The sequence below is a fragment of the Pseudomonas sp. S31 genome (genome assembly GCF_016648105.1).
Taxonomy (GTDB): domain Bacteria; phylum Pseudomonadota; class Gammaproteobacteria; order Pseudomonadales; family Pseudomonadaceae; genus Aquipseudomonas.
In genome coordinates this window covers 115,344-159,833 of sequence record NZ_JACVVE010000009.1, presented here as the reverse complement: position 1 = coordinate 159,833, position 44,490 = coordinate 115,344, and the positions used below count along the sequence as shown (strand labels likewise).

The window sequence follows — 44,490 nt, the reverse complement described above, 5'->3', positions numbered from 1 at the left end:
CCAGGCGGCGGGCCTACCCCCCCCCCCCCCCGCCGCGCCCGCCCGCGCCCCCCCACGACCCAGTCGACTCAGGACATGGCGGTATCCATCGCCATCATCAGGCAGAAACCGATGCACAACCCGAGACTCGCCAGGCGGTGATTGCCGTTACTGCGCGACTCGGGAATGATCTCCTGGGTCACCACCAGCAACATGGCCCCCGCCGCGCAGGCCAGGCCAAGCGGCAACAGCAGTTCGGCGACGTTCACCAGCCACGCGCAGATCACCGCTGCCAGCGGCTCCACCAGGCCAGAGGCTGCGCCGATCAGGAATGCCTTGAACCGGGGCATACCTGCCCCAGCCAGGACCAGCGCAATCACCAACCCCTCAGGTACGTCCTGCAAGGCGATTCCCATGGCCAGGCTGTCGGCATCGGCCATGCCGCCGCCTGCCGATACACCGATGGCCATGCCCTCGGGGATGTTGTGGGCGATGATGGCGATCACGAACAGCCAGATGCGCGCCGCGATGACCGGCTGGTTTTCGCTGCCGACCAGGGCCTCAGGCGAGGCGCCGGACACCTTCAGGTCGACCAGGAACAGGCAAAGCGCTCCCAACATCAGCCCTGCGCTGATCAGGCCAGCGGCGCCCCAGGAGCTGAAGCCGATGGCCTGCGCCGCGCTCAACCCCGGGATAACCAGCGAAAACGCCGTTGCCGCCAGCATCACACCGGCACCAAAGCCCAGCAGAGTGTCGGCAAGCGCCACAGGCATGTTGCGAATCACCAGCACCGGCACCGCGCCAAGCGCCGTGCCCAGCGCGCATAGCGCACCGCCTTCCAGGGCCCGCAGCATCCGTGGTTCCAGGCCCAGCCAGTCGATGCCACGGGCAATCAACAACGCGGTGCCCACCAGCAACAGCAGCGTACCCACCGCCAGGCGAAACAGGCGCACACTGCTGACAGACATCACATCGGAGCGCATACCGGTCGACTCACTTCAGGGCTTCGAGGTAACGACGCTCCACCTCGGACCAGTCGATGACGTTGTAGAACGCACCGATGTACTCCGGACGACGGTTCTGATACTTCAGGTAGTAGGCGTGCTCCCACACGTCCAGGCCCAGCACCGGCGTGTTGCCATGCATCAGTGGGCTGTCCTGGTTGCCGCTGCTTTCGACGACCAGTCGCTTCTGCGGGGTGACGCTCAGCCATGCCCAGCCACTGCCGAAGCGCGAAAGCGCGGCCTTGGTGAACGCATCCTTGAAGGCATCGAAGCCGCCAAGTTCGGCCTCGATGGCCTTGGCCACCTGACCTTGCGGCTGGCCGCCACCCTGGGGCGACATGACCGTCCAGAACAGGGTGTGGTTGGCGTGGCCCCCACCTTGGTTGACCACGGCAGGCTGGAGCTTCTCAGGCAGTTGCTTGACCGCACCGACCAGCTTCTCGACCGGCCATTCGGCCCACTCGGTACCCTCGATGGCGGCATTGAGGTTGTTGATATAGGTCTGGTGGTGCTTGGTGTGGTGGATTTCCATGGTCTGCGCATCGATGTGCGGTTCCAGGGCATCGTAGGCGTAGGGCAGTGCAGGCAAGGTATGAGGCATGTCAGTGCATTCCATAGGCAGGTTGGATGGCATCGGGCTGGACAGCCAGCTCGGCGGGCTCGGGCGAATGACGACCGAGCAGCCGCTCGGTACGCGGGTACTGGCCATATTCGCCAATGAAGCCCAGTAGCTCGGTGTAGGTGCGGCTGCTGTGCCGCAGCGCTGCATCCCTCAGCGCCTGGGGCAGGCGTGCGTCGCCGCTGGCCTGGAGCAGGCGCTGGTGGGCGGCGCAGAGGTAATCGGCGCTCTCGTGCGGCTGGTTGAGCCGCAGGTGCAGGTCCGCCAGGTTGTGATGGGCGATGACGAATGCCGCCACCGCCTCATCGACGTCATGCCAGCGCTCGAACAGCACCTGGGCCAGGGCCAGGGCTTGCAGGTAGTGCTCGCGGGCGTCCACCCACTCCCCCTGTTCGAACAGGCGATTGGCGGTTTCGGTGGTGCGTTTCCAATGCTGCATGACGTTTTCTCCTCGACGCGGACAGCGCGTCAGATACCGCCGGCGGTGAGTTTTTCCGGATCCAGCAGCGCTTCGAGCTGGTCACGCGACAGGTCGGTGTGCTCCAGTGCCACGTCGATGATCGGACGACCTTGCTTGTAGGCGGTCTTGGCAATTTCCGCCGCCTTGAGGTAGCCGATGATCGGGTTCAGCGCGGTGACCAGGATCGGGTTGCGCGCCAAGGCCTCCTTGAGCTTGCCTTCGTTGACCTTGAAGCTGGCGATGGCCTTGTCGGCCAGCAGGCGGCTGGCATTGGCCATCAGTTCGATGCTTTCGAGCAGGTTGCGCGCGATCACTGGCAACATCACGTTCAGCTCGAAGTTGCCCGACTGGCCGGCGACGGCGATGGTGGCGTCGTTGCCGATCACCTGGGCTGCGACCATGGCGGTGGCTTCGGGAATGACCGGGTTGACCTTGCCCGGCATGATCGACGAACCGGGCTGCAGGCCTTGCAGCTCGATCTCGCCGAGCCCGGCCAGCGGGCCGGAGTTCATCCAGCGCAGGTCGTTGGCGATCTTCATCAGTGCCACGGCAGTGGTCTTGAGCTGGCCCGACAGCGCCACGGCGGTGTCCTGGGAGCCGATCAGGGCGAACAGGTTCTGCCCCGGGGTGAACTCGATTTTAGTCAGGGCGCTGAGCTGGCGGGCGAAGCCGGCGGCGAACTGCGGGTGGGCATTGATCCCGGTGCCCACTGCGGTGCCACCCTGGGCCAGGGCCTGCACGCTGGGCAAGGTCGCCTCGATGTGCGCCTTGGCGGCGTTGACCTGCGCGGCCCAGCCGTCGAGAACCTGGCTCATGCGCACGGGCATGGCGTCCATCAGGTGGGTGCGACCGGTCTTCACGTACTGATGCACCTGCGCGGACTTCGCCTCGATCACCTGCACCAGGTGGCCGAGGGCCGGCAGCAGTTGCTCGTGCAGCGCCAGCGCGGCGCTGGTGTGGATGGTGGTGGGAATGATGTCGTTGCTGCTCTGGCCGCAGTTGACGTGGTCGTTGGCGTTGACCGGTTCACCCAGCACGCGCGTGGCCAGGGTGGCGATCACCTCGTTGGCATTCATGTTCGAGCTGGTGCCGGACCCGGTCTGGAACACATCCACCGGGAAATGCTGAATGAAGTCGCTTGCCAGCAACTGCTCCACGGCGCTGACGATGGCCTGGCCCTGGGCGGCGGACAGCTGCTCCAGCTCGATGTTGGCCTTGGCCGCTGCTGCCTTGGCCAGCAGCAGGGCACGGATGAACTGGGCCGGCATGCGCTGGCCGCTGATCGGGAAGTTGTCGACCGCGCGCTGGGTCTGGGCACCGTACAGGGCCTGGGCTGGCACCTGCAGCTCGCCCATGCTGTCACGCTCGATTCGGGTATCACTCATCTTCAAATCCTTGCATCAGGTCATCGGGGGAAATCGAAGGCAGCAGCACACAGTTCGCCAGTTGCAAGGCGTAGGGCTGCCAGCGCTGGTTCTGCTCCTGGCGGTCGAGGTTGCGCAGTTGCAGCAGCGGGCGCCAGGCCTGGTCAAGACACAGGCAGCGCCAATGCCAGGGCAGCATGCGGTCGCAGGCGGTATCCAGCAGCAGGCGGAAGGAGGTCAGCGCCACCGTCCATGGCGACGTTTCGGTGCAGCACACCAGATAGCGGCCTTCGGCCAGGTAGTGCTCGATCAGGCGCGGCTCGTCGGGCTCGAGGGCGCAACGGATGCGCCGGCTGAGCCAGCGCCAGTTTTCCAGGTAGGGCAGCTCGTGGAGGACGGTTTTCATGAACATCATCGCCGGGTGACTGGATAATGATATTCATTATTAATTGATAACTAGAATCACTTCAAGAGGTGGGCGACTAAAGTAAAAAACCCGGCGCGAGGGCCGGGTTTTTCTGGGTATCGATTTTTCCTGTGCCGGCCTCTTCGCGGGTAAACCCGCTCCTACAGGGCATCTTCGTCCCGTGTAGGAGCGGGTTTACCCGCGAAGAGGCCGGCACAGGCGCTGCATCAGCTCCCCGCGACAGTCATCCGCTCGATCAACACCGACCCCGTATGGATATTGCTGCGCGTCTCAAGATCGCTGCCAATCGCCACGATCTGCTGGAACATGTCCTTCATGTTGCCGGCGATAGTCACTTCCTGCACCGCATGCTGGATCTCGCCGTTCTCGACCCAGAAGCCCGCCGCGCCGCGGGAGTAATCACCGGTAACCATGTTCAGGCCGTGCCCCATCAACTCGGTCACCAGCAAACCACGGCCCATGCGGCGGATCAGCGCGGCCTGGTCCTCGACCCCATGGCTGACATACAGGTTGTGCACCCCACCGGAGTTGGCCGTGCTGGGCAGGCCCAGCTTGCGCCCGGAATAAGTGCCAAGCAGGTACGACACCAGCTCGCCCTTGTCGACGAACGGTTTGGCATAGGTGGCCAGGCCGTCGCCGTCGAATGCGGCGCTGCCCAGGGCCTGCGGGATATGCGGACGCTCGTCGAGCGACAACCAGGACGGGAACAGGCGTTGGCCGATCGCCCCCTCGAGGAAGGACGACTTGCGATACAGGTTGCCCCCCGAAATCGCCGACAGGAAACTGCCGAACAACCCACCGGCCAGCTCAGCAGAGAACAGCACCGGCACCTCGCAGGTCGGCACCGGACGTGCGCCCAGACGGCTAGCGGCACGCTGGGCAGCGCGCTGGCCAATGCTGCGCGGGTCGGCCAACAGGTTGCCCTGGCGGTTGACGTCATACCAGTAGTCACGCTGCATCTGCCCCTCGCCTTCGGCGATCATCACGCAGCTCAGGCTGTGCCGGGTCGAGGCATAACCGCCGATGAAGCCATGGCTGTTGCCATACACCCGACAGCCCTGGTGCGTGTTGAGCGTGGTGCCATCGGCGTTTAGGATGCGTGGATCGGCATCGAACGCGGCCGCTTCGCAGGTCAGGGCCATCTCGATGGCCTTCTCCGGCTCCAGGGCCCAGTCATGGTAAAGATCGAGATCGGGAATCTCGCGGGCCATCAGCGCCGCATCGGCCAGGCCCGCACATTCATCCTCGGAGGTGTGCTTGGCGATGGCCAGGGCCGCCGCGACGGTTTCGCGGATCGCCTCCGCGCCACTGGCCGAGGTGCTGGCCGACCCTTTACGCTGGCCGATGTACAAGGTGATGCCAAAGCCCTGGTCGCGATTGAACTCGACCGTCTCGACCTCACGCTGGCGCACGCTGGTGGACAGGCCCTGCTCCAGCGACACCGCCACTTCACAGGCGCTGGCGCCCTGGCGACGAGCCTCGGCGACGATCGCCTCGACCTGTTCCTGCAACGCTGGCAGGTCCTTCGGGCCTACGCTCTGGACTGCACTCATGGTTTTCTCCACTCAAATTCTGCGTTCGGATACGGTCATTCTACGACCGGGCCGGACAAGCGGCCCCCGACTGGTTATCATGGCGCCGATCTTTAGCGGACTGCCACCATGGTTGATTCATACGACGACGCCTTCGACGGCGAAAAAAGCAAAACCCAGATCAAGCGCGAGCTGCATGCGCTGGTCGAACTCGGCGAGCGCCTCACCACGCTCAAGGCCGACACCCTGGCGCGCCTGCCGCTGACCGACGAGCTGCGCAAGGCCTTGGACGAGGCCGCCAAGCACACGGCCCACGGCGCACGCAAACGCCACATGTCGTTCGTCGGCAAGCTGATGCGTGTCCAGGACCTGGATGCCATCCACGCCGTACTGGAACAGATCGACAGCTCCACCCGCCAGTACAACGAGCGCTTCCACGGCCTCGAGCGTTGGCGCGACCGGCTGATCGACGGCAATGACGAAGACCTCGAGCGCTTCGTCAACGAGTTCCCCGACACCGACCGCCAGCAGTTGCGCTCGCTGATTCGCCATGCCCAGCACGAAAAGGCGCGGAACAAGCCGCCTGCCGCCGCGCGCAAGGTGTTCAAGTACATCCGCGAACTCGACGAAATGCAGCGCGGCCTGCGCTGAAACCGTGGGCATCGACGCATGGCCCGCTCCCTGTAGGAGCGGCCTTGCGCCGCGAATGGACCGCATAGCGGTCCCCACGGCAATCAGGCACCCGTGCCGCCCACGGTAATCGCATCCAGCTTCAGCGTCGGCTGCCCGACCCCCACCGGCACCGACTGCCCATCCTTGCCACAGGTCCCCACGCCGCTGTCCAGGGCCAAATCGTTGCCGACCATCGATACCCGGCTCATGGCCTCAGGGCCGTTGCCGATCAGGGTCGCACCCTTGACCGGCGCGGTGATCTTGCCATCCTCGATCAGGTACGCCTCGCTGGTGGAGAACACGAACTTGCCGCTGGTGATGTCCACCTGGCCGCCGCCGAGGTTGGCGCAGTAGATACCCTTCTTCACCGAGGCGATGATTTCCTGCGGATCGCTTTCGCCGGCACGCATATAGGTATTGGTCATGCGCGGCATCGGCAGGTGCGCATAGGATTCGCGGCGACCGTTGCCGGTTACGGCCATGCCCATCAGCCGGGCATTGAGCTTGTCCTGCATATAGCCCTTGAGGATGCCGTTCTCGATCAGTGTGGTGCACTCGGTCGGGGTACCTTCATCATCGACACTGAGCGAGCCGCGGCGACCTTCGAGCGTACCGTCGTCGACGATGGTGCAGAGGCTCGAGGCGACTTTCTCGCCGATCCGGCCACTGAACGCCGAGCTGCCCTTGCGGTTGAAGTCACCCTCCAGGCCATGCCCGACCGCTTCGTGCAACAGCACGCCGGACCAACCGGAGCCCAGCACTACTGGCAACGTACCCGCCGGCGCAGGAATCGCCTCGAGGTTCACCAGCGCCTGGCGCAGGGCCTCGCGGGCATAGCCCATGACCCGCTCCTCGGTGAAGAAGCGGTAGTCGGTGCGCCCGCCACCGCCCTGCCCGCCACGCTCGCGCCGACCATTCTGCTCGACGATGACGCTGACGTTGAAACGCACCAGTGGTCGCACGTCGGCGGCCAGGCTGCCATCGGCGGCGGCGATGAGAATCCGCTCCCAGACCCCGGCCATGCTCACGCTGACCTGCTGGATACGTGGGTCCAGGGCCCGGGTGGCGGCATCGACCCGCTTGAGCAGCTCGACCTTTTCGGCACGGCTGAGCACATCCAGCGGGTTGTCCGCTGCGTACAGCGCCGGCACGTCCTGGCTACGGAACGCCTGGACCTGCCCATTCTGCCCAGCGCGGGAAATCGACCGGGCGGCACGGGCAGCGGACGTCAGTGCTTCCAGGTTGATGGCATTGCTGTAGGCGAAGCCGGTCTTCTCACCGGACTGGGCGCGAACGCCCACGCCCTGGTCGAGGTTGAAACTGCCTTCCTTGACGATGCCGTCCTCCAGCGCCCAGGTCTCGGATATCTGGCCCTGGAAATACAGGTCGGCAGCATCGATACCCGGCCCGGCCAGCTCGCCCAGCACTGCCTGCAGGCTGTCCAGGGTCAGCCCGCCGGGGGCCAGGAGCTGCTCGCTGACGGTGGATAACATCTGGCTCATAATCACTCCACGGTGTGCGCAGGCCGCAAAGCGTCCTGCGAGAAAAAGCGCCGGTGCGAAACCACCGGCATGCGCGCCCTTATGGACGCCTGTTCGTCTTTATCGCGCTCGACGAGCAATACCGCTTCGCCTTGCGCTTGTTCGGCGACGATCCGCCCCCAGGGGTCGACGATCGCTGCATGGCCGTGGGTCTCCCGCGGCCCTGGATGAGTGCCGCCCTGGGCCGCAGCCAACAGGTAGCACTGGGTCTCGATGGCCCGTGCGCGGATCAGCACTTCCCAATGCGCTGCCCCCGTGACGGCGGTGAACGCCGCAGGCGCGGTGATCAGCTCGGCGCCGGCAGCGCGAAGGGCGCTGTACAGCTCCGGGAAGCGCAGGTCGTAACAGACGCTCAAGCCCACCCGCCCCACCGGCGTGTCGGCGACCACCACCTCGGCACCATGGGCGTAGTCATCGGACTCGCGATAGCGACCCCGCTGGTCGGCCACGTCCACGTCGAACAGGTGCAGCTTGTCGTAGCGCGCGGCAATCTCGCCGTGCTCGTCGATCAGCAGCGAGCAGGCATGTGCCTTGGCGTCTGGCTGGCCTTGCGGTGGCAACGGCACGGTACCGCCGACAATCCATAACCTGAGGTCGCGGGCGGTGCGTTTCAACCAGGGCAGGATCGGCCCATCGCCCAGTGCTTCGGCACGGCCCAGCGCGGCGGCGTCGCGCCGGCCCATGGCGGCGAAGTTTTCCGGCAGCACGGCCAGTCGCGCGCCACCCTGCGCAGCCTGCTCCAGCAGGGCGCCGGCCCGCTGCAGGTTGGCCAGCACATCGTCCTGACTGACCATCTGGATCACCGCTGCCTTCATCCGCACCTCTATTTATCGAAAGGTTTCACAAATGTGATTCTAGGCTCTTTCACCGGCCCCTCGACCCGATAGTGCACGCTGGCGAAGCGCGACACTCGGTCGCCGATCAGCCGATCGACCAGGAACAACGCCCCACCGACAGCCGGGGCACCGACGATCAGCGCTGCCAGCGGCAGGTTGTTGGTCACCGGCAGCGATACCTGCAAATTGGCGTTGATTTGGTCGCGGACCATGTCCAGCGTACCTTCGAGCTCGAAATTACTCGATGGCCCGGTGACCGTGATCGGTTCGCGGGTGACATAGACCCCATTGCTGGCCACCAGCAGGCCCTTGACCCGATCGTAGGCCAAGCCCTTGGAGAACAGGTCGGAGAAGTCCAGGCGCAGGCGGCGACCGATGGCGTTGAAGTTGAGCAGGCCGAATATGCGCAGTGCCTGGGCGCTGCCTTCGACCTCGACGAACTGGCCGCTGCGCAGCGCCGCGTCCATGCTGCCGGAGAAACGATCGAGGCCGACCCAGGCTGGCGAGCCCGGCCAGCGGCCATCGACGTCCAGGCGGAAGTCGCGGCTGGTCACGGTCGGAGCAAAGCCCCAGGCCTTGAGCACGTCACCCAGGTTCTTGCCATCCAGCCGGCCCTTGTACCAGCTGCTGGTGGTGCCAGGAGTGCCCTCCCAGCCACCACTGCCGTCGATGCGCAGCCCCTTGAATGACAGGTCGATATCGTCCGCCGAGACGCCACGCACGGTGGGGCGCAGCTTGATCGCCGCACTGCCGTAGAAGTCGTCGCCCCGGTAGAGCTTGTCGATGGTCAGGTCCAGAGCCGGAACCTTGCGCGGATCGAAGTCGGCCAGCGGATCCGGGCCCTCCTCGCTCTGTGCCTGGGCCGGGTCAGCGGCGGGCAGGCGCAAGGTCTGCAGGCGCACCGACATGGCCGCACCCTTGGCATCCGGCAGCCGCGCATTGCCGATCACCTCCCGGCTGTCCAGGCGCAGGTCCCACGCCGGGCCGCCTCGGGCCAGGCGCACCACGGCCTGGTTCAGGTCCATGCCGAAGGCCTTGAGCTGGCCGATGCTCAGGTCGACGCTCTGCAAGCTCTGCCGGGCATTGCCTCCCGGGTCGCTGCCGCCGAGGCGCTCGGCCTGGGCTTGCCAGGGAGCGAGATCGAGGGTTTCCAGCCGCCCACGCACGCGCAAACCCTGGCCAGCCGGTACCTGGGCCGTACCGGTGCCCAGCAGTAACTCCCCGCGCCCCTGGACAAGCTTGTCTGCCGGCGCTGCGTAGGCGAACCGTGCAAGATCGGCGTAGGCCGCGTCGAAGCGGCGTTCGGCCCCCTGCAGGGTCATGCTGAAGCGGCTGTCGCGCGTCTCGGCAGCCGCCTTGCCGAACGGTGCCGGCAGGTCGATGGCCAAGCCTTTGAGCGACGAACCGACATTCAGGCTGTTGTCCCGCTTACCCAGGTTGAGCTGCAACTGGTAAGGCAGTTCGCCCGAAGCCGGCAGGGCCTGGTTGAACTGCAACCAGTCGGTCAGGGCCTTGAGCCCAACCTGGCCATTGGCATCGATGCGGGTCTGCATCTGCCCAGGCTCGCCCTGGGCGACGATCTGCGCGGTCACCGGCTTGCCGAATGCCTGCAGGCTGATGCCCTTGCCGCTCAGGCCCTTGTCCAGGTCGAAGCTAAAATCGCCTTTCAAGCGGCTGAGTTCCAGGGCTGGCGGCGCCACCTTGAGACGCGCGTCATGAGTGGCAAAATCGACCAGCACTTTCGGGTGTTCGCCATGGGCCAGCGGAATGTCCAGTTTCACCTTGCCATTCAACGGGCCCTCGCCCTCCCAGCCAGCGAAGATCTCGCCAGTGCCGATTGGTGCTTCCTTGAGGATCTTCAGCCCATCGCCCAAGGTCCCGGCGAAGTCGCCGTCCAGGTACAGGTGGCTATGCTGGCCCTCCTGCACATGTGGGATATCGACACTGACATCGCTGACCTGGGTATCGAGCAACAAGCCCTTGCGCGCCTTGATGCGCACACCGCTGTCCTCGATCAGCACATCGCCATCGACATGCTGCACCTGGGGCCAGCCAGGCTGGAAGTCGAGCGCGGCATCATTGACCTTGAAGAACAGGCTGATGCTGCGCGCCTCTGGCGTGGCGCCGTGGTTGAGCGAGCCCTGGTACTGGAAGTAGCCCTGTTCGACGTTGCCCTTGACGATGGCGCTGCGCAGCCACTCGTCCAGCGCCGGGCTGAGCACTTCGGGCAGGTACTTGGCGGTGTAGCGGCCATCACCTTCGGTCAGGCCGACCCGCAGGTCCATGTAGCTCTCATGATCCGGCTCCAGGAACAGGCGGATAAGGAAGTCAGCGGCGATCTTGCCTTCCTCGCCCAGCACCTTGATGTAGGGGGCGACCAGCGTGAAGCTGTCCTTGTCCAGGGTCCAGGTCAGGCGTGCGTTGGCCTTCTGGTACTGCCAGGGTTTGCCGAAGATCGGGTATAGATGCAGCATGAATGCGTCGGTATCCAGGCGCAGTTCGCCGTGCCCGAGGTCGCCGCTGATGCTGCCGCTGACATTGCCGGCCGCCGGCGCGCCGTGGTAGGCGTCGAAGCCGATCTTGTCCAGGTTGGCGGCAAACTGCAGGCGTTGGTCGCCCTCGGCCTTTGGCCGGATGTCCAGGCGCACGTTACGCAACGCCCCGGTCACCTTGAGCCCATCGACCACCGCCATGAGCTTGTCCGGCAGCGGCGCCAGGGCATCGATCAGCGGCGTCAGCGGCGTCAGGTCGAGGCGGTCGGCCTGTACCTGCCAGGTTGGGCCGTCCCCCTCCTGGCCGTCACGCTGGCGCAGTTGCAGATGGGACTCCCAGCGCGTCTTGCCGATACTCGCGGCCAGCGAGTCGATCGCCACCTCGAAACCTTGGTCGCGACGCTGGAACCAGGCCCCCAGGGCCAGGTTGTCCAGTTGGGCCGCCTGGCGCCCGGTGTAGGCACCGCGCAACTCGGGGGCATTGAGGCGCACCACCGCCCGCTCCAGCGCGCCCTTGCGCCAATCGACCCAGACCTCGCCACCCGCGCGCAGCACGTCGGCCTGCCACTGGCCCAGCAGGCGCGGCGGCAGCCAGCGTGACCAGTCGCTTTGCGGCAGGCTCAGGTAGGCTTCGGCGCTGCCGTCACGCCAGGCATCGGCCGTGGCGCGGCTGCGCAGGGTCAACGCCAGGGGCTGGCCGTCGGGCAAGGTGGCGCGCAGGTCGAGGGCCTGGCGCGAAGGGCCGGCCTGCAAACCGACACTGACGTAGGTGAGGGTCAGCGGATCACGCTGCCAGGAATGCAAGGTGACCTGGCTGTCGAACACATCGACACGCCCCAGTTGGCGTAGGCGCTCCAACGCAGTGGCCGGATCCAGCGGGGCGTCGTCTTTCTTCGGCAGGCCTTCGAGGGCCCAACCGCCCTGTTCGTCTTCACGGGCGATCAGCTGCAGGCCGCTGAGCTGGATGTGGGCCAGGCGTATCTGGCGAGCCATGAGACTGGCCCACAGATCGGGTACCACGCGCACATCGTCCAGGCGCAACGCCGAGGCCCCTTCGCCAAGCTGCAGATCGCGCAGTCGCAGCACCGGCACCAGGCCGCTCCAGCGCCCTTCGAGCGCGCCGATATGCACCGGCAGGCCCAGGGCCTGCTCGGCCTTGGCTTCCACGTCGGCGCGGTACTCGGCCACCAGCGGCACCAGTTGCCGACCGAGGCTGACGTACAACGCGACGAGTACTGCCAGCAGCGCGCAGATGCCAAGGCCCCAGCGGGTCATGGCAACCGGAACGCGGGTCAGACGCCCCATTGCCGTGGCCCTCCAAGTCGTCTATCCATCATGGCTCGAAGTACCGGTTTTGCCAGCCCGACCCCTTTCTACAAAGAGTCAGAGCAGCACCACATCGTATTGTTCCTGTGAATACATCGACTCGACCTGGAAGCGGATGGTTCGGCCGATGAATGCCTCCAGCTCGGCCACGTTGCCCGACTCCTCGTCGAGCAGGCGATCGACCACCTTCTGGTTGGCCAGCACGCGATAGCCTTCGGCCTGGTAGGCGCGGGCCTCGCGAAGAATCTCGCGGAAGATCTCGTAGCAAATGGTTTCAGGGGTTTTCAGCTTGCCGCGCCCCTGGCAGGCCAGGCAGGGTTCGCACAGCACCTGCTCCAGGCTCTCGCGGGTGCGCTTGCGGGTCATCTGCACCAGGCCGAGCTCGGTGATACCGATGATGTTGGTCTTGGCATGGTCGCGTTCTAGCTGTTTTTCCAGGGTCCGCAGCACTTGCCGCTGGTGCTCCTCGTCTTCCATGTCGATGAAGTCGATGATGATGATGCCGCCGATGTTGCGCAGGCGCAGTTGCCGGGCAATGGCCGTGGCCGCCTCGAGGTTGGTCTTGAAGATGGTTTCCTCGAGATTGCGGTGGCCGACGAACGCCCCGGTGTTGACGTCGATGGTGGTCATCGCCTCGGCAGGATCGACCACCAGGTAGCCACCGGACTTGAGCGGCACCTTGCGCTCAAGGGCGCGCTGAATCTCGTCCTCGACGCCGTACAGGTCGAAGATGGGCCGTTCGCCGGGGTAGTGCTCCAGGCGGTCGGCGACTTCCGGCATCAGTTCGACGACGAACTGCGTGGTCTTCTGGAAGGTTTCCCGCGAATCGATGCGAATCTTCTCGATCTTCGGGTTGACCAGGTCGCGCAGGGTACGCAGCGCCAGGCCGAGGTCTTCGTAGATCACCGTGGGTGCGCCGCAGGTCTTGATCTGGCTGCCGATCTGCTCCCAGAGCCTGCGCAGGTAGCGGATATCCTGGAGGATCTCTTCGCTGCGCGCGCCCTCGGCGGCGGTACGCAGGATGAAACCACCGGCATCCTTGATGTTCTCGCTGTCCATGCAATCGCTGACCACCTGCTTGAGGCGCTCGCGCTCGGCTTCGTCCTCGATCTTCAGCGAAATGCCGACATGGCTGCTGCGGGGCATGTACACCAGGTAGCGCGAGGGAATGGACAGCTGGGTGGTCAGGCGGGCGCCCTTGGTGCCGATCGGGTCCTTGGTCACCTGCACCACCAATGCCTGGCCTTCATGCACGAGGGCGGTAATGTTCTCGACCGCAGAGCCCTCGCGCTGGGAAATTTCCGAGGCGTGGATGAACGCGGCACGCTCCAGGCCGATGTCGACGAAGGCCGCCTGCATCCCCGGCAGCACGCGCACCACCTTGCCCTTGTAGATATTGCCGACGATGCCCCGGCGCTGCGTACGCTCGACATGCACCTCTTGCAGCACACCGTTTTCCACCACTGCCACGCGCGATTCCATCGGGGTGATGTTGATCAGGATCTCTTCACTCATGGCAGGCTCTCGTCCAAAGTCTTCGGTAATGATGGATCGCTGTCGGATTGCTGGCTAGCGCGGCGCTGAAACCTCGTGCTGCTGCCAGCAGGCGATGGAGAACTGCTCGAGCAGCTGGGCGGTCTCGAACAGTGGCAGGCCGACCACCGTGGAATAACTGCCCACCAGCTCGCGGACGAACACTGCGCCCAAGCCCTGGATGGCATAGCCTCCGGCCTTGTCCAGCGGCTCGCCGGTCTCCCAGTAGCGCAGCGCCTCCGCTTGGCTGATGGCGCGAAAATACACGTCGGTGCTCACGCAGACGTCCAAGCAACGCTGGCCATCGGTAATCGCGACGGCGGTGATCACCTGGTGATGGTCATCGGAAAGCTCGCCGAGCATTTCCAGTGCGTGGGCGCGATCACGCGGTTTGCCGAGGATTCTGGCCTGGCTCGACACCACGGTATCGGCACCCAGCACCACGCCGGGGCCGCTCAACTGGGCAAGACCCGCCTCGGCCTTGGCGCGCGCCAAGCGTACGGCGTAGGCCGAAACACCTTCACCGGGCAAGGGGGTTTCATCGACAGGGGCACTGACAACGCTGAACGGCACGCCGATCTGAGTCAGCAGTTCACGCCGCCGTGGTGAGCCGGAAGCCAGGTAAAGCGGGGTCATGTGGACATCTCCCTGTCAGTGGTGGCGGCGCCGTCAGTTGATGTGCAAGCGCCGGCGCAGGTCGCGCAGGGCGAAGCTGATCCAAGGCCAGAGCAAGGCACTGATGACCGCCGACCAGACCAGCGCCAGGGTCGGCAGGCGGTTGCCGGTGAGCGCGCTGAGCCACAGCTGGATCAGCTGGGCGATGCCGAACACCACCAGAATCACCAGGCTCTGCTGCCACATGGGAAACATGCGCAGGCGCTGCTGCAGAGACAGCACCAGGAAGGTGATCAGGGTGAGGATCAGGGCGTTCTGCCCCAGCAGCGTGCCATACAGCACGTCCTCGGCGAGGCCCAGGACGAAGGCCGTGGTCATGCCGACCTTGTTCGGTACCGCCAGGGTCCAGAACGACACCAGCAGGGCCAGCCACATGGGCCGGAACACTTCCATGAACTGCGGCATGGGCGAGACGCTGAGCAGCAGGCCGATGGCGAAGGTCAGCCAGATCACCCAGCCGTGATTGCGGCGCGAAGCAGGCATCATTGTCTCCGGGGTTGGGCCGGCGCCGCCGGGGCGGCAGGAGCCGCTGGCGCAACGGTGGGAACGGCCGGGGCCGGGGCTGGCGTTGCCGGCGCGGCGGGCACGGCCGCGCCTGGGGCTGCAGCCTCGGTGGCCGGCTGGGCCGGGGTCGCCGCGCCCTTGCGGTCGGCTTCTTCCTGGGCGATGGCCGCCTCCGTGGCGCGCTGTTCCGGGGTTCGCCGGTCGCTGAATACCAGCAGCATGTAACGGCTGCGGTTGAGCGCGGCAGTGGGAATGGCGCGGACGATGGCGAACGGCTGGCCAGAATCGTGGATGACCTCGTTGACCGTGGCCACCGGGTAGCCGGCCGGGAAGCGCTGCCCCATGCCAGAACTGACCAGCAGGTCGCCTTCCTTGATGTCGGCGGTATCGGCCACGTGACGCAGTTCGAGGCGCTCCGGGTTGCCGGTACCACTGGCGATGGCCCGCAGGCCATTGCGGTTGACCTGCACGGGAATGCTGTGGGTGGTATCGGTGAGCAGCAGCACGCGCGAAGTGTAGGGCATGAGCTCGACCACCTGGCCCATCAGGCCGCGCGCGTCGAGCACCGGCTGGCCGAGGAACACCCCGTCACGCTCGCCCTTGTTGATCAGGATGCGATGGGTGAACGGGTTGGGGTCGACGCCGATCAGCTCGGCCACTTCGACCTTCTCGTTGACCAGGGCCGAAGAGTTGAGCAACTCGCGCAGGCGCACGTTCTGTTCGGTCAGGGCCGCCAGCTTCTGCAGGCGCCCCTGCAGGAGCAGGGCTTCGGTCTTGAGTTTCTCGTTTTCGGCGATCAGCTCGGTGCGGCTGCCGAACTGGCCTGCCACGCCTTGCCACAAACGCTGCGGCAGGTCGGTGATCCAGTACGACTCCATCAACACCAGGCCCATCTGGCTGCGCACCGGCTTGAGCACGGCGAAGCGCGCGTCGACCACCATCAGCGCGACGGACAGCACCACCAGCACGAGCAGGCGCACGCCCAGCGAGGGGCCCTTGGAGAAAAGCGGTTTAATGGGCCGTTCCTCGCGGACGACTCAGGAAGTCATGGGACATGGGACAACGCACCAGCCTGGTTGCGGGTTGACGGAAACGGCGCACGACAGGCGCCTGCCCAACGCATACAGGTAGCACTGCGCGTGCTACCTGTAAACCGGGCGCTCGGGCACAGCGAGCGGAATCACTCGCTGGAGAGCAGGTCCATCGCGTGCTTGTCCATCATTTCCAGGGCACGACCGCCGCCACGGGCGACGCAGGTCAGCGGGTCTTCGGCGACGATCACCGGCAGGCCGGTTTCCTGGGCCAGCAGCTTGTCCAGGTCGCGCAGCAGGGCACCACCACCGGTCAGCACCAGGCCACGCTCGGCGATGTCGGAGGCCAGCTCCGGCGGCGACTGCTCCAGGGCGCTCTTGACCGCCTGGACGATGGTCGCCAGCGACTCCTGCAGTGCCTCGAGCACCTCGTTGGAGTTCAGGGTGAAGGCGCGCGGCACGCCTTCGGCCAGGTTACGGCCACGCACGTCGACTTCACGCACTTCGCCGCCCGGATAGGCAGTGCCGATTTCCTGCTTGATACGTTCGGCGGTGGATTCGCCGATCAGGCTGCCGTAGTTACGGCGCACGTAGGTGACGATGGCTTCGTCGAAGCGGTCGCCGCCGACGCGAACGGATTCGGCATAGACCACGCCGTTCAGCGAGATGAGGGCGATTTCGGTGGTACCGCCACCGATATCGACGACCATCGAGCCACGGGCTTCCTCGACCGGCAGCCCGGCGCCGATCGCGGCGGCCATCGGCTCTTCGATCAGGAATACCTCACGGGCACCGGCACCCAGTGCCGATTCACGAATGGCGCGGCGCTCGACCTGGGTCGACTTGCACGGCACGCAGATCAGCACGCGCGGGCTCGGCTGCAGGAAGCTGTTCTCGTGAACCTTGTTGATGAAGTACTGCAACATTTTTTCACAAACGCTGAAGTCGGCGATCACGCCGTCCTTCATCGGACGAATGGCAGCAATGTTGCCAGGCGTACGGCCCAGCATGCGCTTGGCTTCGGTACCGACGGCGACGACGCTTTTCTGGTTGCCGTGGGTACGGATGGCAACAACCGAGGGCTCATTCAGGACGATACCGCGCTCACGCACGTAAATAAGGGTGTTGGCAGTACCCAGGTCGATGGAGAGATCGCTGGAAAACATGCCACGCAGTTTCTTGAACATGGGAAAGTGACCCTGGGGAAAGCGTGGGTAAAAAAGTGCGGCAAACTCTAACAATGGCAGGGATTTTGGGCAAGGAGCCAATATGTTAAATTGGCTGTTTTTCCGAGCACGCCAGCAGATGATCGCGGCCGTTAGACCGCCAAAATGCTGACATGTTCCTCACTGCGGACCCGATTCCGTTCTTTGTTTCCCCTGGAGATCCCCATGGCGCTTGAACGCTGCGACGTGGAAAAGATCGCCCATCTGGCCCGCCTGGGCCTGAATGAAGGCGAACTGCCACGCATTACCGATGCCCTGAACAGCATTCTCGGCCTGGTCGACCAGATGCAAGCGGTCGACACCAATGGCATCGAGCCCCTGGCCCACCCCCTGGAGGCCAGCCAGCGCCTGCGCCCCGACCAGGTCACCGAAAGCAACCAGCGCGACGCCTACCAGGCCATCGCACCCTCGACCGAAAGCGGTCTGTACCTGGTTCCCAAAGTCATCGAGTAAGGGATAGAGCCTGCCATGCATGAATTGACCCTGGCCGAGATCGCCCGCGGACTCGCCGACAAGTCGTTTTCCTCCGAAGAGCTGACCGGCGCCCTGCTGGCGCGCGTCAAGCAACTCGACCCGCAGATCAACAGCTTCATCAGCGTCACCGAAGAGCTGGCCCTGGGCCAGGCCCGTGCCGCCGACGCCCGTCGCGCCGCTGGCGAAAACGGCGCGCTGCTGGGCGCCCCCATCGCCCACAAGGACCTGTTCTGCACCTTGGGCGTGCGCACCAGCTGCGGCTCGAAGATGCTCGACAACTTCAAGGCGCCGTATGACGCCACCGTGGTCGCCAAGCTGGCCGAAGCCGGCATGGTCACCCTGGGCAAGACCAACATGGACGAGTTCGCCATGGGTTCGGCCAACGAGTCCAGCCACTACGGCGCGGTGAAGAACCCCTGGAACCTCGAGCACGTGCCAGGTGGCTCGTCCGGTGGCTCGGCCGCCGCCGTCGCCGCGCGCCTGCTGCCGGCCACCACCGGCACCGACACCGGTGGCTCGATCCGCCAGCCGGCGGCCCTGACCAACCTTACCGGCCTCAAGCCGACGTACGGTCGCGTGTCGCGCTGGGGCATGATCGCCTATGCCTCAAGCCTCGACCAGGGTGGCCCGCTGGCGCGTACCGCCGAAGACTGCGCCCTGCTGCTGCAAGGCATGGCCGGCTTCGACGCCAAGGACTCCACCAGCATCGACGAGCCGGTGCCGGACTACAGCGCCAGCCTGGGCGGCTCGCTGCAAGGCCTGCGCATCGGCCTGCCGAAGGAGTATTTCGGTGCCGGCCTCGACCCGCGCATCGCCGAATTGGTCCAGGCCAGCGTCAAGGAGCTGGAAAAACTCGGCGCGGTGGTCAAGGAAATCAGCCTGCCGAACATGCAGCACGCCATTCCCGCGTACTACGTGATCGCGCCCGCCGAAGCTTCCTCCAACCTGTCGCGCTTCGACGGCGTGCGCTTCGGCTACCGCTGCGAAGAGCCCAAAGACCTCACCGACCTGTACAAGCGTTCGCGTGGCGAAGGCTTCGGCACCGAGGTGCAGCGGCGCATCATGGTCGGCACCTATGCCCTGTCGGCCGGCTACTACGATGCCTACTACGTCAAGGCCCAGCAGATCCGCCGGCTGATCAAGAACGACTTCATGAGCGCCTTCGAAGACGTCGACCTGATCCTCGGCCCGACCACGCCGAACCCGGCCTGGAAGCTCGGCGCCAAGAGCAGCGACCCGGTCGCTGCCTACCTTGAAGACGTCTACACCATCACCGCCAACCTGGCGGGCCTGCCGGGCCTGTCGATGCCAGCCGGCTTCGTCGATGGCCTGCCGGTCGGCGTGCAACTGCTGGCCCCGTACTTCCAGGAAGGCCGCCTGCTCAACGTCGCGCACCGCTACCAGCAAGTCACCGACTGGCACACCCGCGCCCCCAACGGCTTCTGAGGAATTCACACATGCAATGGGAAGTTGTGATCGGGCTGGAGATTCATACCCAGCTGGCCACCCAGTCGAAGATCTTCTCCGGCAGCGCCACCACCTTCGGCTCCGAGCCGAACACCCAGGCCAGCCTGGTCGACCTCGGCATGCCTGGCGTATTGCCGGTGCTTAACCAGGAAGCCGTGCGCATGGCCTGCATGTTCGGCCTGGCGATCGACGCCGAGATCGGCAAGCGCAACGTGTTCGCACGCAAGAACTACTTCTACCCCGACCTGCCCAAGGGCTACCAGATCAGCCAGATGGACCTGCCGATCGTCGGCAAGGGCCACCTGGACATCGCCCTGGAAGACGGCACCATCAAACGCATCGGCGTCACCCGTGCGCACCTGGAAGAAGACGCCGGCAAGAGCCTGCACGAAGACTTCAGCGGCTCCACCGGCATCGACCTGAACCGCGCCGGCACCCCGCTGCTGGAGATCGTCTCCGAGCCGGACATGCGCAGCGCCAAGGAAGCCGTGGCCTACGTCAAGGCCATTCACGCCCTGGTGCGTTACCTGGGCATCTGCGACGGCAACATGGCCGAAGGCTCGCTGCGTTGCGACTGCAACGTGTCGATCCGCCCGAAAGGCCAGACCGAGTTCGGCACCCGCTGCGAAATCAAGAACGTCAACTCGTTCCGCTTCATCGAGCGCGCCATCAACAGCGAGATCCAGCGCCAGATCGACCTGATCGAGGACGGCGGCAAGGTAGTGCAGGAAACCCGCCTGTACGACCCGAACAAGGACGAGACTCGCTCCATGCGCAGCAAGGAAGAAGCCAACGACTACCGTTACTTCCCCGACCCGGACCTGCTGCCGGTGGTCATCGAGGACAGCTTCCTCGAAACCGTCCGCGCCGGCCTGCCGGAGCTGCCGCCGCAGAAGGTCGAGCGCTTCCAGAGCCAGTACGGCCTGTCGGCCTACGACGCCAACGTGCTGGCTTCCAGCCGCGAGCAGGCGGACTACTTCGAGGAAGTGGTGAAGATCGGTGGCGACGCCAAGCTGGCCGCCAACTGGGTCATGGTCGAACTGGGCAGCCTGCTGAACAAGCTGGGCGTCGAGATCGACCAGGCGCCGGTCAGCGCCGCGCACCTGGGTGGCATGCTGCTGCGCATCCGCGACAACACCATCAGCGGCAAGATCGCCAAGACCGTGTTCGAGGCCATGGCCGCCGGTGAAGGCGATGCCGACAGCATCATCGAAAGCAAAGGCCTCAAGCAGGTCACCGACACCGGTGCGATCGACAAGATGCTCGACGAAGTGCTGGCGGCCAACGCCGAGCAGGTCGAACAGTACCGCGCCGCCGACGAGGCCAAGCGCGGCAAGATGTTCGGCTTCTTCGTAGGCCAGGCGATGAAGGCGTCGAAAGGCAAGGCCAACCCGGGGCAGGTGAACCAATTGCTCAAGGCCAAGCTCGAAGGGTGATTGTTTTACCCCCGTAATGCTGCGAGGGCTTCGCCCTCGTTCGCGGCTAAAGCCGCTCCTACAGGTACAGCGCTGTACCTGTAGGAGCGGCTTTAGCCGCGAATGGCCGCACCAGGAGAGCACCTGACTTGCTAAAACGATCCCTCGGCACCCTGGCCCTTTTCTCATTGCTGGCCGGCTGCGCCAGCCACGACATCGACCCCCGCGGCTACGACCAGACCGGCACCGCGTCCTATTACGGCTCCCGCCACCACGGCAAACGCACCGCCAGCGGCGAAGCCTTCAACCAGCATGGCCTTACCGCCGCCCACCGTAGCCTGGCCTTCGGCAGCCGGGTGCTGGTCACCAACCTGGCCAATGACCGTAGCGTGGTGGTCCGCATCAACGATCGCGGCCCGCACACCCGCGGCCGGCTGATCGACCTGTCACGTGCCGCAGCAGAAAAAATCGGCATGCTCCGTAGCGGAACGGCGCGCGTCCGGGTACAAGGTCTGAGCGACTGAGCCGAACCCGACCTGACTGGAGCCACACCATTTTCGACCTGGCCACCCTTCCCACCTTCAGCCTGCTGCAACTGGGCGTGGCGCTGCTGTTGTTGATCGGCGGCGCCGAACTGCTGGTGCGGGTTGCCCTGCGCCTGGCCCAGCGCCTGCACGTGCGCCCACTGATCATCGGCCTGAGCCTCGTCGCATTCGGCAGCACTGCGCCGCAATTGACCGTCAGCCTGCAGGCAGCCTACCAGGGCGCGCCAGACGTCGCCGTGGGCAGCGTGATTGGCAGCAATATCTTCAATGTCCTGGTGATTCTCGGCCTGGCCGCGCTGATCATTCCGCTGCGGGTGTCACGCCAGTTGGTGCGCCTGGACATCCCCCTGATGATCGCGGCCAGCGGGTTGGTCTACGCCCTGTGCGCCAATGGCCACCTGGGCAGGGTCGAAGGGCTGTTGCTGCTGCTCGGCCTGGTCGGCTACCTGGTCATGCTCTGGCACCAGTCGCGCCACTACGCACGCACCTACCCGGCAGCGGATCCGGGCGCCATCCGCCCCGCGCGCTTCTGGTCGGTCACGTTGCTGCAGGTCGCTACTGGCTTGCTGATGCTGAGCCTGGCCGGCCACTTGTTGCTGGAGGCAGCCGTGGAGGTGGCCACCGACCTGGGGCTTTCAGAACGGGTCATCGGCCTGACCGTGGTCGCGGTGTGCACCTCCTTGCCGGAGCTGGCCGCCGCGCTGGTCGCCGCGTTGCGCGGTGAGCGGGAAATCGCCGTGGGCACGGTGATCGGCAGCAACCTGTTCAACCTGCTGGGGGTATTGGGCCTGACCGCGCTGATCACCCCCGAGCCGCTGAGCATTTCGCCCAATGCCTTGGGCTTCGACCTGCCAGTGATGCTCGGCGTCGCCGCCTTGAGCCTGCCGGTGTTCTACTCCGGTTACCGAGTCACCCGCGCCGAGGGCCTGGTGTTTCTCTGCCTTTACCTGGCCTACGGCCTGCATGTGGCAGCCTTCACCATGGGCATGCCGCTGGCCGGGCGCCTGGAGCGGCTGATGCTGTTCTATGTGCTGCCGGTACTTGGGGCGGTGTTGTTGTTCACCACCGTGCGGGCGTGGCGGCGGCAGCACTGAGACCTGTAAAAGCAGGCCCGGCCTCTTCGCGGGTAAACCCGCTCCTACAGGGATTGCACTGCGCCCCGGATGTTGGACAACAAATCCAACACCGGGGATTGCACTGCGCCCCCCTGTAGGAGCGGGTTTACCCGCGAAGAGGCCAGGCCTGCTTTACCTATCTGCCCTGCCCAGCTTTTTTCAGTTTGAAGGCAAACCACAAGACGGCAATCCACGCCGGGATCAGCATCACCGAGATGCGGATCCCCGGGGTGAGGAGCATCACCACCAGGATCAACACGATGAACGCCAGGCACAGGTAGTTGGTCAGCGGGTGCCCCAGGCTCTTGTAGAACGGCGTGATACCCGCCGCCAGCTTGGCCTTGCGGAACTTCAGGTGGGTAATGCTGATGCTCGCCCAGTTGATCACCAACGCCGACACCGCCAGCGCCATCAGCAGGCCGAACGCCTCACCCGGCATCAGGTAGTTGATCAGCACGCACAGGCCGGTGGCGAACGCCGACACACCCAGCGCAGTCAACGGCACGCCACGGCGGCTTACCTTCAGCAACTGGCGCGGCGCGTCACCTTGGCTGGCCAGGCCGAACAGCATGCGGCTGTTGGCGTACACGCAGCTGTTGTACACCGACAGCGCCGCCGTGAGCACCACCACGTTGAGGATGGTCGCCACCAGGTCGCTGTCCAGCTCATGGAAGATCATCACGAACGGGCTGCCGCCCTCCACCACCTTCTGCCACGGGTACAGCGACAGCAGCACGGCCAGGGCGCCGATGTAGAAGATCAGGATGCGGTACACCACCTGGTTGGTCGCCTTGGGAATGCTCACCCGCGGGTTGGCCGCCTCGGCAGCGGTAATGCCGACCAGCTCCAGGCCACCGAACGAGAACATGATCACCGCCAGGGCCATGACCAAGCCACCGACGCCGTTGGGGAAGAAGCCCCCGTACTGCCACAGGTTGGCCACGCTGGCATCCGGCCCACCGTGCCCACTGCCCAGCAGCCAGGCGCCGAAGCCGATCATGCTGACGATCGCCACCACCTTGATCAGGGCGAACCAGAATTCCATTTCGCCATAGACCTTCACCTGGGTCAGGTTGATCAGGTTGATGACCACGAAGAAGATCGCCGCCGTGGCCCAGGTCGGGAACCCAGGCCACCAGTACTGCACGTAGATACCGACGGCGGTGAGCTCGGCCATGCCCACGAGCACGTACACCACCCAGTAGTTCCAGCCCGAGACGAACCCCGCGAACTCGCTCCAGTACTGGTGGGCGAAGTGGCTGAAGCTGCCGGCGACCGGCTCCTCGACCACCATCTCGCCGAGCTGGCGCATGATCAGGAACGCCATGAGGCCAGCGATGGCATAGCCCAGCAATACCGAAGGGCCGGCCAGCTGGATGGTCTTGGCGATGCCCAGGAACAACCCGGTACCGATGGCACCGCCCAGCGCGATCAGCTGGATATGACGATTCTTCAGCCCGCGCTGTAGCTGCTCGGGCGTGCTCTGGTCTTGCATGAAGTGTCCTTTGCTGAGTGAGGCAGTGTTGTTCTGTTCTAGGCCGTCAAGGATCTAGATCCATCCGCCCCACTGCAAGATGAAAATGCCAATGTTGGTGGTGATCGCCGCCATCAGGGTGGTAATCACGATGATCGACGCCGCCAGCTCGTGGTTGCCGTTGGCCGCGCGGGCCATGACGTAGCTCGCCGCTGCAGTGGGGCTGCCGATGTACAGGAACAGGATGCCCAGTTCGGCGCCACGAAAGCCACAGAGCCAGGCGCCGAGCGTGCCGATCAGCGGCAGCCAGACCATCTTCACCAGGCTGGCATCGATGGCCAGCTTGCCGCTGTCGCGCAGCGCAGTCAGCGACAGGGTGCCGCCGATGCAGATCAGCGCCAGTGGCAAGGTCATCTGCGCCAGGTAGTCGCCCGAGGTCAGCAGCCAGTTGGGAAGTGGCACCTGGCCGTAAGCCATCGGCGTCGCCACCAGCACGCTGATGATCAGCGGGTTGCTGAAGATGCTCTTGCAGATGCTCCAGGGGTCGGACTTTAGGTCCGGGCTGTACACCGCCAGCACCACCGCCGACAGCGAGTTGTACATGAGGATCACCAGGCCGGCGAGCACTGCCCCCAGGGAAATACCGTAGTCGCCATAGAGGCTGGCGGCCAGGGCCAGGCCGATCACGCCGTTGTTGCCGCGGAACGCGCCCTGGGTATAGATGCCGCGGTCGGCCAGTGGGCTGCGCCAGATCGCCAGGCCCCAGGCCACGGCGAAACCGACCAGGGTGGCGGCGACGAAGTAGAGGATCACCCCCGGCTTGACCGCAGAGGCCAGGTCGGCGTGATAGATGCCGAGGAACAGCAATGCCGGCATGCAGACGTTGAACACCAACTGCGAGGCGACACGGTTGAAGTTGTCGTCGATGAGGTGGATACGTTTGAGCAATATGCCCATGAACAGCATGGCGAAGACGGGCGCCGTGATATTCAGCGTCTGGATGAGAAGGGCGAGCATGCGCAAGCGGTCCTGAGGAAGGGTTGCCGTTAGGCGGCTAATGATACGCCAACGCGTCAGGAAATGCGGGGATCGTGGAGGAAATTCTGTTTTTCTATTGACTGTACCGGCCTCTTCGCGGGTGAACCCGCTCCTACAGGTATCCCACAAATTTCAGGAATTGTGGAATACCTGTAGGAGCGGGTTCACCCGCGAAGAGGCCGGTACAGGCAGCAGAGAATCAACGCCGAACCGGCCGCTTCTGCAACTTGCGCTGCAAGGTCCGGCGGTGCATGCCCAGCGCCCGGGCGGTGGCCGAGATGTTGCCTTCGTGCTCATTGAGCACACGCTGGATGTGCTCCCACTGCAAGCGGTCCACCGACATCGGGTTTTCCGGCACCAGGGTGTCCAGGTCGGCATGCTCGGACAACAACGCCGCCAGCACATCGTCGGCGTCGGCCGGTTTGCACAGGTAGTTGCAGGCGCCGCGCTTCACCGCCTCGACAGCGGTGGCGATGCTCGAGTAACCAGTCAGGATCACCACCCGCATCTCCGGGTCCAGCTCGAGCAGCTTGGGCAGCAGGACCAGGCCCGAGTCGCCCTCCATCTTCAGGTCCAGCGTCGCGTAGTCCGGCAGGTCCTGCTGGGCCAGGATCAGGCCCTCCTCGGCAGAGCCCGCAGTACTCACGCGGAAACCGCGGCGGCCCATGGCACGGGCCATGACTCGGGTGAAGGTGGCATCGTCGTCCACCAGCAGCAGGTGCGGCAGTTCTTCGCCTTCGACCTGGATTTCTTCGCTCATCGTTCATCTCCTCGCTTGCCATGGGGCAGGCGCAATTCGGTCAGGGTGCCACCCTGTTCATGACTATAGAGTTTCACCGAACCGCCCGCACGGGTCACGCTGGCCTTGCTCAAGAACAGGCCCAGGCCGAAGCCTTTGCCCTTGGTGGTAATGAAGGGTTTGCCGATAGCTTCGGCGATGGCCGGCGGCACGCCAGGGCCATGGTCGCGGATGCCGATCAGGATGTCCTCGGCGTCCCAGTCGAGGGTCACCTGCAGGTCGTCGGGGCAGGCATCGGCGGCATTGTTCAGCAGGTTCAGCAGGGCCTGGGTCAGGTCTGGCGGTGGCGTCAGGCGCGGCACCTGGCCGTCGCGCAGGCGCTGGAAGCGGTAGCTGGCCTCGGGGCGCATCAGGTGCCAGCGGTTCAGCGCCTCGTCCAGCCAGGCGGTGACGTCCTGCTCGCCCACATCCAGGCGACGGTTGGCCTCGGCGGCGCGTACCAGTTGCTGCAGGGTTTCCTTGCACAGCTTGACCTGGTCCTGGAGGATCTGCAGGTCCTCCTGCAACAGCGGGTCGGTGTGGTCCTGGCGCATCTCGTTGAGCAGCACGCTCATGGTCGCCAGGGGCGTACCCAACTCATGGGCGGCGCCGGCGGCCTGGGTGGCCACGGCCAGCAACTGCTCGTCGCGCAGGCTTTCTTCCCGGCGCTCGGCACGCAGTTGCTCCTGGCGGCGCAACTCCTCGGCCATGCGCGCGGCAAAGAAGGTGATCACCGCAGCGGCCAGGGCGATGCTCAGCCACATGCCGTAGACCTGCATCTTGTCTCGCGCCATCGGCAACCCTTCGAGCGGGTAGAACTGCACCAGCAGCAGGCTGTAGGCGGTCAGCGCGATGCCCGACAGAATCAGCGAATACAGCCAGGGCAAGGTCACCGCGGCAATCGCCAAGGGCACCAGGTAGTAGGACACGAACGGGTTGGTCGAACCGCCGGAGTAGTACAGCAAGGCGCTGTGGATCAGCAGGTCGCAGGCCAGTTGCAGGGCATATTCGAGCTCGGTGACCGGCAACGACAGGCGCAGGCGCAAGGCGGTGAAGGCACACAGGATCGACGACAGGGCCAGGGTGGCGGCCAGCGACAACCAGGGCAGCGGCAACAGGTCGGTCCAGTAGGCGACGCCCACGGAGCCAGCCTGGGCGGCCAGTACCAGCACACGGATGACGGTCAGGCGCCAGAGGTTCTGGCGGGTGGCGGACAGCGGTTGTACGGCGGCGAGCATGAGCTCTCCTGATGAGTGCTCCAGGAAAATCGGCTGGAGTATACCGAAGCCGGGCGCCTCGCTGCAGCGATGCGGCAAAGCGCCACACTTTGTCACAGGTTCATGATGGCACTTTTGAACCCACTACACTGATGCCGGTCTCATGGGCCATGCGTGGAAGGGAAGACCTCGATCCACGCCCAATATTGCCAAGGAGTAACACATGCCAATCCCCCGTCGCGGCGCCGCCCTGATCCTGTCCTGCGGCCTGCTGGCCAGCCTGCCGGCCCTGGCGGCCGATGAACCGCGCTTCAACCAGGTCTCGCTGCGTGCAGAAGTGAGCAAGGAAGTGGCCCGCGACCTGATGGTCGTGACCCTCTACAGCGAAGCGCAGAACACCGACCCAGGCAAGCTCGCCAAGCAAATCACCGAAACCATGAACAAGGCCGTGCAGCAGGCGCGCCAGGTCAAGGACGTGAAGCTCAGCCAGGGTAGCCGCAACAGCTACCCGGTGTATGACAGCAAGGGCCAGAAGATCACCGGCTGGCGCGAACGTGCCGAACTGCGCCTGGAAAGCGCCGATTTCCCGGCCCTTTCGCAGCTCACCGCTGATCTGCTGCAGGAGCTGAAAATGGGCGGCATGGACTTTTCCATCGCCCCGGCCACGCGCAAGTCCAGCGAAGACGACCTGCTCAAGGATGCCGTCAATGCCTTCAAGGCCCGCGCCCAACTGGCCACAGAGGCCTTGGGCGGCAAGGGCTACAAGATCGTCAGCCTCAACCTCAACAGCAGCGGCTACCCACGTCCCTACCTGCGCAGCGCACCGATGGCGATGAAGGCCATGTCCGCCGATGAAGCTGCCCCCGCGCCAGACATCGAGGCCGGCACCAGCGAAGTGAGCATGAATGCCGACGGTCTGATCGAAGTGCAGATGCCGTGACTCTGCAGCCGCCCCTCCACTGGAGGGGCGGCTTGTTTCAGCCCCTTCCTACGCACCATTCGGATGCGTCCTACACAGCACCCCCTCTGGAAACACCCTGAAAAGTCTATAATTTTTGCCACGCAAACGATCAACTTCGGCAAAAATTACACATATGCGACATCCATGTACGACCGTCCTACTTTTTGCCCGCCTACTATCCTTTTGAGGATTGCATTGGGGTCCCCCCTGCATAAGGATCCGCAGGTCGGCTCACGAGGCCACCTCGCACTCAACAATGACAACAATGAGGCCACCATGCTCAAACACGCAGTCATTCCGTTCCTGCTCGGCGCAGGCTTGCTCGCCCACACCCCGGGTGCCCTTGCCGCGTCCAACCTGGTGTTCTGCTCCGAAGGCAGCCCGGCTGGCTTCGACCCAGGCCAGTACACCACCGGAACCGACTTCGACGCCTCGGCCGAAACCGTGTTCAACCGCCTGACCCAGTTCGAGCGCGGCGGCACCAGCGTCATTCCAGGCCTGGCCACGAAATGGGAAGTGTCCGACGATGGCAAGGTCTACACCTTCCATCTGCGCGAGGGGGTCAAGTTCCACACCACCGACTACTTCAAGCCCAGCCGCGAATTCAACGCCGACGACGTGCTGTTCACCTTCGACCGCATGCGCGACAAGAACCACCCGTTCCGCAAGGCCTACCCCACCGAGTTCCCCTACTTCACCGACATGGGCATGGACCAGAACATCGCCCAGCTGGAAAAACTCGACGAGCATACCGTGCGCTTCACCCTCAACCAGGTGGACGCCGCGTTCATCCAGAACCTGGCGATGAGCTTCGCCTCGATCCAGTCCGCCGAGTACGCCGACCAGTTGCTCAAGCAGGGCAAGGCTGCCGATATCAACCAGAAGCCGATCGGCACCGGCCCATTCGTGTTCAGCAAGTACCAGAAGGACGCGCAGATCCGCTTCAAGGGCAACAAGGACTACTGGCAACCCGACGACGTGAAGATCGACAACCTGATCTTCGCCATCACCACCGATGCCTCGGTGCGCATGCAGAAACTGAAGAAAAACGAGTGCCAGGTCACCCTGTTCCCGCGCCCCGCCGATATCGAGCCGCTGAAGAAAGACCCGAAACTGCAGATGCCCAGCCAACCGGGCTATAACCTGGGTTACATCGCCTACAACGTGATGGACCAGATCAAGGGCAGCAACGTGCCCAACCCGCTGGCCGAGCTCAAGGTGCGCCAGGCTCTGGACATGGCGGTGAACAAGCCGCAGATCATCACCTCGGTGTACCAGGGCGCCGGGCAGCTGGCGGTCAACGCCATGCCGCCGACCCAGTGGTCCTATGACACCAGCGTCAAGGATGCGCCCTACGACCCGGAGAAGGCCAAGCAACTGCTCAAGGAAGCCGGCATCAAGGAAGGCACCGAGATCACCCTGTGGGCCATGCCAGTGCAGCGCCCCTACAACCCCAACGCCAAGCTGATGGCCGAGATGCTGCAGGCCGACTGGGCCAAGGTCGGTATCAAGGCCAAGATCGTCAGCTACGAATGGGGCGAGTACATCAAGCGCGCCAAAGCCGGTGAGGTCGGCGCCATGCTGATCGGCTGGAGCGGCGACAACGGTGACCCGGACAACTGGCTGGGCACCCTGTTCAGCTGCGATGCCTTGAACGGCAACAACTTCTCCAAGTGGTGCTACAAGCCGTACGACGACCTGATCAAGCAAGCCAAGGCCACCACCGACCAGGCCAAGCGCACCGAGCTGTATGAAAAAGCCCAGCACATCATCAAGGAGCAGGTGCCGATGACGCCCATCGCCCACTCCACGGTCTATCAGCCGATGAGCAAGCAGGTGCAGGGCTTCAAGATCAGCCCCTTCGCCCTGAACTCCTTCTACGGCGTCAGCGTGACGAAGTAACCCGTCTCACTCCTACGACCTGAACCCTTGCTGCCTCCGGTGCCCTGTGCACCGGGGTCGGCGAGCCGTTGCCGGCGACCCGGCTCCCTACGGCCCGCACGGAGGCGATGGCTGCGGGAGCCGGCTGGCCGGCGAGAAGCCCGACTGGCGATCCCAGTGGCTTCTGCAGCACCCAGCAGCCGGCCACCAAGCCCGGCGATAACTAGAAAAAGCACGAAAGGGAGCTTCCACTTGAAACCATTCACCCTCACCGCACTGGCCCTCGGCACACTTTCGGCATTCGCCCAGGCCGAGCCGCAAAGCCAGGCCTATCTACCGCTCAGCCTCAAGGCCAGCAGCGAGCAGGACCAGGCCAAGGGCTTCATCGAAGGCCAAAGTCTGTCGGGCAGCACACGCAACTGGTACGCCCGCGAACGCGCCACCCGCGCGCCATTGTTCAGGTACTACAAGAGCGACGGCAGCCAGCACGACAGCCACAGCCGCGACAACTGGCTGCAAGGCACCATCCTCAACTACCGCTCAGGCTTCACCCAGGGCACCGTCGGTTTCGCCATCGAGGCTGCGGGCTACAACGCCATCGCCCTGGAGCGAGGCCGCGCCGCCGTGGCCGGGCCGAACAACCGCACCCTCACCCACAGCGATGGCGAGCCCCTCGACCAGTGGAGCAAGATGGGCCTGGCCAACGTCAAGGCGCGCGTCGGCAACACCACCCTGACCCTCGGCCGGCAATCGATCAACACGCCGATGATCGCCGAGATCGGCAACCGCGCCCTGCCGTCGAGCTTCCAAGGTGCCTTCCTGCACAGCGCCGAGTTCGACAACCTGTCGTTCGACCTGGGCACCTTCGACCGCGTCTCGCCGCGTACCGAACAGAGCCTGAGCAAGTTCCGCAGCGAATACGGCGCCACCGGCGTGGAGACCGACCGCGCCAGCACCGTCGGCTTCAGCTACCAGCCACTGCGCAGCCTCACCACCAGCGTCTATGCCACCCGCGCCGAGGACTTCTGGAACCAGTACTACTTCGGCGCCAGCCACGTGCTGGGCGACAACGCCGTGCTGGGCCTGACCACCGACCTGAACTACTACAAGACCGTGGACCAGGGCAGCCGCAAGCTCGGCCAGATCGACAACGACACCTACAGCCTGTCGTTCGGCCTGACCCACCAGGCGCACACCGTCACTGCCGCCTGGCAGCAGGTCAATGGCAACGAGTACTTCGACTACCTGCACGAAACCAACGGCATCTTCCTGGCCAACTCTCTGCTCTCGGATTTCAACGGCCCGAACGAGAAATCCGTGCAGCTTTCCTACGTGCTGAACATGGCGCCCTACGGCATACCGGGGCTGAAATTCAACCTGTACAACGCCCGTGGCTGGGGCATCGACGGCACCCATTACCGTGGTAGCGCCTACGACGTGCGCGGCCTGGACGGCGAGACCCACTACGAGTGGGGTATCGGCACCAGCTATGTGGTACAGAGCGGGCCGCTGCGCGACACCAGCATCCGCGCCACCTACACCGCACACCGGGCAAGCAAGGCCCAGGCCGACGGCAGCCTGGACGAGTTGCGCGTCGTCACCACCATTCCATTCGACATTCTCTGACCGATAGCTGCCAGGGCCCCTCCAAGCCTGGGCCCTGGCAGCTACGCTGGAAACAACGCCCACTGGGAGGTTTCATGAATTCAGCCGCATTGCGCAGCATCCTCGCGGTGCTCGTCCTCGGCGCCGCCGGGCAGGCCACCGCCAAGCCTCTGGTGGTGTGCACCGAGGCCAGCCCGGAAGGCTTCGACATCGTCCAGTACACCACCGCCGTCACCGCCGATGCCTCGGCCGAGACGGTCTTCAACCGCCTGGTCGACTTCAGACCAGGCACCACCGAGATCGAGCCGGCCCTGGCTGAGCGCTGGGAAATCTCGCCCGATGGCCTGACCTACACCTTCCACCTGCGCCAAGGGGTCAAGTTCCACACCACCGACTACTTCAAGCCGACCCGCGAACTCAACGCCGACGACGTGCTATGGAGCCTGAACCGCCAGCTGGACCCGAACCACCCATGGCACGACAAGACCAGCGTCGGCTACCCGTACTTCGAAAGCATGGCCTTCAAGGAGCTGCTCAAGTCGGTGACCAAGACCGACGAGCATACCGTGGTGATCACCCTGACCCGCCCCGAAGCGCCCTTCCTGCGCGACATGGCCATGGCCTTCACCTCGATCTACTCGGCCGAATACGGTGACCAGCTGCTCGAGGCCAGCAAGACCGGCGACCTCAACAGCAAGCCGATCGGCACCGGCCCGTTCATCTTCCAGCGCTACAACAAGGACGCCCAGGTTCGCTACAAGCCCAATCCGGACTACTTCCGCGGCAAGCCACCGGCCGATGCGCTGATCTTCGCCATCGCCACCGACAGCAACGTGCGCCTGCAGAAGCTGCGCGCCAACGAATGCCAGGTGGCGCTGTACCCCAAGCCCGATGATGTACCGTCGATCAAGCAAGACCCGACCCTCAAGGTCGACGAAATCGAAGCCCTGGTCACCGGCTACATCTCGATGAACACCGAGCACAAGTACCTGAGCGATGTGCGCGTGCGCAAAGCCATCAACATGGCCTTCGACCGCCAGACCCACGTCGACCAGCTGTTCGGCAAGGGCAACGCACTGGTCGCCGTGAATCCCTATCCGCCGACCATGATCGGCTACAACACCGAGAACAAGAACCCGCCCCGCGACCTGGCCAAGGCCCGTGAACTGCTCGAGCAGGCCGGGATGCCGGAAGGCACGGTGATCACACTGTTCACCCGCAACGGCGGTGGCCCGACCAACCCCAATCCGCGTCTTTCGGCCGAAATGCTCCAGGCCGACCTCAAGCAGATCGGCCTGAAGCTGGATATCCGCGTGATGGAATGGGCCGAGATGCTGCGCCGCGCCAAGAACGGCGAGGCCGACCTGGTATCCACCGGATGGGCCGGCGACAACGGTGACCCGGACAATTTCCTCAGCCCCCTGCTCAGTTGCGATGCCGCCAAAAGCGGCGAGAACTATGCGCGCTGGTGCAACCCTAAGTTCCAGGAACTGATCACCCAAGCCCGCGAAGTGATCGACAACGACCAACGCGCAAGGCTCTATACCGAGGCATTGAAGGTGTACGATGACGACCAACCCTGGATCAACATGGCCCACCCAAAGATGTTCACGGCCATGCGTGACACCGTGGAGGGCTATGTGATCAGCCCTCTGACCAACAACAACTTCGCCACCACGCGGGTGAAGTAGAACAACAACGACCGCCGGCAGCCCACACGGGGACCGGCGGCACTGCCCTGACCGGCTGATTGAGGTAACCCCGACAATGTTGAGTTTTATTGCCCGGCGCCTGGGCCTGCTGATACCGACCTTCTTCGGTATCACCTTGCTGACCTTCGCGCTCATACGCCTGATCCCCGGCGACCCGGTGGAAGTGATGATGGGCGAGCGCAGGGTGGACCCCGAAATGCACGCCCAGGCCATGGAGCGCCTGGGCCTGAACAAGCCGCTGCCGGTCCAGTACCTGGACTACGTCGGCAAGCTCGCCCAGGGCGACCTGGGCGAATCGCTGCGGACCCGCGAAAGCGTGTGGCGCGAGTTCCTCACCCTGTTCCCGGCGACCCTCGAACTGTCCCTCGCCGCCCTGCTGTTCGCCGGCACGTTCGGCGTGCTGGCCGGGGTGATCGCCGCGCTCAAGCGCGGGTCGCTGTTCGACCACGGGGTGATGGGCATCTCGTTGGCCGGCTATTCCATGCCGATCTTCTGGTGGGGCCTGATCCTGATCATGTTCTTCTCGGTGAGCCTGGGCTGGACCCCGGTTTCCGGGCGCATCGACCTGCTCTACGACGTCGAGCCGAAGACCGGCTTCATGCTCATCGACACGTTGCTCAGTGACGAGGAAGGCGCGTTCAAGGACGCGGTCATGCACCTGATCCTGCCGGCCATCGTGCTGGGCACCATCCCCCTCGCGGTGATCGCCCGCATGACCCGCTCGTCGATGCTCGAGGTGCTGCGCGAGGACTACATCCGCACTGCCCGGGCCAAAGGCCTGTCACCGGCCCGTGTGGTGTTCGTGCATGGCCTGCGCAATGCGCTGATCCCGGTGCTGACGGTGTTCGGCCTGCAGGTCGGCACGCTGCTGGCCGGTGCGGTGCTGACCGAAACCATCTTCTCCTGGCCGGGCGTCGGCAAATGGCTGATCGAAGCCATCGGCGCCCGTGACTACCCCGTGGTCCAGAACGGCATCCTGCTGATCGCCTGCCTGGTCATCCTGGTCAACTTCGTCGTGGACATCCTCTACGGCCTGGCCAACCCACGCATCCGTCATCAGCGCTGAGGCCTCCCATGACCAGTCCGACCGTAAAAACCGTCGCGCCGGCCCAGCCGGTGGATACCAGTCTGCTCTACCCCTCCCCGTTCAAGGAATTCTGGCACGCCTTCGCCCGCAACAAGGGCGCGGTGCTGGGCCTGGCCTTCATGTGCCTGGTGGTGTTCTGCGCGTTGTTCGCGCCGTGGGTGGCGCCGCACGACCCGAGCGAACAATACCGCGACTTCCTGCTGACCCCGCCGGTGTGGCTCGAAGGAGGCACCTGGCAGTTCGTGCTGGGTACCGACGAACTGGGCCGCGACCTGCTCTCGCGCTTGATCACCGGCGCACGCCTGTCGCTGCTGATCGGCCTGTCGTCGGTGGTGATGTCGCTGATCCCCGGCATTCTCCTGGGCCTGCTGGCAGGCTTCTTCCCGCGTCTGCTCGGCCCCTCGATCATGCGCCTGATGGACGTGATGCTGGCCCTGCCGTCGCTGCTGCTGGCCGTGGCCATCGTCGCGATCCTCGGCCCTGGCCTGATCAACACGGTCATCGCCATCGCCATCGTGTCGCTGCCGTCCTACGTGCGCCTGACCCGCGCCGCGGTGATGGGCGAGCTCAACCGCGACTACGTCACCGCCGCACGCCTGGCCGGTGCCGGGCTGCCCCGGCTGATGTTCGTGACCGTGCTGCCCAACTGCATGGCGCCGCTGATCGTGCAGGCCACCCTGAGCTTCTCCTCGGCGATTCTCGATGCCGCCGCGCTGGGCTTCCTCGGCCTCGGTGTGCAGCCGCCGACCCCGGAATGGGGCACCATGCTGGCCTCGGCGCGTGACTACATCGAGCGCGCCTGGTGGGTGGTGAGCCTCCCTGGCCTGACCATCCTGCTCAGCGTGCTGGCAATCAACCTGATGGGCGACGGCCTGCGCGACGCGCTGGACCCGAAACTCAAGAACGCCGCCTGAGGAGCACGCCATGTCACTGTTGCAAATCAACAACCTCAACGTGCGCTTCGGCGACGCCGATGCCGTGCCGGTGGTCGATGGACTCGACCTGGCAGTGGATGCCGGCGAGATCCTGGCCATCGTCGGCGAGTCCGGTTCGGGCAAGTCGGTGACCATGATGGCGCTGATGGGGCTGATCGATGCCCCGGGGCGCATCACCGCCGACACCCTGCGCTTCGACGGCACCGACATGCTCAAGCTCAGCGCCCGCCAGCGCCGCAAGATCGTCGGCAAGGACATCGCCATGGTCTTCCAGGACCCGATGACCGCGCTCAATCCCAGCTATACCGTGGGCTTCCAGATCGAGGAGGTGCTGCGCCAGCACCTGGGCCTCAAGGGCAAGGCGGCGCGCCAGCGGGCCCTGGAGCTGCTGAAGAAGGTCGAGATCCCGGCCCCCGAAAGCCGTCTGGAGGCCTACCCGCATCAATTGTCCGGCGGCATGAGCCAGCGCGTGGCGATCGCCATGGCGATCGCCGGCGAACCCAGGCTGCTGATTGCCGACGAACCGACCACCGCCCTGGACGTGACCATCCAGGCACAGATCATGGAGCTGCTGGTGAACCTCCAGCAGGAGCGCAACATGGCGCTGATCCTGATCACCCACGACCTGGCCGTGGTCGCCGAGACCGCCCGGCGCGTCTGCGTGATGTACGCAGGCCAGGCCGTGGAGGTAGGCCAGGTACCCGAGCTGTTCGACATACCCGCCCACCCCTACAGCGAAGCGTTGCTGGCGGCGATCCCCGAGCACAGCATCGGCGCCGAGCGCCTCGCTACCCTGCCGGGCATCGTTCCCGGCCGCTACGACCGGCCCCAGGGCTGCCTGCTGTCGCCGCGCTGCCCCTACGTGCAGGACAACTGCCGGCAGCAGCGCCCGGCACTCGAACCCCAGGCTCACAGCCTGGCGCGCTGCTTCTACCCGCTGAACCAGGAGGTGGCCTGATGGCTGTGGTACTCACCGCGCGGGAGCTGACCCGCCATTACGAGGTGTCCCGTGGGTTGTTCAAGGGCCATGCCCTGGTGCGTGCGCTCAACGGGGTGTCGTTCGAGCTGGAAGCCGGCAAGACTCTCGCCGTGGTCGGCGAGTCCGGCTGTGGCAAGTCGACCCTGGCTCGCGCCCTGACGCTGATCGAAGAGCCCTCTTCCGGCTCGCTGCAAATCGCTGGCACCGAGGTGAAGGGCGCCAGCAAGTCCGAGCGCAAGCAACTGCGCCGCGACGTGCAGATGGTGTTCCAGAGCCCCTATGCCTCGCTCAACCCGCGGCAGAAGATCGGTGATCAACTCGCCGAACCGCTGCTGATCAACACCTCGCTGAGCAAGGCCGAACGGCGCGACAAGGTGCAGAAGATGATGGAACAGGTCGGCCTGCGCCCCGAGCACTACCAGCGCTATCCGCACATGTTCTCCGGTGGCCAGCGCCAGCGCATCGCCCTGGCCCGGGCGATGATGCTGCAGCCCAAGGTGCTGGTGGCGGATGAGCCGACCTCGGCGCTGGACGTGTCGATCCAGGCCCAGGTGCTGAACCTGTTCATGGATTTACAGAAGGAGTTCAACACCGCCTACGTGTTCATCTCGCACAACCTGGCAGTGGTGCGGCATGTGGCCGATCAGGTGCTGGTGATGTACCTGGGGCGACCCGCGGAAATGGGGCCGAAGGAGGACATCTACGAGAAGCCGCTGCATCCCTACACCCAGGCCTTGCTGTCTGCGACACCGGCGATTCATCCGGACCCGCTGAAGCCGAAGATCCGCATTGCCGGTGAGCTGCCCAACCCACTGAACCCGCCGGATGGCTGTGCGTTTCACAAACGTTGCCCGTATGCCACCGAGCGTTGTGCCAGCGAGATACCGGCGTTTCGGAAAGTGGGGACGCGGCAGGTGGCATGTCATTACGCCGAGCAGTTTCTCTAATAAGACGGGGGCACCGCGTGCCCCCATTTATTCATCACTCAGAGACTGACGACTAACTGGCCGTTCTCGTCGACTTCCCCCTGCACTTCGGCGCCATCTGGCAACGTGACAATTTTGGAGGCTCGGTTATAACTCGCCTGGTTCTGGTACTTCACCACCCCATCGGGCGTCGACACACTACCATCAGGATGTTTTATTTCCGTATCCGTCGCGATGGACCCATCTTTATAGCGGTACGAACCATCCGGGTTCTTCTGGCTATCGGCAGGATGCTTGAAGCGATTTCCCTGAATTTCATCGACAATGATCTGCACCGCCACCGGCGCTACGAAATGCTCCAGAAAAGCCTTGCCTGCGCTCGACACTACCCCTTTCAGCAAACGCCCCTTGGTGCGAGTGCTGCCGACACCGGGCGATGGCCGCTTGACCCGGCGAAAGCGACCGGCCAATCGCAAAGCAGAATGCTGTGGCGCCTCGGGGTCAAAATCACCGGTCATGATGACCCAATCACCATTGGGGTTCAGCATTTCCCATTCGCCATCGTCAAATTCTTCGATACCAGACATATTTGCCACCTGCATGATTTAGTTGTTATGAGCCGGAGACAATTGAATGCCTCCCTGCGTACGACGCCGGTCATACGGCTGTCGTGGAATACAAACTAAACCTTGCGCGTAGCCCAACCCATCCGAGCGCAATTCCCCGAGGGGTCATGATTCCAAACAACAAAAGGGCCACGATGCGGCCCTTTTTGCTTAATGCATGAAAATTGCGATCAAGATGATGACGGGAATCGGCACCCCAAGCATCCACAACAGTATCGAGCGCATGTCCGTATCTCCTTCTTAACGTTGAATGGTTCGATGAGCTACATGCTCGCCTTCCAGCCACTGCACCTGATCACGACGGCGACCGCCGTACAGCGCTGCGAGGCTGGCGAAGAAGGCACCACACAGCAGCGCGACGAAGGTCCACAATGCCGTCCATGCGGCCACCTTGGCGGCGGTGTCAGCCGCTTGCTTGGCATCCAGCTTCAGCTGCTGAACCTGTGCAATCACCTGGTCGACACGTGCTTCGGCTTCTGGCTGGGTCAGGCGGGTACGCTGCGCCACCAGCTGGGCCAGGTAGGCGCGATCTTCGGCTGGCAGTGCGGCGTCGCCGGCCACGTTCTTAGCCAGAATGCGTGCTGCTACCCCGTTGGCGGCATCGTCACTGACCGGAGCCGGTCCATTACCCCGGAACAGGCTGTCGACGAAGTAACCCATCGAGTTGCTGTCGTCACCCGCTGCTGCTGCCCCGCCTGCGGCAGCGCTGACCGTTGCCGCCTGCGAAGCTGCGCTGGCGCCAGCGCCTATCAGGTTGCCCGCAGTGCCCAGCACCAGCATGGCCGCCACCAGGGTCGCCACAGCCCATGCCAGGAAGCCATGGGCGGTGTCGCGGAAATACACTTCATCACCATGCAGATTGGCCCATTTCACCCGCAGTCGGCCGGCAATATAGCCGCCCAACCCGGAGGCGATAATCTGGGTGAGCAGTAGCCAGACGATGGTGGAGATGCCCAAGGCTTTGGCGCTAGCGCCCTCGTCGGCCCACGGCGAGGTAGCGGCAAAGCCCAAGCCACTGCCCAGTACCACGAGGATCAGCGACAACGCCGCCGCTGCAGCAGCACCGGCGAAAATGGCCGCCCACGATACCCCGGATCGGTTGGGTTCATTGGTTGGATATTCGGCAGTTGTAATCATGATCGAGCGCCTATTGTTGGTGGGGAAGTCCGTTTGCAAAGGTGAAGGTGCACGGGCTGTGCCAGATGTGACAAAACATGACTTCCAACAAAAACAATGGTTTAGCTTGTAGGAGGATTCTGATGACCATGCAAAATGCCAGATCGGCTCGTGCAGGGCATGGCCTTCTGCAATACCTTCGCCTTGCTTGGCCCTCAAAGCCCGAGGCACCATACCCGTCATGAATGCATTAGCTGCGCGCGACGACGCCGCCCAGACACCCCTGACCCAGGCAACCGTGACCCGCTACCACCTGTGCTGGAAGCGTCGCGACCTCGATGGCGTAATGGCGCTGTATCACCCCGACGTGCAATACCACGACTTCTTCCAGGACCGCGTGCTCGGCTACCACGAGCTGCGCGACTACGTGCGCGCCTGCCTGCCCCATGAAGCCGGTGAGGACATCGTTCACAGCGACCGCATCCGCGTGGACGGCTGCACCGCGTTCATCCAGTACCAAGTCACGGTGCAGGGTGGCGAAGGCCTGGTGGCGTTCCAGTCCAGCGAGGCAATCACCGTGAAGGACGGCCTGATCTGGCGGGTCAACGAGTACGCCACCCTGGTCCGCGGCAACGCCCCCGGCAGGGCCGACCGCGGCCCACGTCCAGCCACCAGCCGCCTGGGACTGTCGCCTCGGCAATTGTCGACCATGGCCCAGGACCTGGAGCACTACTTCCAGCGCCAGCGCCCCTACCTCGACCCAGACCTGGACCTGCAACAGGTGGCCGACGCCAGCGGCTACAGCCGCAACCAGATCTCCTACCTCCTCAACCAGGTGCTCGGCCAGAGCTTCTACCGCTACGTCAACCAGGCACGCCTGCAGCATCTGCTGGCCAGCCTTGACGATGACAGCGTCGCAGCGCCGATCGACGACCTGGCCTTCAACGCCGGTTTCAACTCCCTGTCGGCGTTCTACAAGTGCTTCCGCGAATACACCGGGCTGACACCCAAGGCTTACCTGCGGGAAATTTCCCTGCGTGCACGCACGTAGGACACCCTCAGGCCGAAACCACTAGCATCGTCCACAGACCCTGACGGATGTGGAGCCACCCCCTCGATGCAAGCCCTGCGCACTCTCAGCCTGTGGATGGACCAGCTCGACGAGCCGCTGTGCGCACGCCCAGCCTTGTGCCAGGATCTCGACGTCGACGTGTGCATCATCGGCGCCGGCTACACCGGCCTATGGACCGCCTACTACCTCAAGCGCCAGGCGCCACAGCTGAGCATCGTGGTGATCGAAGCCAACATCGCCGGCTTCGGCGCCTCGGGGCGTAACGGCGGCTGGCTGATGGGCAACCTGCTCGGCGAGGACCGCCTGCTCGCCAGCCTGTCGCCGCAACAGCGCCGTGCCAGCATCGACCTGCTGCACGGCATTCCCGATGAAGTCGACGACGTGCTGCGGCGCGAGGGCATCGACTGCGACTACCGCAAAGGGGGCGTGCTGTACTGCGCCGCGCGCTACCCGGAGCAGGAGCGCAGCCTGCGCGCCTACCTCGACGACCTGTATCGCCAAGGCATGACAGAGGATGACTACCGCTGGCTGCGCCCGGAACAACTGGATGCGCAACTGCGGGTCAGCAATGCCTACGGCGCCATCTACAGCCCACACACGGCGACCATCCACCCGGCCAAGTTGACCCGTGGCCTGGCCCGGACGGTGGAAGCACTTGGCGTGCCCATCTATGAAAACACCCCTGCCATCGACTGGCAGCCCGGCGAAGTCCGCTCGCCCCTGGCGCGCATCCACTGCCAGTGGGTGGTGCCCGCAGTCGAAGGTTATGCCGCCAGCCTACCGCCACTGGGCAAGCACCAGTTGCCGGTGCAGAGCCTGCTGGTGGCCACCGAGCCACTGCCACAAACCACCTGGGAACAGATCGGCCTTGCCCAAGGCCAGGCGTTCAGTGAAAGCAGCCGCCAGGTCACCTACGGCCAGCGCACCGCCGACAACCGCCTGGTGTTCGGCGCCCGCGGCGGCTATCGCTTCGGCGGCCGACTGCGGGAAAACTTCAACCTCGACGAACACGAGATCGAGCTGCGCCGCTACCTGTTCAGCGAGCTGTTCCCACAGTTGAAGCACGTGCGCATCACCCATAGCTGGGGCGGCAACCTGGGCATGGCCCGGCGTTTCCGCCCGCACATGCTGTGTGACCGTCAGCGTGGCATCGCCCTGGCCGGCGGCTACGGCGGCGAAGGGGTCGGCGCTACCAACCTCGGCGGACGCACCTTGGCGGCGCTGATCCTCAACCAGCATAACGAGCTGACCGCGCAACCCTGGGTGCTCGACAACCGCCCGGTTTCGAGCCTGGCCAGCTGGCCGCCAGAGCCCTGCCGCTGGTTGGGCTACAACGCGATCATCCAGAGTTTCGTCCACGAGGACCGGACCCTCGCCAACCCTGCGAGCCCACCCTGGCGACGGCGCCTGGCCAGCTCGCTGGCGGACTTCATGGAAGGTTTCATGCACTGAATCGCCATTCCCCACAGAGGACCTATCGGTCATGAGCATCACCCAGTTCAAACACACAGCCAGCGCCGTCCTGGACAGCAGCAACCCGGTCGCGGTACCGCTCGGCGAGCCCGTGGCGGTCACCTCGGTCACCTGCGTGGAGCGCAGCGACGGGGTCGAGACCGGCATCTGGGAGTGCACCCCCGGGCGCTGGCGACGGCAGATCGAGCAACAGGAGTTCTGCCATTTCATCAAGGGCCGCTGCACCTTCACCCCCGACGGTGGCGAAACCCTGTTCATAGAAGCCGGAGACGCATTGATGCTACCGGCCAATAGCACCGGCACCTGGAACATCCAGGAGACCGTGCGCAAGACCTACGTACTGATTTTCTGATCCGCTGATCGCCTGCCTTCGATAAAAACACACAAAGCAAGGTAAACCCGATATGCGCATGTTCCTGTTCGCTCCCCTGGCGTTGGCCGCTGGCGTGGCCAGTGCCGCCGAGACGGTGAAAATCTACAACTGGTCCAGCTACGTCGCCCCCGACACGCTGAAGAACTTCCAGCAAGCCACCGGCATCGTGCCGACCTATGACGTGTACGACAGCAACGAGACCCTCGATGGCAAGCTGATGACCGGCAATTCCGGCTATGACGTGGTGTTTCCGTCCAACCACTTCATGGCCCGGCAGATCCAGGGCAAGGCCCTGAAACGGCTGGACCGTGCGCAACTGCCCAACTGGCACAACCTCAATCCGGTACTGCTCAAGGCCCTGGAAGTGAACGACCCTGGCAACCAGCACGGATTCCCCTACCTGTGGGGCAGCACCGGCATCGGCTACAACATCGACAAGGTCAAGGCCGTACTCGGCGACAACGCCCCGGTCGATTCCTGGGATCTGATCTTCAAGCCCGAGTACATGAGCAAGCTGAAAAGCTGCGGCGTCGCGGTGCTCGACAACGGTCCCGAGCTGCTGCCGATCGCCCTGCATTACCTGGGCCTGCCCCACCACAGCCAGGACCCAGCGGACTACGAGAAGGCCAAGGCGTTGCTGATGCAGGTGCGGCCGTACATCAGCTACTTCCATTCCTCTAAGTACACCGGTGACCTGGCCAATGGCGACATCTGCGTGGTGGTGGGCTTCTCGGGGGACGTGCTGCAGGCGAAGAACCGTGCCGAAGAGGCGAGGAACGGAGTGAAGGTCGGGTACTCGATCCCGAAAGAGGGCGCGCCGATGTGGTTCGACATGGTCGCCATGCCGGCCGATGCGCCGGATGAGAAGGCTGGGTATGCCTATATGAACTACCTGCTGCAGCCGCAGGTGATGGCCAACATCAGCAACCATGTGCAGTACGCCAACGGCAACCTCAAGGCGGACGCGCTGGTGGACCCGGCGATGAAGGGCAATACGATGATTTACCCGAGCGACGATGTGATGGACAAGCTGTATGCGCTGGAGGCGATGCCGGCGAAGATCGACCGCATCAGGACCCGGATCTGGACCAGTATCAAGGCAGGGAATTGATTCCAGCCGTCATGCGATTCCCTGTAGGAGCGAGTTTACTCGCGAATGCATCGGTAGACCCAACATCGCATTCGCGGGTGAACCCGCTCCTACAGGGGCAGGTGAAGGCTGCCTGGATCAGTGATGCTCGCGAGTAGCGCGGAACTTGATGTCCGGCCAGCGCTCTTCCATCAGCGCCAGGTTGACGCGGGTCGGCGCCAGGTAGGTCAGGTGACCGCCACCGTCGATGGCCAGGTTCTCCATGGCCTTGTTCTGGAATTCCTCGAGCTTCTTCTTGTCGTCGCAACCGATCCAGCGGGCCGACCAGACGGTGATCGGCTCGTAGGCGCACTCGACCTTGTACTCCTCCTTCAGGCGGCTGGCGACCACGTCGAACTGCAGCACACCGACCGCACCGAGGATGATGTCGTTGCTGCGCTCAGGGAAGAACACCTGTGTCGCGCCCTCTTCGGCCAGCTGCTGCAGGCCCTGACGCAGTTGCTTGGACTTGAGCGGGTCTTTCAGGCGCACGCGGCGGAACAGCTCCGGGGCGAAGTGCGGGATACCGGTGAAGCCCAGGGCCTCGCCCTCGGTGAAGGTGTCGCCGATCTGGATGGTGCCGTGGTTGTGCAGGCCGATGATGTCACCGGCGTAGGCCTCTTCGAGCTGCTCGCGCTCGGACGAGAAGAAGGTCAGCGCATCGCCGATGCGCAGGTCCTTGTTCAGGCGCACGTGGCGCATCTTCATGCCTTTTTCGTACTTGCCCGAGCAGATGCGCATGAAGGCGATACGGTCGCGGTGCTTCGGGTCCATGTTCGCCTGGATCTTGAACACGAAACCGGTGAACTTCTCCTCGACCGGCTCGACGGTCCGCTCGTGGGCGACACGGCCCAGCGGGCGTGGTGCCCAATCGACGACCGCGTCGAGCACATGGTCGACGCCGAAGTTGCCCAGCGCGGTACCGAAGAACACCGGGGTCAGCTGGCCGTTGATGAACTCATCCTGGTTGAACTCGTGGCAGGCGCCCTGCACCAGTTCGAGCTGCTCGACGAACGAATCGTACTGGTCGCCCAGGTGCGCGCGGGCCTCGTCGGAGTCCAGCTTCTGGATGATCTTGGCTTCGGTACGCTCATGGCCGTGGCCTGGGGTGTAGACGATGATGTAATCGCCGGTCAGGTGGTAGACACCCTTGAAGTCGCGGTAGCAACCGATCGGCCAGGTGATCGGCGCGGCCTTGATCTTCAGCACCGCCTCGATCTCGTCGAGCAGCTCGATCGGGTCGCGGATGTCACGGTCGAGTTTGTTGATGAAGCTGACGATCGGCGTGTCGCGCAGGCGGCAGACGTCCATCAGGGCGATGGTCCGCGGCTCTACACCCTTACCGCCGTCGAGCACCATCAGCGCCGAGTCCACCGCGGTCAGGGTGCGGTAGGTGTCTTCGGAGAAGTCTTCGTGGCCGGGGGTGTCGAGCAGGTTGATCATGTGCTCGCGGTAGGGGAACTGCATCACCGAGGTGGTGATGGAGATACCGCGTTGCTTCTCCATTTCCATCCAGTCGGAAGTGGCGTGGCGGTCGGACTTGCGCGACTTCACGGTACCGGCGACGGCAATGGCCTTGCCCATCAGCAGGAGCTTCTCGGTGATGGTGGTCTTACCGGCGTCGGGGTGGGAAATGATTGCGAAAGTGCGGCGCTTCGCGACTTCGGCGGCCTGGTTGGTCATGGGAAATCGCCTGACTGGGGGATTTGAAAGGGGCAGTATCATACCTGAAGTTGGGCGGGGGACCAAAACCGATCCCTCCGTCAGTCGAGCAAGTGCTGCAAGCTAGTCGCGGACAATCGGCGCTTCAGCGAAACCATCAAGGGTAACAGGCGGACGGCCTGGCAAATGCGCCACCAACTCTAGCGTAC

General features: G+C 64.4%; 40 protein-coding genes (1 of these 40 cut by a window edge). 18 read left to right on the top strand and 22 right to left on the bottom strand.

The window, feature by feature from the left end; genetic code table 11:
• Nucleotides 1–68: 68 nt before the first annotated feature.
• The 6 genes from IAE37_RS09675 to pmbA all read right to left on the bottom strand — a co-directional run bounded on the left by IAE37_RS09675 (nt 69) and on the right by pmbA (nt 5,406).
• Nucleotides 69–962, bottom strand: coding sequence for a ZIP family metal transporter (locus IAE37_RS09675; protein ID WP_201172737.1), 894 nt, complete (start codon nt 960–962; stop codon nt 69–71).
• 10 nt (nt 963–972) lie between these two features.
• Nucleotides 973–1,584 carry a superoxide dismutase gene (locus IAE37_RS09670; RefSeq protein ID WP_201172734.1) on the bottom strand — a complete coding sequence of 204 codons (612 nt, stop codon included), beginning with the start codon at nt 1,582–1,584 and terminating at the stop codon, nt 973–975.
• A 1-nt stretch (nt 1,585) separates the two neighbouring features.
• A complete protein-coding gene (locus tag IAE37_RS09665) occupies nt 1,586–2,041 on the bottom strand; it encodes a hypothetical protein (protein WP_201172731.1) in 456 nt (151 codons plus the stop codon).
• A 29-nt stretch (nt 2,042–2,070) separates the two neighbouring features.
• Nucleotides 2,071–3,447: a class II fumarate hydratase gene (locus IAE37_RS09660; protein WP_201172728.1), complete on the bottom strand. Its 1,377-nt coding sequence runs from the start codon at nt 3,445–3,447 to the stop codon at nt 2,071–2,073.
• Nucleotides 3,440–3,841 (bottom strand): FagA protein, encoded by a 402-nt coding sequence (locus tag IAE37_RS09655; RefSeq protein ID WP_201172725.1) that lies wholly within the window; start codon nt 3,839–3,841, stop codon nt 3,440–3,442. Before IAE37_RS09655 ends, IAE37_RS09660 begins: the two co-directional genes overlap by 8 nt.
• 218 nt (nt 3,842–4,059) lie before the next feature.
• Nucleotides 4,060–5,406 carry a metalloprotease PmbA gene (pmbA, locus tag IAE37_RS09650; protein ID WP_201172722.1) on the bottom strand — a complete coding sequence of 449 codons (1,347 nt, stop codon included), beginning with the start codon at nt 5,404–5,406 and terminating at the stop codon, nt 4,060–4,062.
• Between the two features lie 108 nt (nt 5,407–5,514).
• Between pmbA and yjgA the strand changes: the two genes are divergently transcribed.
• The gene (gene yjgA / locus IAE37_RS09645) at nt 5,515–6,036 is read left to right on the top strand and encodes a ribosome biogenesis factor YjgA (protein ID WP_201172720.1); all 522 of its coding nucleotides are present in this window, start codon (nt 5,515–5,517) and stop codon (nt 6,034–6,036) included.
• An 83-nt stretch (nt 6,037–6,119) separates the two neighbouring features.
• Here yjgA and tldD read toward each other — a convergent pair whose 3' ends face one another.
• The 8 genes from tldD to mreB form a co-directional block, all read right to left on the bottom strand.
• On the bottom strand, nt 6,120–7,559 hold the full coding sequence (gene tldD / locus IAE37_RS09640; protein WP_201172718.1) for a metalloprotease TldD: 1,440 nt from the start codon (nt 7,557–7,559) through the stop codon (nt 6,120–6,122).
• A gap of 2 nt (nt 7,560–7,561) precedes the next feature.
• The gene (locus IAE37_RS09635) at nt 7,562–8,413 is read right to left on the bottom strand and encodes a carbon-nitrogen hydrolase family protein (protein ID WP_201172716.1); all 852 of its coding nucleotides are present in this window, start codon (nt 8,411–8,413) and stop codon (nt 7,562–7,564) included.
• A gap of 8 nt (nt 8,414–8,421) precedes the next feature.
• On the bottom strand, nt 8,422–12,231 hold the full coding sequence (locus IAE37_RS09630; protein WP_201172715.1) for a YhdP family protein: 3,810 nt from the start codon (nt 12,229–12,231) through the stop codon (nt 8,422–8,424).
• Nucleotides 12,232–12,309: 78 nt separating this feature from the next.
• The gene (gene rng, locus IAE37_RS09625; protein ID WP_201172714.1) at nt 12,310–13,767 is read right to left on the bottom strand and encodes a ribonuclease G; all 1,458 of its coding nucleotides are present in this window, start codon (nt 13,765–13,767) and stop codon (nt 12,310–12,312) included.
• Nucleotides 13,768–13,821: 54 nt separating this feature from the next.
• The gene (locus tag IAE37_RS09620) at nt 13,822–14,421 is read right to left on the bottom strand and encodes a Maf family protein (protein ID WP_201172713.1); all 600 of its coding nucleotides are present in this window, start codon (nt 14,419–14,421) and stop codon (nt 13,822–13,824) included.
• 33 nt (nt 14,422–14,454) lie between these two features.
• Nucleotides 14,455–14,943, bottom strand: coding sequence for a rod shape-determining protein MreD (gene mreD / locus IAE37_RS09615; protein ID WP_201172711.1), 489 nt, complete (start codon nt 14,941–14,943; stop codon nt 14,455–14,457).
• Nucleotides 14,943–15,980: a rod shape-determining protein MreC gene (gene mreC / locus IAE37_RS09610; RefSeq protein WP_201172751.1), complete on the bottom strand. Its 1,038-nt coding sequence runs from the start codon at nt 15,978–15,980 to the stop codon at nt 14,943–14,945. Before mreC ends, mreD begins: the two co-directional genes overlap by 1 nt.
• Nucleotides 15,981–16,144: 164 nt before the next feature.
• A complete protein-coding gene (gene mreB, locus IAE37_RS09605; protein WP_003255163.1) occupies nt 16,145–17,182 on the bottom strand; it encodes a rod shape-determining protein MreB in 1,038 nt (345 codons plus the stop codon).
• Between the two features lie 204 nt (nt 17,183–17,386).
• Here mreB and gatC point away from each other — a divergent pair, with 204 nt between their 5' ends.
• The 5 genes from gatC to IAE37_RS09580 all read left to right on the top strand — a co-directional run bounded on the left by gatC (nt 17,387) and on the right by IAE37_RS09580 (nt 22,216).
• The gene (gene gatC, locus IAE37_RS09600; RefSeq protein ID WP_201172709.1) at nt 17,387–17,674 is read left to right on the top strand and encodes an Asp-tRNA(Asn)/Glu-tRNA(Gln) amidotransferase subunit GatC; all 288 of its coding nucleotides are present in this window, start codon (nt 17,387–17,389) and stop codon (nt 17,672–17,674) included.
• A gap of 15 nt (nt 17,675–17,689) precedes the next feature.
• On the top strand, nt 17,690–19,141 hold the full coding sequence (gene gatA / locus IAE37_RS09595; RefSeq protein WP_201172707.1) for an Asp-tRNA(Asn)/Glu-tRNA(Gln) amidotransferase subunit GatA: 1,452 nt from the start codon (nt 17,690–17,692) through the stop codon (nt 19,139–19,141).
• An 11-nt stretch (nt 19,142–19,152) separates the two neighbouring features.
• Complete coding sequence (gatB, locus tag IAE37_RS09590) at nt 19,153–20,598, top strand: Asp-tRNA(Asn)/Glu-tRNA(Gln) amidotransferase subunit GatB (protein WP_201172704.1); 1,446 nt, start codon at nt 19,153–19,155, stop codon at nt 20,596–20,598.
• Between the two features lie 128 nt (nt 20,599–20,726).
• Nucleotides 20,727–21,101 carry a septal ring lytic transglycosylase RlpA family protein gene (locus IAE37_RS09585; protein WP_201172702.1) on the top strand — a complete coding sequence of 125 codons (375 nt, stop codon included), beginning with the start codon at nt 20,727–20,729 and terminating at the stop codon, nt 21,099–21,101.
• A gap of 71 nt (nt 21,102–21,172) precedes the next feature.
• On the top strand, nt 21,173–22,216 hold the full coding sequence (locus tag IAE37_RS09580; RefSeq protein ID WP_201172749.1) for a calcium/sodium antiporter: 1,044 nt from the start codon (nt 21,173–21,175) through the stop codon (nt 22,214–22,216).
• A gap of 157 nt (nt 22,217–22,373) precedes the next feature.
• Here the strand turns inward: IAE37_RS09580 and IAE37_RS09575 are convergent, their stop codons facing one another.
• The 4 genes from IAE37_RS09575 to IAE37_RS09560 all read right to left on the bottom strand — a co-directional run bounded on the left by IAE37_RS09575 (nt 22,374) and on the right by IAE37_RS09560 (nt 26,765).
• Entirely contained in the window at nt 22,374–23,732 is a 1,359-nt protein-coding gene (locus IAE37_RS09575) for an amino acid permease (protein WP_201172699.1), read from the bottom strand.
• A 54-nt stretch (nt 23,733–23,786) separates the two neighbouring features.
• A complete protein-coding gene (locus IAE37_RS09570) occupies nt 23,787–24,728 on the bottom strand; it encodes an AEC family transporter (protein WP_201172696.1) in 942 nt (313 codons plus the stop codon).
• Nucleotides 24,729–24,948: 220 nt separating this feature from the next.
• Nucleotides 24,949–25,509, bottom strand: a complete 561-nt coding sequence (locus tag IAE37_RS09565; RefSeq protein WP_201172694.1) for a response regulator transcription factor — start codon at nt 25,507–25,509, stop codon at nt 24,949–24,951.
• Entirely contained in the window at nt 25,506–26,765 is a 1,260-nt protein-coding gene (locus IAE37_RS09560) for an ATP-binding protein (RefSeq protein WP_201172692.1), read from the bottom strand. The genes IAE37_RS09565 and IAE37_RS09560 overlap by 4 nt, the downstream gene beginning before the upstream one ends.
• A 202-nt stretch (nt 26,766–26,967) precedes the next feature.
• On the opposite strand from IAE37_RS09560, the gene IAE37_RS09555 reads away from it, so the two are divergent.
• From IAE37_RS09555 to IAE37_RS09520, 8 genes are all read left to right on the top strand, one after another.
• Nucleotides 26,968–27,684: an SIMPL domain-containing protein gene (locus IAE37_RS09555; protein WP_201172691.1), complete on the top strand. Its 717-nt coding sequence runs from the start codon at nt 26,968–26,970 to the stop codon at nt 27,682–27,684.
• A 297-nt stretch (nt 27,685–27,981) separates the two neighbouring features.
• The gene (locus tag IAE37_RS09550; protein WP_201172690.1) at nt 27,982–29,607 is read left to right on the top strand and encodes an ABC transporter substrate-binding protein; all 1,626 of its coding nucleotides are present in this window, start codon (nt 27,982–27,984) and stop codon (nt 29,605–29,607) included.
• Between the two features lie 231 nt (nt 29,608–29,838).
• Complete coding sequence (locus IAE37_RS09545; protein WP_201172689.1) at nt 29,839–31,212, top strand: OprD family porin; 1,374 nt, start codon at nt 29,839–29,841, stop codon at nt 31,210–31,212.
• A gap of 74 nt (nt 31,213–31,286) precedes the next feature.
• Nucleotides 31,287–32,882 carry an ABC transporter substrate-binding protein gene (locus IAE37_RS09540; RefSeq protein ID WP_201172687.1) on the top strand — a complete coding sequence of 532 codons (1,596 nt, stop codon included), beginning with the start codon at nt 31,287–31,289 and terminating at the stop codon, nt 32,880–32,882.
• 76 nt (nt 32,883–32,958) lie between these two features.
• The gene (locus tag IAE37_RS09535) at nt 32,959–33,969 is read left to right on the top strand and encodes an ABC transporter permease subunit (protein WP_201172685.1); all 1,011 of its coding nucleotides are present in this window, start codon (nt 32,959–32,961) and stop codon (nt 33,967–33,969) included.
• Between the two features lie 8 nt (nt 33,970–33,977).
• On the top strand, nt 33,978–34,904 hold the full coding sequence (locus tag IAE37_RS09530) for an ABC transporter permease subunit (protein WP_201172683.1): 927 nt from the start codon (nt 33,978–33,980) through the stop codon (nt 34,902–34,904).
• 10 nt (nt 34,905–34,914) lie between these two features.
• Complete coding sequence (locus IAE37_RS09525) at nt 34,915–35,883, top strand: ABC transporter ATP-binding protein (RefSeq protein ID WP_201172680.1); 969 nt, start codon at nt 34,915–34,917, stop codon at nt 35,881–35,883.
• On the top strand, nt 35,883–36,851 hold the full coding sequence (locus IAE37_RS09520) for a peptide ABC transporter ATP-binding protein (protein WP_201172678.1): 969 nt from the start codon (nt 35,883–35,885) through the stop codon (nt 36,849–36,851). Before IAE37_RS09525 ends, IAE37_RS09520 begins: the two co-directional genes overlap by 1 nt.
• Before the next feature lie 38 nt (nt 36,852–36,889).
• Here IAE37_RS09520 and IAE37_RS09515 read toward each other — a convergent pair whose 3' ends face one another.
• Together IAE37_RS09515 and IAE37_RS09510 are read right to left on the bottom strand one after the other, a co-directional pair.
• The gene (locus IAE37_RS09515; protein ID WP_201172676.1) at nt 36,890–37,417 is read right to left on the bottom strand and encodes a hypothetical protein; all 528 of its coding nucleotides are present in this window, start codon (nt 37,415–37,417) and stop codon (nt 36,890–36,892) included.
• Nucleotides 37,418–37,696: 279 nt separating this feature from the next.
• Nucleotides 37,697–38,593, bottom strand: a complete 897-nt coding sequence (locus tag IAE37_RS09510) for a hypothetical protein (RefSeq protein WP_201172674.1) — start codon at nt 38,591–38,593, stop codon at nt 37,697–37,699.
• A gap of 220 nt (nt 38,594–38,813) precedes the next feature.
• On the opposite strand from IAE37_RS09510, the gene IAE37_RS09505 reads away from it, so the two are divergent.
• The 4 genes from IAE37_RS09505 (at nt 38,814) to IAE37_RS09490 (ending at nt 42,601) form a co-directional block, all read left to right on the top strand.
• Nucleotides 38,814–39,623, top strand: a complete 810-nt coding sequence (locus IAE37_RS09505; protein ID WP_201172672.1) for an AraC family transcriptional regulator — start codon at nt 38,814–38,816, stop codon at nt 39,621–39,623.
• 66 nt (nt 39,624–39,689) lie between these two features.
• Nucleotides 39,690–41,096 carry an NAD(P)/FAD-dependent oxidoreductase gene (locus IAE37_RS09500; RefSeq protein WP_201172670.1) on the top strand — a complete coding sequence of 469 codons (1,407 nt, stop codon included), beginning with the start codon at nt 39,690–39,692 and terminating at the stop codon, nt 41,094–41,096.
• A 31-nt stretch (nt 41,097–41,127) separates the two neighbouring features.
• Nucleotides 41,128–41,469 carry a cupin domain-containing protein gene (locus IAE37_RS09495; protein WP_201172668.1) on the top strand — a complete coding sequence of 114 codons (342 nt, stop codon included), beginning with the start codon at nt 41,128–41,130 and terminating at the stop codon, nt 41,467–41,469.
• Nucleotides 41,470–41,521: 52 nt separating this feature from the next.
• Nucleotides 41,522–42,601 carry a polyamine ABC transporter substrate-binding protein gene (locus IAE37_RS09490; protein ID WP_201172665.1) on the top strand — a complete coding sequence of 360 codons (1,080 nt, stop codon included), beginning with the start codon at nt 41,522–41,524 and terminating at the stop codon, nt 42,599–42,601.
• A gap of 117 nt (nt 42,602–42,718) precedes the next feature.
• On the opposite strand, the gene IAE37_RS09485 is transcribed toward IAE37_RS09490, so the two are convergent.
• Both IAE37_RS09485 and IAE37_RS09480 read right to left on the bottom strand, forming a co-directional pair.
• Nucleotides 42,719–44,302 carry a peptide chain release factor 3 gene (locus tag IAE37_RS09485; RefSeq protein WP_201172662.1) on the bottom strand — a complete coding sequence of 528 codons (1,584 nt, stop codon included), beginning with the start codon at nt 44,300–44,302 and terminating at the stop codon, nt 42,719–42,721.
• A gap of 102 nt (nt 44,303–44,404) precedes the next feature.
• Nucleotides 44,405–44,490, bottom strand: the final stretch of a protein-coding gene (locus IAE37_RS09480; RefSeq protein WP_201172659.1) for an XRE family transcriptional regulator. The gene runs 244 nt beyond the window's last position; only the last 86 of its 330 coding nucleotides appear in the window; the start codon falls outside the window, past its right edge; its stop codon occupies nt 44,405–44,407.

Coding starts and splice junctions, on each gene's coding strand:
- IAE37_RS09675 (WP_201172737.1), bottom strand. CDS start 962: ATGCGCTCCGATGTGATGTCTGTCAGCAGTGTGCGCCTGTTTCGCCTG.
- IAE37_RS09670 (WP_201172734.1), bottom strand. CDS start 1,584: ATGCCTCATACCTTGCCTGCACTGCCCTACGCCTACGATGCCCTGGAA.
- IAE37_RS09665 (WP_201172731.1), bottom strand. CDS start 2,041: ATGCAGCATTGGAAACGCACCACCGAAACCGCCAATCGCCTGTTCGAA.
- IAE37_RS09660 (WP_201172728.1), bottom strand. CDS start 3,447: ATGAGTGATACCCGAATCGAGCGTGACAGCATGGGCGAGCTGCAGGTG.
- IAE37_RS09655 (WP_201172725.1), bottom strand. CDS start 3,841: ATGATGTTCATGAAAACCGTCCTCCACGAGCTGCCCTACCTGGAAAAC.
- pmbA (WP_201172722.1), bottom strand. CDS start 5,406: ATGAGTGCAGTCCAGAGCGTAGGCCCGAAGGACCTGCCAGCGTTGCAG.
- yjgA (WP_201172720.1), top strand. CDS start 5,515: ATGGTTGATTCATACGACGACGCCTTCGACGGCGAAAAAAGCAAAACC.
- tldD (WP_201172718.1), bottom strand. CDS start 7,559: ATGAGCCAGATGTTATCCACCGTCAGCGAGCAGCTCCTGGCCCCCGGC.
- IAE37_RS09635 (WP_201172716.1), bottom strand. CDS start 8,413: ATGAAGGCAGCGGTGATCCAGATGGTCAGTCAGGACGATGTGCTGGCC.
- IAE37_RS09630 (WP_201172715.1), bottom strand. CDS start 12,231: ATGGGGCGTCTGACCCGCGTTCCGGTTGCCATGACCCGCTGGGGCCTT.
- rng (WP_201172714.1), bottom strand. CDS start 13,767: ATGAGTGAAGAGATCCTGATCAACATCACCCCGATGGAATCGCGCGTG.
- IAE37_RS09620 (WP_201172713.1), bottom strand. CDS start 14,421: ATGACCCCGCTTTACCTGGCTTCCGGCTCACCACGGCGGCGTGAACTG.
- mreD (WP_201172711.1), bottom strand. CDS start 14,943: ATGCCTGCTTCGCGCCGCAATCACGGCTGGGTGATCTGGCTGACCTTC.
- mreB (WP_003255163.1), bottom strand. CDS start 17,182: ATGTTCAAGAAACTGCGTGGCATGTTTTCCAGCGATCTCTCCATCGAC.
- gatC (WP_201172709.1), top strand. CDS start 17,387: ATGGCGCTTGAACGCTGCGACGTGGAAAAGATCGCCCATCTGGCCCGC.
- gatA (WP_201172707.1), top strand. CDS start 17,690: ATGCATGAATTGACCCTGGCCGAGATCGCCCGCGGACTCGCCGACAAG.
- gatB (WP_201172704.1), top strand. CDS start 19,153: ATGCAATGGGAAGTTGTGATCGGGCTGGAGATTCATACCCAGCTGGCC.
- IAE37_RS09575 (WP_201172699.1), bottom strand. CDS start 23,732: ATGCAAGACCAGAGCACGCCCGAGCAGCTACAGCGCGGGCTGAAGAAT.
- IAE37_RS09570 (WP_201172696.1), bottom strand. CDS start 24,728: ATGCTCGCCCTTCTCATCCAGACGCTGAATATCACGGCGCCCGTCTTC.
- IAE37_RS09565 (WP_201172694.1), bottom strand. CDS start 25,509: ATGAGCGAAGAAATCCAGGTCGAAGGCGAAGAACTGCCGCACCTGCTG.
- IAE37_RS09560 (WP_201172692.1), bottom strand. CDS start 26,765: ATGCTCGCCGCCGTACAACCGCTGTCCGCCACCCGCCAGAACCTCTGG.
- IAE37_RS09555 (WP_201172691.1), top strand. CDS start 26,968: ATGCCAATCCCCCGTCGCGGCGCCGCCCTGATCCTGTCCTGCGGCCTG.
- IAE37_RS09550 (WP_201172690.1), top strand. CDS start 27,982: ATGCTCAAACACGCAGTCATTCCGTTCCTGCTCGGCGCAGGCTTGCTC.
- IAE37_RS09540 (WP_201172687.1), top strand. CDS start 31,287: ATGAATTCAGCCGCATTGCGCAGCATCCTCGCGGTGCTCGTCCTCGGC.
- IAE37_RS09535 (WP_201172685.1), top strand. CDS start 32,959: ATGTTGAGTTTTATTGCCCGGCGCCTGGGCCTGCTGATACCGACCTTC.
- IAE37_RS09530 (WP_201172683.1), top strand. CDS start 33,978: ATGACCAGTCCGACCGTAAAAACCGTCGCGCCGGCCCAGCCGGTGGAT.
- IAE37_RS09525 (WP_201172680.1), top strand. CDS start 34,915: ATGTCACTGTTGCAAATCAACAACCTCAACGTGCGCTTCGGCGACGCC.
- IAE37_RS09520 (WP_201172678.1), top strand. CDS start 35,883: ATGGCTGTGGTACTCACCGCGCGGGAGCTGACCCGCCATTACGAGGTG.
- IAE37_RS09515 (WP_201172676.1), bottom strand. CDS start 37,417: ATGTCTGGTATCGAAGAATTTGACGATGGCGAATGGGAAATGCTGAAC.
- IAE37_RS09510 (WP_201172674.1), bottom strand. CDS start 38,593: ATGATTACAACTGCCGAATATCCAACCAATGAACCCAACCGATCCGGG.
- IAE37_RS09505 (WP_201172672.1), top strand. CDS start 38,814: ATGAATGCATTAGCTGCGCGCGACGACGCCGCCCAGACACCCCTGACC.
- IAE37_RS09500 (WP_201172670.1), top strand. CDS start 39,690: ATGCAAGCCCTGCGCACTCTCAGCCTGTGGATGGACCAGCTCGACGAG.
- IAE37_RS09495 (WP_201172668.1), top strand. CDS start 41,128: ATGAGCATCACCCAGTTCAAACACACAGCCAGCGCCGTCCTGGACAGC.
- IAE37_RS09490 (WP_201172665.1), top strand. CDS start 41,522: ATGCGCATGTTCCTGTTCGCTCCCCTGGCGTTGGCCGCTGGCGTGGCC.
- IAE37_RS09485 (WP_201172662.1), bottom strand. CDS start 44,302: ATGACCAACCAGGCCGCCGAAGTCGCGAAGCGCCGCACTTTCGCAATC.